The sequence below is a fragment of the Nostoc sp. DedQUE05 genome (assembly GCF_034530955.1).
Lineage (GTDB): Bacteria > Cyanobacteriota > Cyanobacteriia > Cyanobacteriales > Nostocaceae > Nostoc.
In genome coordinates, this window is sequence record NZ_JAVRCB010000042.1 from 1 (window position 1) to 57,671 (window position 57,671).

General features: G+C 41.9%; 47 protein-coding genes, 1 tRNA gene and 1 CRISPR repeat array. Of the genes, 21 read left to right on the plus strand and 27 right to left on the minus strand.

Going from position 1 to position 57,671, the window contains the following annotated elements:
* Positions 1-154: 154 nt before the first annotated feature.
* From sigC to lipA, 3 genes are all read right to left on the minus strand, one after another.
* Positions 155-1,405: an RNA polymerase sigma factor SigC gene (sigC, locus tag RMZ42_RS26120; RefSeq protein ID WP_322674151.1), complete on the minus strand. Its 1,251-nt coding sequence runs from the start codon at positions 1,403-1,405 to the stop codon at positions 155-157.
* A gap of 705 nt (positions 1,406-2,110) precedes the next feature.
* Positions 2,111-3,046, minus strand: a complete 936-nt coding sequence (locus tag RMZ42_RS26125; RefSeq protein ID WP_322674209.1) for an NAD(P)H-dependent glycerol-3-phosphate dehydrogenase — start codon at positions 3,044-3,046, stop codon at positions 2,111-2,113.
* A gap of 24 nt (positions 3,047-3,070) precedes the next feature.
* Entirely contained in the window at positions 3,071-3,955 is an 885-nt protein-coding gene (lipA, locus tag RMZ42_RS26130; protein WP_322674152.1) for a lipoyl synthase, read from the minus strand.
* 136 nt (positions 3,956-4,091) lie between these two features.
* On the opposite strand from lipA, the gene RMZ42_RS26135 reads away from it, so the two are divergent.
* A tRNA-Pro gene (locus tag RMZ42_RS26135) sits at positions 4,092-4,165 on the plus strand.
* Positions 4,166-4,274: 109 nt separating this feature from the next.
* A CRISPR array of direct repeats spans positions 4,275-5,967; the repeat unit is 37 nt; unit sequence GTTTCAATCCCTAATAGGGATTTTAGTTGATTGCGAT.
* Positions 5,968-6,220: 253 nt separating this feature from the next.
* Here the strand turns inward: RMZ42_RS26135 and RMZ42_RS26140 are convergent.
* Both RMZ42_RS26140 and RMZ42_RS26145 read right to left on the minus strand, forming a co-directional pair.
* Positions 6,221-6,988 (minus strand): circadian clock KaiB family protein, encoded by a 768-nt coding sequence (locus RMZ42_RS26140; RefSeq protein ID WP_322674153.1) that lies wholly within the window; start codon positions 6,986-6,988, stop codon positions 6,221-6,223.
* Between the two features lie 200 nt (positions 6,989-7,188).
* Complete coding sequence (locus tag RMZ42_RS26145) at positions 7,189-8,472, minus strand: type IV pilus twitching motility protein PilT (protein WP_322674154.1); 1,284 nt, start codon at positions 8,470-8,472, stop codon at positions 7,189-7,191.
* A 731-nt stretch (positions 8,473-9,203) separates the two neighbouring features.
* Here RMZ42_RS26145 and RMZ42_RS26150 point away from each other — a divergent pair.
* Together RMZ42_RS26150 and wecB are read left to right on the plus strand one after the other, a co-directional pair.
* On the plus strand, positions 9,204-9,575 hold the full coding sequence (locus tag RMZ42_RS26150) for a hypothetical protein (RefSeq protein ID WP_322674155.1): 372 nt from the start codon (positions 9,204-9,206) through the stop codon (positions 9,573-9,575).
* A 260-nt stretch (positions 9,576-9,835) separates the two neighbouring features.
* Entirely contained in the window at positions 9,836-10,948 is a 1,113-nt protein-coding gene (gene wecB, locus RMZ42_RS26155) for a non-hydrolyzing UDP-N-acetylglucosamine 2-epimerase (RefSeq protein ID WP_322674156.1), read from the plus strand.
* A 127-nt stretch (positions 10,949-11,075) separates the two neighbouring features.
* On the opposite strand, the gene RMZ42_RS26160 is transcribed toward wecB, so the two are convergent.
* The 5 genes from RMZ42_RS26160 to RMZ42_RS26180 form a co-directional block, all read right to left on the minus strand.
* Positions 11,076-11,666, minus strand: coding sequence for a peptidoglycan-binding domain-containing protein (locus RMZ42_RS26160; RefSeq protein WP_322674157.1), 591 nt, complete (start codon positions 11,664-11,666; stop codon positions 11,076-11,078).
* 384 nt (positions 11,667-12,050) lie between these two features.
* On the minus strand, positions 12,051-12,470 hold the full coding sequence (locus RMZ42_RS26165) for a response regulator (protein ID WP_322674158.1): 420 nt from the start codon (positions 12,468-12,470) through the stop codon (positions 12,051-12,053).
* Between the two features lie 140 nt (positions 12,471-12,610).
* Positions 12,611-13,387: a Crp/Fnr family transcriptional regulator gene (locus RMZ42_RS26170; RefSeq protein ID WP_322674159.1), complete on the minus strand. Its 777-nt coding sequence runs from the start codon at positions 13,385-13,387 to the stop codon at positions 12,611-12,613.
* Positions 13,388-13,467: 80 nt separating this feature from the next.
* On the minus strand, positions 13,468-14,214 hold the full coding sequence (locus tag RMZ42_RS26175) for a Crp/Fnr family transcriptional regulator (RefSeq protein WP_322674160.1): 747 nt from the start codon (positions 14,212-14,214) through the stop codon (positions 13,468-13,470).
* A gap of 189 nt (positions 14,215-14,403) precedes the next feature.
* Positions 14,404-15,141 carry a Crp/Fnr family transcriptional regulator gene (locus RMZ42_RS26180; protein ID WP_322674161.1) on the minus strand — a complete coding sequence of 246 codons (738 nt, stop codon included), beginning with the start codon at positions 15,139-15,141 and terminating at the stop codon, positions 14,404-14,406.
* A gap of 837 nt (positions 15,142-15,978) precedes the next feature.
* Here RMZ42_RS26180 and RMZ42_RS26185 point away from each other — a divergent pair.
* From RMZ42_RS26185 to RMZ42_RS26195, 3 genes are all read left to right on the plus strand, one after another.
* Positions 15,979-17,016: an NADP(H)-dependent aldo-keto reductase gene (locus tag RMZ42_RS26185; protein WP_322674162.1), complete on the plus strand. Its 1,038-nt coding sequence runs from the start codon at positions 15,979-15,981 to the stop codon at positions 17,014-17,016.
* Positions 17,017-17,226: 210 nt separating this feature from the next.
* On the plus strand, positions 17,227-18,354 hold the full coding sequence (locus RMZ42_RS26190) for an aryl-sulfate sulfotransferase (protein ID WP_322674163.1): 1,128 nt from the start codon (positions 17,227-17,229) through the stop codon (positions 18,352-18,354).
* A 190-nt stretch (positions 18,355-18,544) separates the two neighbouring features.
* Positions 18,545-19,216: a glutathione S-transferase family protein gene (locus RMZ42_RS26195; RefSeq protein ID WP_322674164.1), complete on the plus strand. Its 672-nt coding sequence runs from the start codon at positions 18,545-18,547 to the stop codon at positions 19,214-19,216.
* Positions 19,217-19,458: 242 nt separating this feature from the next.
* On the opposite strand, the gene RMZ42_RS26200 is transcribed toward RMZ42_RS26195, so the two are convergent.
* Together RMZ42_RS26200 and RMZ42_RS26205 are read right to left on the minus strand one after the other, a co-directional pair.
* Positions 19,459-20,472, minus strand: coding sequence for an NAD(P)-dependent alcohol dehydrogenase (locus RMZ42_RS26200; RefSeq protein WP_322674165.1), 1,014 nt, complete (start codon positions 20,470-20,472; stop codon positions 19,459-19,461).
* Between the two features lie 320 nt (positions 20,473-20,792).
* A complete protein-coding gene (locus RMZ42_RS26205; RefSeq protein WP_322674166.1) occupies positions 20,793-21,815 on the minus strand; it encodes a tetratricopeptide repeat protein in 1,023 nt (340 codons plus the stop codon).
* Positions 21,816-22,653: 838 nt separating this feature from the next.
* Between RMZ42_RS26205 and RMZ42_RS26210 the strand changes: the two genes are divergently transcribed.
* Complete coding sequence (locus RMZ42_RS26210) at positions 22,654-24,534, plus strand: ABC transporter ATP-binding protein (protein ID WP_322674167.1); 1,881 nt, start codon at positions 22,654-22,656, stop codon at positions 24,532-24,534.
* 200 nt (positions 24,535-24,734) lie between these two features.
* Here the strand turns inward: RMZ42_RS26210 and RMZ42_RS26215 are convergent, their stop codons facing one another.
* The 3 genes from RMZ42_RS26215 to RMZ42_RS26225 form a co-directional block, all read right to left on the minus strand.
* On the minus strand, positions 24,735-25,436 hold the full coding sequence (locus tag RMZ42_RS26215; protein WP_322674168.1) for an acetoacetate decarboxylase family protein: 702 nt from the start codon (positions 25,434-25,436) through the stop codon (positions 24,735-24,737).
* A 215-nt stretch (positions 25,437-25,651) separates the two neighbouring features.
* A complete protein-coding gene (gene dnaK, locus RMZ42_RS26220; RefSeq protein WP_292869714.1) occupies positions 25,652-27,580 on the minus strand; it encodes a molecular chaperone DnaK in 1,929 nt (642 codons plus the stop codon).
* Positions 27,581-28,060: 480 nt separating this feature from the next.
* Entirely contained in the window at positions 28,061-28,879 is an 819-nt protein-coding gene (locus tag RMZ42_RS26225; protein WP_322674169.1) for an SDR family oxidoreductase, read from the minus strand.
* 777 nt (positions 28,880-29,656) lie between these two features.
* Here RMZ42_RS26225 and RMZ42_RS26230 point away from each other — a divergent pair.
* Together RMZ42_RS26230 and RMZ42_RS26235 are read left to right on the plus strand one after the other, a co-directional pair.
* Positions 29,657-31,372 carry an ATP-binding protein gene (locus tag RMZ42_RS26230; protein ID WP_322674170.1) on the plus strand — a complete coding sequence of 572 codons (1,716 nt, stop codon included), beginning with the start codon at positions 29,657-29,659 and terminating at the stop codon, positions 31,370-31,372.
* Positions 31,373-31,570: 198 nt separating this feature from the next.
* Entirely contained in the window at positions 31,571-33,121 is a 1,551-nt protein-coding gene (locus RMZ42_RS26235; RefSeq protein WP_322674171.1) for a HAMP domain-containing sensor histidine kinase, read from the plus strand.
* Between the two features lie 109 nt (positions 33,122-33,230).
* Here RMZ42_RS26235 and RMZ42_RS26240 read toward each other — a convergent pair whose 3' ends face one another.
* The 4 genes from RMZ42_RS26240 to RMZ42_RS26255 form a co-directional block, all read right to left on the minus strand.
* Positions 33,231-34,472, minus strand: a complete 1,242-nt coding sequence (locus RMZ42_RS26240) for a M20 family metallopeptidase (RefSeq protein ID WP_322674172.1) — start codon at positions 34,470-34,472, stop codon at positions 33,231-33,233.
* A 237-nt stretch (positions 34,473-34,709) separates the two neighbouring features.
* The gene (locus RMZ42_RS26245; RefSeq protein ID WP_322674173.1) at positions 34,710-35,477 is read right to left on the minus strand and encodes a phycoerythrobilin:ferredoxin oxidoreductase; all 768 of its coding nucleotides are present in this window, start codon (positions 35,475-35,477) and stop codon (positions 34,710-34,712) included.
* Between the two features lie 50 nt (positions 35,478-35,527).
* Positions 35,528-36,262, minus strand: coding sequence for a 15,16-dihydrobiliverdin:ferredoxin oxidoreductase (locus RMZ42_RS26250; protein ID WP_322674174.1), 735 nt, complete (start codon positions 36,260-36,262; stop codon positions 35,528-35,530).
* A 252-nt stretch (positions 36,263-36,514) separates the two neighbouring features.
* Positions 36,515-37,093, minus strand: a complete 579-nt coding sequence (locus RMZ42_RS26255; protein ID WP_322674175.1) for a phycobiliprotein lyase — start codon at positions 37,091-37,093, stop codon at positions 36,515-36,517.
* Between the two features lie 115 nt (positions 37,094-37,208).
* On the opposite strand from RMZ42_RS26255, the gene RMZ42_RS26260 reads away from it, so the two are divergent.
* The gene (locus RMZ42_RS26260; RefSeq protein ID WP_322674176.1) at positions 37,209-38,057 is read left to right on the plus strand and encodes a pentapeptide repeat-containing protein; all 849 of its coding nucleotides are present in this window, start codon (positions 37,209-37,211) and stop codon (positions 38,055-38,057) included.
* A gap of 93 nt (positions 38,058-38,150) precedes the next feature.
* Here RMZ42_RS26260 and RMZ42_RS26265 read toward each other — a convergent pair whose 3' ends face one another.
* Together RMZ42_RS26265 and RMZ42_RS26270 are read right to left on the minus strand one after the other, a co-directional pair.
* Positions 38,151-38,351, minus strand: coding sequence for a hypothetical protein (locus tag RMZ42_RS26265; protein WP_322674177.1), 201 nt, complete (start codon positions 38,349-38,351; stop codon positions 38,151-38,153).
* A 151-nt stretch (positions 38,352-38,502) separates the two neighbouring features.
* On the minus strand, positions 38,503-39,165 hold the full coding sequence (locus tag RMZ42_RS26270; protein WP_322674178.1) for a HEAT repeat domain-containing protein: 663 nt from the start codon (positions 39,163-39,165) through the stop codon (positions 38,503-38,505).
* Between the two features lie 233 nt (positions 39,166-39,398).
* Here RMZ42_RS26270 and RMZ42_RS26275 point away from each other — a divergent pair, with 233 nt between their 5' ends.
* The 8 genes from RMZ42_RS26275 to RMZ42_RS26310 all read left to right on the plus strand — a co-directional run bounded on the left by RMZ42_RS26275 (position 39,399) and on the right by RMZ42_RS26310 (position 47,197).
* Positions 39,399-39,980: a phycobilisome protein gene (locus RMZ42_RS26275; RefSeq protein ID WP_322674179.1), complete on the plus strand. Its 582-nt coding sequence runs from the start codon at positions 39,399-39,401 to the stop codon at positions 39,978-39,980.
* Positions 39,981-40,432: 452 nt separating this feature from the next.
* The gene (locus tag RMZ42_RS26280; RefSeq protein ID WP_322674180.1) at positions 40,433-41,296 is read left to right on the plus strand and encodes a phycobilisome linker polypeptide; all 864 of its coding nucleotides are present in this window, start codon (positions 40,433-40,435) and stop codon (positions 41,294-41,296) included.
* 471 nt (positions 41,297-41,767) lie between these two features.
* Positions 41,768-42,526 (plus strand): phycobilisome rod-core linker polypeptide, encoded by a 759-nt coding sequence (locus RMZ42_RS26285; protein WP_322674181.1) that lies wholly within the window; start codon positions 41,768-41,770, stop codon positions 42,524-42,526.
* 337 nt (positions 42,527-42,863) lie between these two features.
* On the plus strand, positions 42,864-43,388 hold the full coding sequence (locus RMZ42_RS26290) for a phycobiliprotein lyase (RefSeq protein WP_322674182.1): 525 nt from the start codon (positions 42,864-42,866) through the stop codon (positions 43,386-43,388).
* A gap of 155 nt (positions 43,389-43,543) precedes the next feature.
* A complete protein-coding gene (locus RMZ42_RS26295; protein ID WP_322674183.1) occupies positions 43,544-44,173 on the plus strand; it encodes a chromophore lyase CpcT/CpeT in 630 nt (209 codons plus the stop codon).
* Positions 44,167-44,505: a CpeR family transcriptional regulator gene (locus RMZ42_RS26300; RefSeq protein WP_099102916.1), complete on the plus strand. Its 339-nt coding sequence runs from the start codon at positions 44,167-44,169 to the stop codon at positions 44,503-44,505. The genes RMZ42_RS26295 and RMZ42_RS26300 overlap by 7 nt, the downstream gene beginning before the upstream one ends.
* Before the next feature lie 345 nt (positions 44,506-44,850).
* On the plus strand, positions 44,851-45,858 hold the full coding sequence (locus RMZ42_RS26305) for a phycobilisome rod-core linker polypeptide (RefSeq protein ID WP_322674184.1): 1,008 nt from the start codon (positions 44,851-44,853) through the stop codon (positions 45,856-45,858).
* Positions 45,859-46,279: 421 nt separating this feature from the next.
* Positions 46,280-47,197 (plus strand): M23 family metallopeptidase, encoded by a 918-nt coding sequence (locus RMZ42_RS26310; protein WP_322674185.1) that lies wholly within the window; start codon positions 46,280-46,282, stop codon positions 47,195-47,197.
* A 262-nt stretch (positions 47,198-47,459) separates the two neighbouring features.
* On the opposite strand, the gene RMZ42_RS26315 is transcribed toward RMZ42_RS26310, so the two are convergent.
* Both RMZ42_RS26315 and RMZ42_RS26320 read right to left on the minus strand, forming a co-directional pair.
* Positions 47,460-48,314, minus strand: coding sequence for a cyanophycinase (locus tag RMZ42_RS26315; RefSeq protein ID WP_322674186.1), 855 nt, complete (start codon positions 48,312-48,314; stop codon positions 47,460-47,462).
* A gap of 403 nt (positions 48,315-48,717) precedes the next feature.
* Positions 48,718-48,921 (minus strand): hypothetical protein, encoded by a 204-nt coding sequence (locus tag RMZ42_RS26320; RefSeq protein ID WP_322674187.1) that lies wholly within the window; start codon positions 48,919-48,921, stop codon positions 48,718-48,720.
* A 328-nt stretch (positions 48,922-49,249) separates the two neighbouring features.
* Here RMZ42_RS26320 and RMZ42_RS26325 point away from each other — a divergent pair, with 328 nt between their 5' ends.
* Complete coding sequence (locus RMZ42_RS26325) at positions 49,250-51,160, plus strand: acetate--CoA ligase family protein (protein WP_322674188.1); 1,911 nt, start codon at positions 49,250-49,252, stop codon at positions 51,158-51,160.
* 226 nt (positions 51,161-51,386) lie between these two features.
* Positions 51,387-51,977, plus strand: a complete 591-nt coding sequence (locus tag RMZ42_RS26330; RefSeq protein WP_322674189.1) for a thioredoxin family protein — start codon at positions 51,387-51,389, stop codon at positions 51,975-51,977.
* Positions 51,978-52,061: 84 nt separating this feature from the next.
* Here the strand turns inward: RMZ42_RS26330 and RMZ42_RS26335 are convergent, their stop codons facing one another.
* The 4 genes from RMZ42_RS26335 to RMZ42_RS26350 all read right to left on the minus strand — a co-directional run bounded on the left by RMZ42_RS26335 (position 52,062) and on the right by RMZ42_RS26350 (position 56,270).
* Entirely contained in the window at positions 52,062-53,081 is a 1,020-nt protein-coding gene (locus RMZ42_RS26335) for a sensor domain-containing diguanylate cyclase (RefSeq protein WP_322674190.1), read from the minus strand.
* Between the two features lie 821 nt (positions 53,082-53,902).
* Positions 53,903-54,253: a hypothetical protein gene (locus tag RMZ42_RS26340; protein WP_322674191.1), complete on the minus strand. Its 351-nt coding sequence runs from the start codon at positions 54,251-54,253 to the stop codon at positions 53,903-53,905.
* A 107-nt stretch (positions 54,254-54,360) separates the two neighbouring features.
* Positions 54,361-54,591 (minus strand): DUF6737 family protein, encoded by a 231-nt coding sequence (locus RMZ42_RS26345; protein ID WP_104906287.1) that lies wholly within the window; start codon positions 54,589-54,591, stop codon positions 54,361-54,363.
* A gap of 59 nt (positions 54,592-54,650) precedes the next feature.
* Complete coding sequence (locus RMZ42_RS26350; protein ID WP_322674192.1) at positions 54,651-56,270, minus strand: cyclic peptide export ABC transporter; 1,620 nt, start codon at positions 56,268-56,270, stop codon at positions 54,651-54,653.
* A 406-nt stretch (positions 56,271-56,676) separates the two neighbouring features.
* Between RMZ42_RS26350 and RMZ42_RS26355 the strand changes: the two genes are divergently transcribed.
* Positions 56,677-57,555 (plus strand): NAD(P)H-binding protein, encoded by an 879-nt coding sequence (locus RMZ42_RS26355; RefSeq protein ID WP_322674193.1) that lies wholly within the window; start codon positions 56,677-56,679, stop codon positions 57,553-57,555.
* Positions 57,556-57,671 lie beyond the last annotated feature (116 nt).

Genomic DNA, 57,671 nt, shown 5'->3' on the forward strand with positions numbered 1-57,671 from the left:
CAGAAGTTGGACTTTAATACACATAATCATGATTCTGTCAATGCGTAAGTCCTAAGCCAATAAAAGGCTTTTGACCTGGGAATAAAATCACCCTTTTGTCCCTAGTCATTTGTCAAGTGTAGTTTTCTAATGACAAATGACTAATGACAAATGACTAACTCAGAGACTCCAAATAGTCGCGGATGAGGTTGCGGCGCTTGGGTTGACGTAGCTTTTGCAAAGCCTTAGATTCAATTTGGCGGACTCGTTCGCGCGATAAGTCAAGAGCGCGGCCAATTTCTGCTAAAGAATAAGGATGACCATCTGCCAAACCAAACCGCATCAGAATTACATCGCGCTCCCGACTAGTCAAATCTGATAGAAGATGATGCAAATCTCTTTGTAAAGATTCTCGCATTAACATTTCTTCTGGAGTTACACTGTCAGTTTCGAGTAATTCGCCTAACTCAGTGTCTTTATCTTTTCCTACTTTGGTTTCCAAAGAAACGGAGCGAGGAACCCGCAACAAAACTTCTCGGACTTGGGTAGGTGTCATCTCTAACTCAGTTGCTAAATCTTCCAGAGTTGGGGTACGACCTTTTTCTTGAGCAATTTTGCGTTGAGCTTTTTTGATTTTGTTTAACTTTTCGGTGATGTGAACCGGTAGGCGAATCGTGCGACTAGAAGTTGCGATCGCCCGTGTAATACCCTGACGAATCCACCAGTAAGCATAGGTACTGAAGCGATAACCCTTAGTTGGGTCAAATTTTTCTACAGCCCGCTCCAAACCTAATGTACCTTCTTGGACTAAATCTAACAATTCCAAACCACGATTTTGATACTTCTTGGCAACAGACACAACTAAGCGAAGATTCGCTTTAATCATGTGTTCTTTTGCTTGGAGTCCTTGGGATTGAACTTGCTCCAACTCTTCTACAGTCAACTTAGCGATTTCAGCCCAGCGACGTTTCCCATTTGCCAAAATCGGTCTGAGATCGGATAAAATTATGTCAGCAGTGGCAGCCCATCTTTCCAAAGACGGGCGATGTCCTAGTTCCGAGGTTAGACGTTCTTGAACTTCAACTAACCTTAGATAGGGTGTAATCACTTCATCCCCTTGCTTTGCGGCGTTAGCAAGTACTATCCGCATCCGCAAGTAGCGTTGGACTTTTTGAGCTTCTGAAACCTCTTCATCACGCCCCAACAAGCGAACCCGACCAATTTCTTGAAGATATAGACGTACTAGGTCTGTACTCCGACGGTTGGTGCTAGCAGCAAAGTTAGCATTGTCTACAGTTGCCAGTTCTAGCTCCTGTAGGTCATCTACCGATAACTCACTGTCATCAACCGTGAGATCCGAGTCCAAAGCCTGGCTAGACTTTTTGGTGTTGTAGGGGGCGTCTGCATAAAAAGATGTTGCTGGCATAAAGATCGTCTCAATGGCTCCAGGTAACAATAGATTTCGGTCAGCTTAGATTACGGTCAGCTATTCAACTGTTGCTATTGTTCCCGCGATTAACGATGAACTAACATGGTTGAACGTTCCCTTACAATTTTTTTTAGAAATTAACTGTAAGGGTTTTATTGGATACAGAATTACTGAACTTAATCGGCTGCTAAACTTTTGATTAAACCAATAGCTATTTAAATCCACAGCTAGGTTTGCAATATTTGAACTACTTAGTTAATATTTCAACCTTGATGGTTTTTTGATAGTAACTTTTGTAACACAGTATAAACATCCTTCAGTGAATGTCATCTTTATAATTGGCATAGTCACATTTACATGGGTGCAAAAGTAATATCCTGACGATTTAGCAATTTTTTCTCAGGATTATTCAGGTATAAGTAGAACTAATAGATATCGGGAAAGTGATTAGCATTAACGGCAAAAATTCTCTCGACACGGAGATAGAAGATGCGGATAAATTATCAAACACCCTCTCCGTGTTCCTGCGCCGTCTTGTATGTCAGTCTGAAAGTGCCAATTTCAACTTGATAGACTACTAACTAGTAGTCCATCAAGCTAAGGAAAGCTTGTTATGTAGTAAGCACTTCAGTGCTTAATATAAGGACTAAAGTCCTTACTACTAACTTATTTAGCTATCAAGTTGATTTGACAGACCACTAACTAGTAGTTGTACTCTGGCTTGATATCTCGCAACATCAGTTCATCAAGTGCTTGTCGGGGTGTGATTTCGCCTTGAAGTAACCGATAAACTTGCTCGGTAATTGGGACTGCGATGTTTTGTTGGTTGGCTCGTTGCATCAAAACTCGGCAAGTGTTTACTCCTTCAGCAGTTCCTTGTAAATTTGCGAGAGTTTCTGTAAGTGACTTACCACCAGCTAACTGATAGCCGACTTGGTAATTGCGACTTAAAGGACTATTGCACGTTGCTAACAAATCTCCTAGACCCGATAAACCATAAAATGTTTCCGTCTTAGCGCCCCAGTTGTTGCCGATACGAACCATTTCTGTCAGTCCACGGGTGACTAAAGCAGCTTTGGCATTGGTTCCCAGTTGTAAACCATCGCATACACCAGCTGCGATCGCAATCACATTTTTCAGTGTTCCTCCCAGTTCTACCCCCAAGGGATCAGGATTCGTATATACCCGGAAACGATGAGAAGAAAATACTAACTGCACTACTTCCGCAGCCGTGGGGATGTTACTAGCTACCACCGTGGCTGCTGGTAATTCCATTTGAATTTCTTTTGATAAATTAGGCCCAGATAAAACAACCACTGCATGGTTAGGGAATATTGTTTGCCAAATTTGTGAAGGTGTACAGGTGGTTTGGGGATCTAAGCCTTTCGTCGCCGTCACAAAAATTGTCTCTGGAGAAAGGGGGAAAGACTCAACTTCAGAAGCAACACCTCTCACACCAATCATTGAGATAGCGGACAGGATTATTTGAGCATCTTTTAAAACTGCTTGAAGAGTTTGGGAACCTTGACGCGACCACACGCGCACCTGATGACCATTTGCAGCAGCAAGATTTGCCAGAGATGCACCCCAAGCACCCGCACCCAGAATTGCAACGGAAAGTTTTGTGTTGGAGTACATCTGCTCACTCATAACTCCTAATTCCTAACTCCTAACTTTTGAGCGTGGGTAGCGTTCCATCAACTCCCTGACTTGTTCAGCATGATAAGAGCTTCTTGTCAATGGCGAAGAAACAACTTGTAAAAATCCGATTTCTTCGCCGAATGCCTTCCAATCAGCAAATTGTTCTGGATTGACAAATTCGTTTACCTGCAAGTGTTTTTGACTGGGTTGGAGATATTGCCCAATGGTCAAAATGTCGCAATCGACAGATCGCAAGTCTTGCATAACTTGGCGAATTTCGGCATCAGTTTCACCAAGTCCAACCATGATGCCAGATTTAGTGTATGTGCTAGGAGAAAGTTGGCGAGTGCGTTGCAATAATTCTAATGTGCGATCGTAGTTTCCTTGGGGACGCACCCGGCGATATAGGCGTGGAACAGTTTCGGTATTGTGGTTTAATACCTCTGGCGCAGCCTGTAGAATTAACTCTAGAGCATTCCAATTACCGCATAAGTCAGGAATTAGCACCTCAATTGTGGTGTTGGGTGAAACAGAGTTAACTGCATCAATACACGCTATAAACTGAGATGCACCACCATCAAGCAAGTCATCTCGGTTTACAGAAGTGATGACTACATGATTAAGGTTCAGGCGGCGAACAGCTTGGGCCAGTCGTGTAGGTTCTGTGGGGTCTAGTGGTTTGGGTTTTTTCTCAAAATCAATATCGCAGTAGGGACAAGCGCGTGTACAAGCGGGCCCCATAATCAAAAACGTGGCAGTCCCAGCGTTGAAGCATTCACCAATATTCGGACAGGACGCTTCCTCGCAAACTGTATTGAGGGCTAAATCCCGCAAAATTTCTTTAACGTTACCGATGCGCTCACGTCCAGGTGCTTTCACCCGCAACCAGTCTGGTTTTACAGTCACAATCCGCTTTTACCACTAGAGTTATACAAACTTAATCCTAGCAAGCAAAGTCTTTGATGAAGCGATCGTATATAGATGTAATTCTGCTATTTAGTGCAGGTTATGATATTCTTAATTTACAATGCCATTTTTATGGCGGGATGTGGCGCAGCTTGGTAGCGCACTTCGTTCGGGACGAAGGGGCCGCTGGTTCGAATCCAGTCATCCCGATTTTTTGATGTAGAGCGACAAATTATTTGTCGAATGCTCCTCTATTAACTTAAATATAGCTGACTTTCTTTGAGTCTAAAAAGTACCGCCCGAAGTCGTGTACTTAAAGGTTTCAATCCCTAATAGGGATTTTAGTTGATTGCGATGTGTAGCGGTATCAATAGAATTATCACCAATGTTTCAATCCCTAATAGGGATTTTAGTTGATTGCGATTCTTCTGATTCACCTTTGCTACAGTGTCAATAAAGGTTTCAATCCCTAATAGGGATTTTAGTTGATTGCGATCTTTTGCCAGTACCCATTTCACCGATAATCATTGTTTCAATCCCTAATAGGGATTTTAGTTGATTGCGATATGTGGGATAAAAATCAAAAAAGTGAAGTGTTTCTGTTTCAATCCCTAATAGGGATTTTAGTTGATTGCGATATCCATTTTTGCTAAATTTGATAAAATGTGTTTAACAAGGGTTTCAATCCCTAATAGGGATTTTAGTTGATTGCGATTGGTAGCGTTGGCAGTTTGGGGAATGTGCTGGTTGTTTCAATCCCTAATAGGGATTTTAGTTGATTGCGATTTTTTATGCAAGCCCCATTAATGCAATCATATTTGTTTCAATCCCTAATAGGGATTTTAGTTGATTGCGATATTGTGTGTGAATCAGTTAATAAGTACGATAAAAGTTTCAATCCCTAATAGGGATTTTAGTTGATTGCGATCTGATAGCACTACTACGGAGAAAAATGAGTTTTCTGTTTCAATCCCTAATAGGGATTTTAGTTGATTGCGATTTTACGCATAATGCGACCAGCTATCGGCATCTTCAGTTTCAATCCCTAATAGGGATTTTAGTTGATTGCGATGAATCGCAACCATCACAAATGCGATCGCAAAACCAGTTTCAATCCCTAATAGGGATTTTAGTTGATTGCGATCAATTCTTTATATTCGGGCTTGGCCTGCATAATCTGTTTCAATCCCTAATAGGGATTTTAGTTGATTGCGATTAAAGTAATTAAAGTCAGTAAAGGATTTGAATTGAAGAGTTTCAATCCCTAATAGGGATTTTAGTTGATTGCGATCCGGTGCTAACGTATTCCCCTATTGACCAAATTAACGTTTCAATCCCTAATAGGGATTTTAGTTGATTGCGATCTGTTCAATTGCTTCTGCAATCGCGTCTTCTGCAATGTTTCAATCCCTAATAGGGATTTTAGTTGATTGCGATCAGATTTTTTAAGTCTGCTCCTGCCGTCTTTTCAGTTTCAATCCCTAATAGGGATTTTAGTTGATTGCGATCCTAGCATCGAAACTGGTGTCAGCATTGATATTAAAGGTTTCAATCCCTAATAGGGATTTTAGTTGATTGCGATTAATGTCACACTTTCTTAGTTCGATTTGGAGAAGTTTCAATCCCTAATAGGGATTTTAGTTGATTGCGATTCGTCAAGATATCAAATATTATTCTCTGAATTTAAGTTTCAATCCCTAATAGGGATTTTAGTTGATTGCGATATGAGCTTGCGAATCAGCAGAATACAATAAATCGTTTCAATCCCTAATAGGGATTTTAGTTGATTGCGATTCAATTTCGTAATCATTAAATACTAACCAAGCCAAGTTTCAATCCCTAATAGGGATTTTAGTTGATTGCGATCTTCCACTTTGACGTAAGAACAGCTAAAAATTAATGTTTCAATCCCTAATAGGGATTTTAGTTGATTGCGATTTTAGCCGAAACGCGCACTAGAGTAAAAGCAGAATGGGTTTCAATCCCTAATAGGGATTTTAGTTGATTGCGATCGCAGGCGTTTGAAAGCCCTGTGTTATTTTGTTTTCAAGGTTCAACAGCGCGAATGCGAAAATCATAACATAAGGATTGGGAATTGTGCTAACTGTAAATAGCTGAAAGTCAGTTTATATGAGGTGCGCGGATGGTTTCAAGATGCTAAAGCTCTCAAATTCTTGCAGATAAAGCAATCTAGCCATTTTTGTACTAACCCTTTCACCAACACCTACCCATTCGCGCATTTAGCAAAAAAACTAGTCTAATTACTTAAAAGTTTTCCTTAACAGCTAACATCTGTAAAATCTTTTCTACACGATCCAACTCTCCAACGATTCGCCGAATTGGATGAGGCCAAACCTTGACAAGGGTAGGAGTTGCAGAAACCTGATTTAGTTCTGCTTGTTCTGGATGGCTTAAAACATCAATCACCTTCAAAGTATAAGGGTGTTTGAGCGATCGCTCTAACAATTCGTGTAAATTTTGCAGAATGCGTTCAGTAGAACTGCTATGTCCGGCAACAAATAAGCGGAGAACATAGCCTTGGGTAATGGCTTCTTTTTTTTGTACTATTACTGGTTGGTGATATTTTGGCACAGGTTCAGAAAGGTCTAGACGGACAATTAAATCGTGATCCTCCCAAAGCTGGCCAAATGACGAACGATAGGTTGTTAACACCATGCGATCGCACAATCCCTCTTGCCAAGGAGCTGCTTGCCATACTAATTCCCCTGTGCCAAAAACAGCATTAAGCAAAGCTTGATGTCTAATTACAGCCGGATAAGCTTCAGCAAAAGTTCGCACTTGTTGAGTGCGCGGATCTAACCAATTGTCAATAGTTGCAGTATAACAAGGCACTAAAAAGTGTGGTGGCTCTGGTAAATCTAGAATTTCTTGCAAAGCCGAGCATAAATGCAAATGCCATCGACCTTGCTTGCTAGGGTCGATGCAGTAAATTAAATCTCCTCCAGGTGTAAATAGGGCAATGCCTTTAAACAACTGGGGTGTAGATAGTTTATTTGTCGTCAAGTTATTCACAGAGGTTAGGAAGCTAAAAGTAAAAAATTCTCTCTTTACCTTTTACCTTAGCTATAACCGCAACCAGGATAACAAAGATATTTGGGAGTGGAAAGTAGGGAGTGGGGATGAGGGAGATGAGGGAGAATATTGAACAAGTCTCTTCTCCATGCCCAATGCCCAATGCCCCATGCCCCATGCCCAATTCCCAATTCCCAATCCTAAACTCGACCTCGGAGAAACTGCGCCATTTCGTTAGGAGTTGGTGACATTTCCAAAGCAGTTTCTTCAGTGATTCGTCCGTCTTGATAGAGATTCAGCAATGACTGATTCATCGTAATCATGCCGTCAAAGCCGGCTTGTTTCATCAGCTCGCCAATTTCATCATACTTACCATCTTTGATCCATTCTTTAATCGCCTCAGTGTTGATCAGGACATCATGGAAAGCAGCCCGCTTACCGTCAGTTGTGCGACACAAACCTTGAGCAATTACTGCCACTAAAGACTCAGAAATCGCCACCCGCATTGCATCTTGCTCATCACCAGAATAGAGGTTGAGAATCCGTTCAATGGTTTTGACCGCGCTATTGGTGTGCAAAGTTCCCATGACTAAGTGACCAGTCTGAGCGGCTTTTAGGGCGGTGTTAACGGTTTCCTTGTCCCGCATTTCCCCTACCAGAATCAAATCTGGGTCTTCCCGCAAAGCTGCTTTCAAAGCGTTGTCAAATTTCCGGGTATGCATTCCCACTTCCCGCTGTTTGACTAAGGACTTGCGGCTTTGATGGACAAATTCTATCGGGTCTTCAATGGTAATGATATGCTTGGCCATCTCCTTATTGATGTAGTCAATCATCGCTGCCATTGTAGTGGACTTACCAGAACCAGTGGGCCCTGTTACCAAAATTAAACCTTTATGGTGATGGCAAATATCCCGAAAAATCGGAGGTAATCTCAACTGTTCCATAGTTAAGATTTTTAGCGGAATCAACCGCAACACCATTGCAGGCCCTTTGAGGGAGCCAAAAACATTAATCCGCACGCGAGCAAATTCGTATTGAGTTGCTCCGTCAAATTCTAAGGATTCTTCAAAGCGCTGAATTTCTCCCTCAGTCATCACCTCCCGCAACCAACTCATAAAAGTTTCTTTATCTGTTTCTGGATAATCTCCTGATTGAATTTCTCCTCGGCTGCGGAAGCGGGGTGGTTCACCCACACCCAAGTGCAAGTCAGAATATCCCTGATCGTAAGCTTCTCTAATTAACTTTTCTAAAGTTAGTTCTGGACTGCTGTTTTGAGGGCGAACTGAACTAGGTATTGGCGGTGGACTAGCCGGACGATGACCTGCAACAGGCGCATTAGTGCCCCTATCCATTGACATATCGAGTGTTTGTGTCATCTGTCGCTGCGTACTAAAGGTTGGGGCTGGCGGTGGAGGCGGCGGCATTGGTGGTAAATTACGTCCGGCAGCAGAGTTAGAATTTAATGGAGACTGTGATTCTGTCATATATCTTCACATTTGGCAGTTAAAAAGTTGAATTCACGAGAAGTAAAGTCACTTGCTTTGATGACTTTTGGAGAATGCTTGTCTGCAAGCCTTAGCGGTGATAGAAGGCGATTGAAACTCTAGAACCACGGTCAATCTATTTCATCCACCTCAATTGGTATCTTTTATTTCCTAAGATTTCAATACTCAGAATATTTAGACAGATTATTTAACCTATCTAGACTGGTTTAACACACGCAAGTACTTAAAAGACCTCAGAAAATACACATAGGTTACGAAGTAAGATTTAATACTTTTACTTTTAAAGTAAATATTCTCATGACTTAGATGAGAAATTTATCCCAGGCATGGGCACGAATTGCTAGCAATTAACAGTACAAATACTAGCAGTTCATTTATTCAGCCCGTCTAGGAATTATGAGAAAGACTACTAGTTTTTATAAGAAATGTTAAGTTGAATCGGAGCGATCGCTTGGGGATCGAGGTTTAAAGCTCATACCTTTTAGGTTCTATACCTGAAGGTAGATGCAGTAAACAAGTTTTTCTCATAGATATAAAATTGACTTTATATCCATAATTACAAAAAATTAACTGTAAACTTTAGTAAATAAATGCTCATTTTCCCAATTAGTTTTTATATACTGAATTTCACTGAGACAATTCAGTTTACTCGCAAAAAAGTGAGATATTACTGAAATTAAAATCTGTTGTGTATTTTGGGAGGAAAAGTCATGGTTTCTGCTCAAAGCTCTAATCAAGGAAAGACCTACTCCTTGTTGATGATTAAAAGCTTTTTAATATGGACTTTTACATTAGCAGTATGTTTGTTGGTTGTGGGTTTTCCACTAGTTGTCTTAATGGCTACGGTTGGATGTCTGTTGTCGATTATCTTGCAATCTGTAATGCCTGTTAGTGCGGTTTTGCTTGTAGCAGGGGCTCTAATAATGTTTAATGTCATGGCGGTTGTATTGGCTGCGGGTGTGCTAACTGTTAAGGGAGTTCATCCTAGTGAAATTAAATGGTTAAGCTGGCTGCATGGAGAGGCAGACCAAATGCAGGCTACTGTTTACGCTGCTTGCCCTCTAACTTGTGAAATTAAATAGTTATTACAGGTTAATTAGACAAACAGTGCGTCTGCCCGGTTAAGCCGGGTTTTTTCATGGTTTTTATAATGTGAACTTTTAAATAGTTATTACAGCTTAATTAAACAAATAATGCATTTGTCAAGTTAAGCCGATTTTTTTATATCTTGTGTGATTTATCCATTAATATTTATGGTTTATGTGAGGATTGACCGCCGACTATTGACCATAGAGCATTGACTATAGACCATTGACTATAGATGGTAAATTACAGATAACTAATGACTAATCAAAAACGCGTTTGCATTATCTTAGGTACTCGCCCGGAAGCAATTAAACTCGCTCCAGTGATTCAGGTTTTCCAGAAGTCTTCAGAATTTAAGTTGCAAGTAATTTTAACTGGACAACATCGGGAGATGGTTGAGCAGGTTATGCAACTGTTTAATATCAAGTCGGATTATAACTTGGAAATTATGCAGGTTCAGCAATCTCTAAATGATATTACCTGCCGTAGTTTACAAGGATTAGAAGCATTATTTAAGGCGGAAAAACCAGATTTAGTAATCGTGCAAGGAGATACTACCACTGCTTTTGCCGCAGCTTTGGCAGCTTTTTATCAAAAAATTCCTATTGGTCATGTAGAAGCAGGGTTAAGAACTGATGATATCTTCAATCCTTACCCAGAAGAAGCTAATCGCCGATTGATTTCTCAAATTACTCAGTTGCACTTTGCGCCGACTCCTTGGGCTGTGGAAAATTTGCACCGTTCTGGTGTTTTGGGTGAAATTCACATGACAGGTAACACGGTAATTGATGCATTGTTAAATGTCGCTGCAACTCAAGTAGTTTGCGATGTCCCAGGCTTAAACTGGGAATCACATCGGGTTTTGTTAGCAACAGTTCATCGTCGGGAGAATTGGGGAGAACCTCTGTTAGCGATCGCTCAAAGCTTTTTACAAATCTTAGACAAGTTTCCTGATACAGCTTTGCTCTTACCATTACACCGAAATCCGACAGTGCGAGTCCCGTTGCAGGAACTTTTAGGGAATCATCCTCGAATTTTCTTGACAGATCCTCTAGATTATGGGGAATTGGTAGGAGCAATTGGGCGATCGCATCTTTTACTCACTGACTCTGGAGGCTTGCAAGAAGAAGCTCCCAGCTTGGGAAAACCAGTACTAGTTTTGAGAGACACTACCGAAAGACCAGAGGCTGTGGTAGCCGGTACAGCCAAACTTGTTGGCACTACAACTGAGAACATTGTTGCAGCTGCTGCTGAATTACTCAGTGACTCAGATGCTTATGAAGCGATGGCAAACGCAATCAATCCCTTTGGGGATGGTCATGCAGCAGAGCGCATTTTGCAGATTGTCCAAAATTACATTCATGGGTAAGCAAGTTCGTAGTAAGGACTTTAGTCCTTATTTTCTAAGCACTAAAGTGCTTACTACAAACCCTGAAAACTAAAACTAGTTTGACAATATTTACCGAACCACGAGATATTCCAAGGGTAGCTTCTGGTTAAATACCCAGAGCCGATCGAGTTTCGGGGCCTACAACACCATCTACAAGTAGACCTTTGCTTTGCTGAAAGCTTCGGACTCGGCTAACAGTTTCTTGACCGTAAATTCCATCAATTCTAAGATTACCTAAAGCTGTTTGCACGTCTCTGACGAGCTGACCTTTTGAACCAGGAGTAAGAATCACCGAACCGCCAACACCGCCAGGTCTAGTCACAGGAGGATTGTTAGGTCTATTACCAATCCATCGCGCAAAAACGTATCTACCTGTAGAAAGTCTGGCAAAACCATTTTCATATCGTTCAATTGCTGGAAGTGTTGCACCATTTGGTACACAGTCCACATACGAGTAGTTGCTGCTTGGGCCGGTACGGACACGTAAACAACTGCCGTTAGTCTTTACATAGGCAGCTGAACTTACTTGAATTTGAGTTACAACAGCAAATAATACACCGACACCAGCAAAAGTTAACCAAGCCGAAGATTTAAGCAGTTTTTTCCAATTGAATTGAGGTTGAGGAAGATGATACTTAGTGTTTCCAGATGCCTCTTCTTGAGCAATAAACATCTGAGAATAAGCAAGATATTCCATAATGCACTCCTTAATATGAAAAAATGAGTACTTCCAGAGAATTACTTGGTCGTTCTCTGTATTTATTCTTAGTATATTTTATATCCCTGTATTTTAAAAAGTTTTTTATTGATAGCGAAATTAATAAAAAATAAAATAGGACTCATATTTGATTTTTGAAAAAAACTCAGTACAGCTTTATTCCTTCTTCCCAGTCCCCAGTCCCCAGTCCCTAGTCCCTACGATTAATTCAGAAATCAAATCAGATTGCTAAATTAGTCAAAATATTCCTGAAAAAATGCGATGTCTACAACGGGTTAGCTCGTGTAGACATTGAATTTTGAAAATAAATAAAATTTAGTTTAGTTAAAGCTTTTTTATTTAATGATTTATCTCTAGTTACATCTAAATATGACAAACGTATTGTTCGATTCCAACTAAACTAGCAACAATAGAAGTTAACTCGTCTAAATCTATTGGCTTGCATTGGTATATATCATAACCTGCTAATAATGCACGTTTATGGTCAGCCTCGAAAGTAGATGCTGTTAGAGCAATCGCTGGAATCTTTCTACCTCGCTTTGCTTCTAAATTTCTGACTTTCAAGAGCAGTGAGTAGCCATCTTCGTCGGGTAAGCAAATGTCACTAATTAGGATGTCTGCTTTAAAAGATGACATTATTTTTAAAGCCTCGTCTGCTGAAGCCGCTGCAATTACCTCTGCTCCCTCTAATTCAAACAGAAAAGTAAGTAATATTCTCGTATCAGCGTCATCATCAACAATCAGCAATCGCAGACCTTGAAAAGACATCGATTGATTAGACATTATTTTCACGGCTCCGTAGCATAAAGACTAGAAGTAGCGATCGCATAAAAACGCGCTATTTGATTGCATACTTTACTAAATCTTAAAGGAAGCAATTAGCAAATGTCTGTCCGGTTTCAGACATAGTAACTTAATATTCTTCATTGGCGATGTCTACGACGGTCACTGAGCGCAGCCGAAGTGCGGGCTACGCCTATGCGCCTTGACTTATTCCCCAGCAACCGAGTAAATTCCTTTTGGATGACTCGATAACACTCACAGGAAGTTGCTTCCAAATCCTCTCGATTCAGAATTTTAATATGACCACGTTGGTAGCTAATCATTCCGGCTCGGCTGAGGGTGCTAGCCGCTACTGTCACACCGGAGCGCCTTACACCCAACATCTGGGCGATAAATTCTTGCGTGAGCGGAAATTCTTCTGATGCCAAACGGTCAGAGACTGTGAGCAGCCAACGAGCCAGTCGTTCCTCCAATGAATGAAGACGGTTGCAGGCACATGATTGTGTAAGTTCGGTATATATAGCTCGTACATAGCGCAGCAGCAGCTTTTGAATAGCTCCACCCCGATTGAATTCGGTTCTCAGAACATCTGCATCTATCTGCATTCCAGCACCCGCAACTTGGACAAACGCTTTTGTGGTTGTTGTGTTGCTTCCTAAAATTATTGGGATACCTACCATACCTTCATTGCTCACTATCCCAACTTCCATCGTCGATCCATCTCTCATACAAGTGACTATAGAAACCACTGCGTTTTGGGGAAAATAGACGTGTGTGATGGGTTCTCCCGGTTCGTAAAGAACTTGCCGAGTGGGAAGCGAAACTAACTTTAGGTGCGGGAGAAGACGCTCGTAATCACTGGTTGGCAAAGCCGCGAGTAACTTATTTACTTGCAGCTTAAGAGTGTTTTCGCTCACTGAACATTAAAATAGAAATTCGCTCATAATACTTTAAATTAACTTACTTTTGCCAGTCTGTTCGGTTTCGCACACATAGCTCAAAAAAATTTTTTGGCTCGGTTACTGGGCTTCATGCCCAGTAACCGAGCAAATTCGTTTTGGATAACTTGACGACACTCGCAGGAAGTTGCTTCCAAATGCTCTCGGTTCAGGATGCTAATATGACCGCGTTGGTAGCCGATCATTCCGGCTCGGCTCAGGGTGCTAGCCGCTACTGTCACGCCGGAACGACGTACACCTAGCATCTGGGAGATAAATTCTTGCGTGAGGGGAAAATCTTCTGATTCCAGACGGTCAGAAACTGTCAGTAGCCAGCGAGCCAGCCGTTCTTCCAGTGTATGGAGACGGTTGCAGGCAGCACCTTGCGCCAGTTCAGAGTATACAGCTTGTACGTAGCGTAGCAGCACGCTTTGAATAGCTCCGCCCCGATTGAACTCGGCTTTCAAGACATCTGCATTGATTTGCATAGCAGCGCCAGAAATTTGCACAAAGCCTGTTGTGGTTGTGGTGTTGTCTCCTAAAATTACCGGGATACCCACCATGCCTTCATTGCTTACTATCCCAACTTCTGCCGTTGAGCCATCTTCCATAGTGGTGACTATAGAAACCACTGCCTTATCAGGAAAATAGACCTGTGTAATGGGTTCGGCTGCTTGGTAAAGGATTTGCTGAACTTGGAGCGGAACTAGCCTTAGATGGGGGAAAAGACGTTCATAATCACTCGCTGGCAAAGCTGCCAGCAGCTTATTTAGTGGTTGCTGAAAAAGGCTTTTATCTAATGACATTAGAAGTCACTCTCCTTAAGGTAGGTGACTTTAGAAAAGCCAACTCAGGGCACAAGGAAAGAATTTCAGAATTTGCTCCTAATGTCGAAAGGTGTATTCTCTAAAGGAACACAGGGACAATATAAAAAAGCTTAAATGAACAGACTTTAACAAGTCTGTGCGGTTCCGTACATAGAAGCTTCAAAAAAATTATTTTTGCCGTTTATTGGGCTTATTGCCCAATAAACGGATAAATTCATTTTCTATAACCTGATAACATTCGCAGGAGGTTTTTTCTAAAGCCTCTCGATTCAGGATGTGAATCTCACCACGGTGGTAGGCGATCGTTCCGGCTTCGCTCAGGATGTTAGCTGCTTCGGTGACACCAACACGACGTACACCTAACATCTGCGAGATAAATTCTTGGGTGAGCGGAAATTCGTCTGATTCCAGACGATCGGAAACTGTTAGCAGCCACCGAGCCAACCGCCTCTCTAGTCTATGAAGACGGTTGCAGGCAGATCCTTGTGCTATTTGAGTGTATACAGCTTGCACGTAGCACAGCAGCACGCTTTGAATAGCTCCGCCCCGATTGAACTCGCTTTTGAGTATATCCGCATCCATCTGCATCGCACTACCTGGAATCTGCACAAATGCTGTTGTGGTTGTGGTGTTGTCTCCTAAAATTACGGACATACCCACCATGCCTTCATTGCTCACTAAACCAACTTCCACAGTCGAGCCATCTTCCATAGTGGTGATTATAGAAACTACTGCTTTGTTAGGAAAATATACCTGTGCGATCGCTTCGCCTGCATGGTGAAGTATTTGGCGAGTAGAAAGCGAAACTAGCTTCAGGTGGGGAACAAGACGCTCATAATCACTGGCTGGCAAAGTTGCCAGCAACTTATTTGCTGGTTTTTCAAGGATATTTTTATCTAATGACATTGGAATTCTCCTGAATGTAGCCGTCTTTAGAAAAGACAACTCACGGCATAGGGAGAAAAATCAAGAGTTTAACCCTAATGTCAAAAAGCGTACTTCCTAAAAAGCTTATAATAAAAGATTGAGATTTTTATACTCATATCTATAATATAACAAAATTGAGTTGTTTATAATAACAAAAAATCCAGAGAAATTAACTTAATTACATTTGCGACATTTGCGATCGCATAATTAAATGAAATTATGTTAGTTAATCATATTGCTATAGACACGAGCATCCTTGGAAGCGATCGCAGCAAAAAATTCCTGATTATACAACTCATTAAAACCTAAATCTTTTTCATTGCTACAAATCTTTTTAGCTCTCCCAAATAGTTTTGGTATATTTTTATTGTCTTAAAAAGAAGATACTTAGAAATTACCCAATTAAGATGAATATTTATTAAGACTTCATTCTAGAAGAATCTTAAGATTTTTAGTTTACTACGGTAAATCTACCGATTTATTGTACTATATACTTAGTCTAAAACAGTCTATTTCACAAATACCCAATAAAAGCAAGTATTTTCTACTACATATTTAAAATTTTGATTACCCAAAACTAACTTACTTATCTGGTTCATCTATGCAATAATAAACAGCTATATGCATTAACTACACTTTAAATATCGATTTACAGGAGTATAAACTGTATATTCTCTGAAAAACTTATATTGGCTTAGTGCCAAATCCAGTGTTGTTTGAAGCTAATTTACTTAAAAAATAATAATGCCCTTGACAAAATGCAAAATCTCTAACAAAAATATCACTGTTAAATCGAGTGAATAACAACGTAGAAATATGAAGTATAACCAACTTGGCAAGAGTGACTTAAAAGTTTCGGAAATTTGTCTGGGCACTATGACTTATGGACAACAAAATACTATTGAAGAAGCCCACGAACAGCTAAATTATTCTATTGCCCAAGGAGTCAACTTTATTGATGCAGCTGAGATGTATCCTGTCCCACCAAGTAGAGAAACTTATGGATTAACTGAAACTTATATTGGGGAATGGTTAAAGCGTCAACAAAGAGATCGAGTTATTATAGCTACTAAGATTGCGGGCCCTGGTCGAGGCTTTAAATGGTTACGTGGTGGAGCCGAAGCAATTGACCGTGATAATATCAAAAAAGCTGTAGATGATAGTCTAAAAAGATTACAAACAGACTATATCGATCTATACCAAATTCACTGGCCCGATCGCTATGTGCCACGATTTGGACAAACGGTATTCGATCCGACTCAGGTGAAAGAAACAGTTCCCATTGCTGAACAGCTAGCAGTTTTTTCCGATGTAATTAAGGCTGGGAAAATTCGCTATATCGGTTTGAGTAACGAAACCCCTTGGGGAGTTGCCCAGTTTAGTAACGCTGCTAAACAGTTAGGATTGCCTAAAGTTGCTTCGATTCAAAATGCTTATAACTTGTTGAATCGAGTATTTGACGGAGCCTTAGCAGAAGCAGTTTATCACGAAGAAATTGGATTACTAGCTTATAGTCCTTTGGCATTTGGCTTCTTGACTGGGAAATATCTAAACGGCAAACCAGAAAAAGCCAGAGTCACTTTGTTTGATAATTTCGGTCAGCGCTATCTCAAACCAAAAGTAAGTCAAGCCGTATCAGCTTACGTAGAAATTGCCAAGCGCCATCAACTAAGTGCAGCGCATCTAGCTTTGGCATTTGTGCGGAGTCGTTGGTTTGTGGCTAGCACAATTATTGGTGCCACCACACTGGAGCAACTCAAAGAGAATTTAGAAAGCGTGAATGTAGTTCTCAACAAAGACATTTTGGAAGAGTTGGATATAGTTCATGCTCAGTCGCCAAACCCAGCACCGTAAACAATTCAAAATTCAAAATGACGCTCGCGGACTCGCTAACGCTGCGCTAACAAAATTCAAACATTTTAGATAGTGTTCGCCTCGTTACCAGGCTCCAGCCTGGTAATGCCTCCTTAGAGCCTCTGGCTCTCATTCTCAGAGTAGAAGTAGAGATGCGCGATGCACTCTCTCAATTCTTAGATTCAAAACTAGATATTTAGTCGGTAAAATATGACTTTTACAGCAACATTAATTGACCAAAATACTATTCGTCGTCGGGGTACTGGTTTAAGAGCTTACAATCCCGAAAAAGTATTTAAAGGATACACACTTTTCACACCCCTGACAGGTAAAGGTGAAGTCTACCTTCTGAACTTGGAAGGAGAAGTAGTACACCAGTGGAATCTGCCTTATCCACCAGGGTTATACGGTTATCTTTTGCCCAATGGCAACCTTTTTTATAATGGTAAGACTCCGCCAGAAGAACCCCTACGTTTTGCTTTGTGGGCTGCATTCAAAAGTGGCGTTGTTTTAGAAGCAGATCCCAAAGGAAATATTATCTGGGAATATAAGCATCCAGATCATCATCATGATGGACGCAGGCTAGCCAATGGCAACACGATTCTACTCGCCATTGAAAAGATACCTCAGTCTTTGGTTCCCCGGATCAAAGGTGGCGTACCAGGTACAGAACCAAATGGTGATATCTATGCGGATGTGCTTTATGAGGTGACTCCAGTAGGTGAAATCGTTTGGACTTGGCACGCTCACGAACACCTCGATCCAGATATATTTACGATTACACCCCAAGATCATCGACATGAATGGACTCATGGGAATACTGTGGGTGAACTCGCCGATGGCAGCATTATAGTGAGCTTTCGCAATATCTCCACAGTTGTCATTATCGATCGCAAAACCGGAGAAATCATCTGGACGCTAGGCGATGACGTGCTAGCACAGCAGCACTTTCCGAACGAATTAGCTAACGGTAATATCTTGATTTTCGACAATGGCGCACATCGCCGTAACATTGCTCTCAATTTTTCTCGTGTGATTGAGGTGAACCGTCAAACCAAAGAGATAGTTTGGGAATACACCGACAACCCGCCCCAAAATTTCTTCAGTGCATACATATCAGGGGCGCAACGTTTAGCCAATGGCAATACCTTAATTACAGAAGGTGCTTACGGCCGGATATTCGAGGTGACAGTTGCAGGAGAGATTGTTTGGGAATACATTAATCCCTACTTTGCAACTCGGAATATCCCAGGTGAAAAATCGCCCGTAACTCGTGGAGAGCAAAATACAGTCTTCCGCGCCTTCCGTTATGCACCTGAAGAAGTGCCCTGGCTTTAGGAGAAGGCAGGGGGCAGGAGGCAGGGGGCAGGGGGGCAGAGGAGCAGGGGAGGCAAGGGAGCAGGGGAGAAGTTGCAGTAAGTTTTTGCCCAATGCCCAATGCCCAATGCCCATTTAAGATTTGGGATTTTGGATGAAAATTCAATTCTCAATGGCGATTAACAAGTCCTATTTACCAAGGAACTTAAACATGACTGAAATTAAAGTATACAGTGCAGTTGTTTGTCCTTATGCTCACCGTACCCGCTTGGTACTCCAAGAGAAAGGCATTGACTTCGATTTGATTGAAATTGATTTGCAGAATAAACCTGAAGGATTTACCAAAGTTTCCCCTTATGGTAAAGTGCCTGCACTAACTCATGACGATAACCGAGTTTGGGAGTCAGCGGTAATTAACGAATATCTTGATGAGGTATTTCCCAATCCACCATTGTTACCCAGCAACCCCATCGATCGGGCACAAGCTCGCATTTGGATCGATTTTGCTAACACCAGATTCGTTCCCGCTTTTTCTACCCTGCTGCGGAGTTCAGATCCCGAAAAACAAGAAGAAGCGAAACAGGAACTATCTAAACATCTGGAATTCATTGAAAACGAAGGTTTAGCAAAGCTATCTAAAGAAGGCCCTTATTGGTTTGGCGAATCTATTAGTTTGGTAGATTTCACCTATTTCCCCTGGTTTGAGCGCTGGGCTGCATTGAAGCAATATCGCGGTTTTGGAATACCAGAGCAATTTACCCGTGTACGTCAGTGGAAACATGCTTTGAAAGAGCGTGAATCTGTGAAAGCGATCGCTCACTCTAAAGAATTCTACATCGAGCGATATGCTAAATTTGCTACGCCTACTCTCGCTGCTGTTTAAAGGTAATTCATAATACCAATTTAATTAATGATTGCAACACATCCTTAGGTAAAGACGCGACGCCAGTCGCTACAACGGGGAGGCAGCGCGGTCTTGGGGGTTTCCCCCATGAGCGACTGCCGTGGGAACCCCCGCAACGCGCTGGCTCATGAATCGCGTCTCTACAAATGCTCTATTGGTATAACTATGTTTCAACTGGGAATTCAAACCCCAGTTGAAACATAGAATTAAACTCTTGAAAATTACGAATTACGAATTACAACTTTACCGAAGTGAGCCGCACTTTTGAGGTAATGATAAGCCTCTCGTGCTTCATTGAAGGGGAAAACTCGATCGATAACTGGTTTGATTTGATGCTGTTGCAGCGCCTGATTCATCGCTTCAAACATTTCCCGACTGCCAACATAAATTCCCTGAACTGTTAAACTCTTAAAAAGTATTGGCATCGGGTCAATCTCATTTCCTCTACCTGACAATACGCCAATCAAGCTAATACGTCCCCCAATGCGGACTGCTTGTAGTGATTTTGGCAGAGTACCTGCACCGCCTACCTCAACTACATGATCTACACCTGTGCGATTGGTTAATTGATAAACTTGCTTTTCCCAATCTGGTGTTGTTTTGTAGTTGATTGTCTCGTCAGCACCAAGCTGTTTGGCTCGTGCCAACTTTTCATCACTGCTAGAAGTAATAATCACTCTAGCACCATGTATCTTGGCAAACTGGAGAGCAAAAATTGAAACCCCTCCAGTACCGAGTAATAAAACACTATCACCTGCGCCAATATTGCCTTTTGTTACCAGCCCGTGCCAAGCTGTGACTGCTGCACAGGGTAAAGTTGCACCTTCAATATAGGATAAGCGATCGGGTAATATTACTAAACCATCTTGGTGTAATAAGACATACTCGGCTAGCATTCCATCGATACCGCCTCCGAGATCGGATTTCATTTTCTCTTTGGTTAAAGAGCCATAAATCCAGTCTTGGAAGAAAATACCAGCGACGCGATCGCCTATTTTTACCCGTGTCACACCTTCCCCCACCGCCACAACTTCTCCTGCACCATCAGACATGGGAATTAACGGATATTTCTGTCCAGAACCGTAAGCTCCTTCAATCACCAGCAGATCGCGGTAATTTAAGGATGTTGCTTTGACTTGAATCAGAACTTGTCCAGCTGCGGGTTTTGCTTGGGGGCGATCGACTAATGCCAGGGCATCAATTCCGGCGTTGCTTTGAATTTCGTAAGCTTTCATAGATGTCCTTGTTCTAGCTACAACTTTGGTATTGTAGCTAGGGTAAAAAAGAATTTAGAGACGTAGCAAGTGCTACGTCTCTACAAGGGTTCTGCATAACGCATATTTAATTTCACTAGTAGGGTTGCCCTCATCCCAATATGGGCTATGGTGTACACACATCTTGGTAATGAAGTCCCAATCCTGAATTTACCCCCCTTAATCCCCCCTTGTAAAGGGGGGAAATATCCGGTTCTCCCCCTTTATAAGGGGGAGTTAGAGGGGGTCAGAAGGACTCGTGTGTACACTTTAGCCCAATACTGGAGAAAGGGAACTGGAAGCTACAGAGAATCTATGAACTGCTGTACTTTTTCTAAAAGTGGCTGATATTCAATTTGCTCTGCTAACTCTTGGGCATTTTGATAGCACGATCGCGCCATTTTTTTGCGTTTTGTGGTGGCGTAAACGTTTCCCATATTTAGCAAAGTTGAAATTTCTCCAAGATTATCGCCCAGTTCTTGATAAATCCCAATGGCTTGCTTATAGAACTTCATGGCTTGGCGATGCTCTGCCAGGGTGCTGTAGGTAAAACCAATGTTATGAAGGGTTGTTGCAACGCCTGCGCGATCGCTAATTGCTTGACGTGTCAAAAGAACTTGATAGTAGAGCAATAGCGCTTGTTTCGGTTTTCCTAAATCATGATAGACAGAAGCAATATTGTTCAAGGTGGTTGCTTCTTGAAGCAGATTTTTCACGGCTCGTTGAATTGGCAGTGCTGCTTGAAAAAATTCTAGCGCTTGCTCAAACTTGCCTAAGACATTGTAGGCAAATCCAATACCATTGAGCGTTGTTGCTTCGCCAGAAAAGTCACCTAACAATCGCCGCATCCTCAAAATTTGGTGTTGTAGCAACAGTGCGCGTTTCGGTTCTCCTAAGCGGGTATAAATTAGCGCGACATCATTAAGAGTAGAAACTTCACTTTGAGTATCTTGCGATCGCCTAAAGATTGGTAGTGCTTTGTCAAAATATTCCAACGCTTGCGAAAAGCGTCCAAGACGGCTGTAGGTAGAACCCAGATTGCTAAGTGCAGTTGCTTGTGCTGCCGTGTTGCCAATTTCAATAGCAACCGAAAGCGCCTGATGAAAACGCTCTAATGCTCTTTGAGGTTGCCAGCAACTGAGGTGAGCTAAACCGAGGTCGTTTAATGTATAACCTTCTCTGGCTCGGTCTGGAATTGCTCTGGCCAAGTGTAAATTTTTGGTTGCAAGATCGAGAGACTCTTGAAATTTGCCCCGTTGGTAGTAGCGGTTTGCTTCATCACGACGTTGTTCCCATTCTTTGACTTGATTTAAAGGTTGCGTCATCTGACCTCAGTTGCATTCTGCGATAAGTAGGTAGAACATCTCTTGGGAATGAACCCCTCTTAGGTTTCCCAAATTTTAACCTCAATCTTCTATCTTTAGATATAAGACGTAAACAGATAAGTATGCTATTATTCCATACTTACAGGAATATTTATGAAGCAATTAATACAAATACTGTAGGGGCGCACTTCTCATAGGTGTCTACTTAACGCTCAACCCGCTTGGTAACAACGTTTTGCCTTCACCCCCAGCCCCTCTCCCATCCGTGAGAAGAGAGCTAGACATTCCCTAACCCCTTCTCCCTTGGGAGAAGGGGTTAGGGAATGAGGGTGTAAGGGATTTGTAAAACGCTTGTCCGATATAGTTTTCGGCTTAAGTTGACACCAATGATAGCAATGCACCCTGAAGACTTCCACCCCTTGAAAGTCCTGATGTGGCGTTGCTGAATCAAGGGATGATTCTTGTAGGGTGGGCGACACGAGCGCCCTGAAATACAAGGGACGGGCTTTTCGGCCCATCCCACAAAACTAGCAAAATCATCCCGCTTTCTCTGCAACGCCCCTGATGTTTCGCAGTTGGTTCGCCAATGATTTAGCTAGCTGCGATTGTAAATCGTTTTGAATCGCCAAATTAAATTAAACAGTGGCAACATTTCTGGGTAGAAGACTGATAGTTTTAAGATTGCAAAATGTAAAGGAAATCATCCAAATCTTGAGGAATATCCGGATCTTAGTAGTAGTCTTGCAGTCTCTATCTCAGGCATGGTATCAGAGTAGAAAAATAAACGCTACTTTAAACAAGCGTGTTTTTTTCCAAACATTAATATAATGCTCTTACTATGAGCATCTACCAATCTCTGAAAAAATCTTATACCCCAGATCGTCGGCGTGAAAATGACTGGCGGTTATTTTTGCGTTTGGTGCCTTATGCCCGTCGTAACGGACGGCTATTGGCGCTGTCGATGTGCCTACTCATACCGATCGCACTAGCTAATGCCGTACAACCTTTCTTGATTGGGCAAGTAATCTCTCTGATTCGTCACGAACCAAGCACTTACGAACTTTTCAGGAATCGTCCTTTCTCGCAAGGGCTAAATATCCTAGAGGGATTATTGGTAATTGCGATCGCCATCCAAGTGATGTTGACAGGTTTTCAAGGTTATATAGTCCAAAAGCTAGGGCAACAAATCACCGCAGCAATTCGCCAAGACTTATTTCAGCATGTAACATCTCTAGCAGTGCGCTTTTTTGACCGCACACCCGTAGGTAAATTAATTACCAGAATCACCAGCGATGTGGAAGTGTTAGGTGATGTCTTTTCGACTGGGGCAATTGGCATCATATCCGATTTGTTTTTAATGCTGGTGACTTTGGGTTTAATGTTTTCCATCCAGTGGCAACTTTCTTGCTTGCTGTTATTGATGCTGTTACCAACTAGCTGGGTAATTGTTTACATTCAAAAACAATACCGCAAAGCCAATTACAAAGGACGAGAAGAACTTTCGATCCTAAATTCACAGCTACAAGAAAATGTGCTTGGTATTAACGTTGTGCAGTTGTTCCGTAGAGAAAAATTTAATGCCGAATTGTTTCGTGCTACGAACAGGAACTACACTCAGCAAATGGATAAAACCATCTTTTATGATTCATTTGTTTCAGCAACCTTAGAATGGATTGGACTGATTGCGATCGCAGGTGTTTTATGCGTGGGTGGTTGGTTGCTGTTGGAAAAAACCTTGACTTTCGGGACTTTATCGACATTTGTATTGTATGCCCAGCGATTATTTGACCCTTTAAGGGCTTTTGCGGAAAAATTTACAGTAATACAAGCTGGTTTTACTGCCATTGAACGCGTAGGGGATATATTAGATGAACCGATAGAAATTAGCGATCGCGCCAATGTCCGCTTCTCAATATTTGATGCGAAATTTGGCTACATAGATGAGATCGTAGCTAATCTAGAATCCCCAGACCTCACTTCCCCGCCAGAACTGGGAGAGATTCGCTTCGATCGTGTCTGGTTTGCTTATAAAAATGATGATTACGTAATTAAAGACTTAGATTTTACGATTCATCCTGGTGAAAAAGTGGCATTAGTCGGCCCTACAGGTGCGGGTAAAACTTCGATTATCCGTCTTTTGTGCCGCCTTTACGAACCCACCCAAGGACGCATTCTCATAGATGGCGTAGACATACGGGAAGTACCGCAAGCAGAACTGCGGCGTTACATGGCAGTAATTTTACAAGAAGGCTTTTTGTTTGCAGGCGATGTTAAAAGCAACATCTCTTTAGGAGATGGCTACACCATTGAGCAGATCCAACAAGCAGCCGAAGAAACCAACATTGCCCAGTTTATAGAAGAATTACCTCAAGGTTATGATACTCAACTTCGAGAACGGGGCACAAATATTTCTAGCGGTCAAAAGCAACTTTTAGCCTTTGCGCGGGCTGCCATTCGCAATCCGCAAATTTTGGTACTAGATGAGGCTACCGCTAGTTTGGATGTTGGTACAGAAGCTTCAGTTCAAGAGGCATTAAACCAGCTTTTGCATAGACGTACTGCCATTATTATCGCTCACCGCTTGTCTACGATTCGCAACGTAGACCGGATTTTTGTTCTCAAGCGTGGCGAATTAATCGAACAGGGAAGTCACGAGCAACTACTGCAACAAGGAGGGCTTTATGCCACTTTACATAACTTGCAGATGTTAGGAAGTTAGGATATTTTATAATTCCAAAGTGGAAAAGAGCGATCGCATAAAATAATACCAATTTGAAAAAAGAATGCGACAAATAGACCATTTGTAGAGACGCGATTCATCGCGTCTTTACCCAAAGATGTGTTGCAATCATTAATTGAATTGGTATAAATTTCTCAAGAATTCATTTCGGTAAAGGGGAAAGAGGAAAGAAAAAACCTTTAACCCTTACCCTTTTCCCTTTTCCCAAAACCTGATTCCGAATTAAAAATACCTAACCGAGAAGTATTGATACCCATCTGACCTACCACTTTTGGCGCATCAACCCGTAAATTCATCTGCTCATACCGCACAGTTAACCAAGGCTGACCTAAACCGATTCCAGAAAAAGGACTTTCGTCTGGGATTTCTAACTTAGAACCAATCAAACCTAATACAGACTCAACTTCAGCAGGGAACATCAGCAAATCACTACCCTTGACGCTGAAACTAGAGGCACTTAACCACTGTCTCCATGCCAAACTTTGTTGATTATACTTAAGACTACACAACTTCCGGTTTTCCTGATGCACAGTAACTTGCTTTCCTTGTTCCCAGGTAAACTTAGCTAGTTCCTTTGGTAGCCCCCAAATTTCTCGACCGCCAGCCACCGAATCAGCATTATCTACATAAATGTGGGAAACCCAACCACCGATTTTTCTTTGGTAATTAACCAAAGCTGGGACAACAATTAACTCACTATACTCCAGTACTGAGCCTGACCCATAATGAGATAAATACACGCTAGCGAGAGTTTTACCAGGCCATACAGAAATAATTTCTAACTCTAAGGGAATTAAAGGGCGCACTTGGTCAATATTTACCAAATGCAAAGTTTGGATGGCATAGCCTTGGAGTGTCCAAGGTGCTTGTGGATATGACATAAGGGAGTTAGGAGTTGAGAGTGAGGAGTTAGGAATAAAGTTAAGAATTAAGAGCAAGAGTTACTAATATTAGTTCTACTCTAACTCTAGACTTCAAACTCCTAACTCCTAACTTCTAACCTCTAACTCCTAAAAAAAAATCCCCACTCAGGCATTTGTCTGAGTGGGTAATATGAGGTCGAACAAAACAATCTTCTCAAAAGAAAGCAGAGGAATTATTTGCTCTCTGTAAAATCAGCGTCAATCACATCGTCGCCGTTACTAGAACTAGAAGAACTGCTACTATCTTGAGGTTCACCACCAGATGTAGCACCGGCACCAGCGCCAGCACTGGCACTAGCACCAGCTTGTTGATAGATGTTGCTACCAACAGCGAATAACGCTTGTTGCAATTCTGGAGTGAGCTTCTTGATTTGCTCATCGTCTTCTTTAGCAACAGCTTCCCGCAGTTCTTTCACCAAACCTTCGACTTTAGTCTTGTCAGCATCGGGAACTTTATCGCCCAATTCTTGTAACTGCTTTTCAGCTTGGTATGCCAAAGAATCGGCTTGGTTCTTGCGTTCAATCTTCTCACGCCGTTCTTTGTCAGATGAAGCATTTTGTTCAGCTTCTCTTACCATCCGGTCAACGTCATTTTTATCCAGAGTGGAAGCGCCAGTTATGCTGATGGACTGTTCTTTACCAGTACCTTTGTCTTTTGCGGTGACGTTAAGGATACCGTTAGCGTCAATATCGAACACCACTTCAATTTGAGGAACGCCACGTGGTGCAGGAGGAATACCATCGAGACGGAAGGTTCCCAAACTCTTGTTATCGTTAGAAAATTCGCGTTCACCTTGGAGGACGTGAATTTCTACGTTGGTTTGTCCATCCACAGCAGTGGAGAAGACTTCCGATTTCTTGGTGGGAATTGTGGTGTTGCGGGGGATAATTTTGGTCATCACGCCGCCCAATGTTTCCACACCCAAAGATAGGGGTGTCACGTCTAACAGCAAGATGCCAGTTACATCACCAGCCAGTACTCCAGCTTGAATGGCTGCACCAACTGCTACAACTTCATCAGGGTTCACGCTTTGGTTGGGGTCTTTACCCAATACCTGCTTCACAATCTGTTGGACTGCGGGAATCCGCGTAGAACCACCAACTAACACCACTTCATCAATATCGCCTTTGTTTAACTTGGCATCCCGAAGGGCGTTTTCTACAGGAATACGGCAACGGTCGATTAAGTCAGAGCAAAGTTCTTCAAACTGGGCGCGAGTCAGGGTTGTATCCAGGTGCTTGGGCCCATCCTGGGTAGCAGTGATAAATGGTAGGTTGATTTCTGCTTGGGTAACGCTAGAAAGCTCAATTTTGGCTTTTTCTCCAGCTTCCGTCAGACGCTGTAAGGCTTGTTTATCTTTGCGCAGGTCAATACCTTCGGCTTTCTTGAACTTCTCAGCTAAGAAATCAACTATTTTTTTATCAAAGTCGTCACCACCAAGGTGGGTATCACCAGATGTGGCTAGTACTTCAAAAACTCCGTCTCCTACTTCCAGCACGGATACGTCGAAAGTACCACCACCAAGGTCAAATACTAGGATGGTTTCGTTACTCTTCTTGTCAAATCCATAAGCCAGAGAAGCAGCGGTAGGCTCGTTGATAATCCGCAGAACTTCAATCCCGGCAATTTTACCAGCGTCTTTTGTTGCTTGCCGCTGAGAGTCGTTGAAGTATGCAGGAACAGTGATTACAGCTTGGGTTACAGTTTCACCCAAGTATTTGCTGGCATCTTCAACTAATTTGCGAAGAACTTTTGCAGAAATTTCTTCAGGAGCAAACGGTTTACCAGCTATTGGACAATCTAATTTGACATTGCCATTGCTGCTAAGAACTTTGTAAGAAACTTCTGTAGCTTCGTTACCCACTTCATCGTAGCGGCGACCGATAAAGCGTTTGACTGAGTAAAACGTATTTTCGGGGTTCATCACCGCTTGGCGTTTGGCGATTTGGCCAACCAAGTTGTCGCCATTTTTCGCAAATGCGACTACTGATGGCGTTGTCCGAAAACCTTCAGCATTAGCAATTACTGTGGGTTTACCACCTTCCATCACTGCCACGCAGGAGTTCGTTGTTCCTAAGTCAATTCCAACTACTTTTGCCATTTTAGGTGCTGGCTCCGTATAACTACAAATGAATGAATGAGAATATAAAGCACTAAATTTTGAACCAACAGGGTCAAGAAATCAGCCAGTTCAGCATGAATACCTTTAATTTGGCTTTCCTGGGGTTAAAACTCCAGACTATGCTGATATATATACTGAAGCTTAGTGGTAGCCAGTCCATGAAGGGTGGTTTCCCGAACCTTACTTGGGACGGTTAAACTAACTAAATTTTGTTTTTAGTTGGTTCATGGATTAATTTGTCTTCACTCTGTCTAATGTAGAAGAATTAATACTTTCAGTAATTAGGGTGAACCGTAACGTCTGAGTGGTGTTTGCCGTCTTTTGAGGCAATAAAGTACAGAAGCATTGGGGATTGGGGATGGGGCATGGGGCATGGAAGAGAATAATAACTCAGCATCAGCACTTGGCACTTGGCACTTAGCACTCAACACTCAGTACTCAATACTAAAGACTCAGTAGTTACTTAAGCCCAGAAAAAAGAGTTTCCCAGGCAATCACAGGTGGTCTTTGTCCTTGGTTGACTATTTCAAAAATTTTCCTAGAGCTATTTGGCTGAAAAAGGCATTCTACACAAGCGTTTGCAACATCAATCCGGCTGGCATCACCCGAAAGGGTATCACCAGTGCCTATGACCACACCGTATTTACCCCCAGTTTTTGCCTTCAGGAGGGTGTTGAGGTCGTATGAGGTATAGGGGCCGTCAATAAGGCGTCCTGGGCGGATAATGGTGTAGGGCAATCCTGAATTAATAATGGACTCCTCACCCTTTTGTTTAGCATCCAACACGCCAAAACTATTAAGAATACTAAAAGGAAACTGATTTTTACGGAGAATTCCACAGGAAGAGACGAAAACGAATCGCTTCAAATTCTGGGGTGCTGCTGCTACTAGATTGCTGACACCTTGAGCATCAATCTTTGTCGGACTATTCTTTGCTTTTGCTTCACTAGATTTGGGATTAAAGAAAATAATTCCCCATTCAATCAAGTTCGGGGTTTCGTCAAACTCCCATCGCGCAGAGGGAAAGGCAGTAGTTCCAGTACAATTTATGATGTGGGTAACACCTAGCATTGCTGCTGGCAGTGTAGCTGGCTGGCGAATGTCACCAACGGCAATTTCCACTTTTTGGTTAAACATCTCTTCAGCTTTTGCAGCATTGCGTGTCAGAACGCGAACTTTTAAACCCTTTTCGAGTAACTTGCCTACCACTAATTGCCCGACTCCACCTGTAGCACCAGCAACTAGTATTAAATCTTTAGCTGAATCAAAAGAAGTCATAAAGTGCCCTTGAGATAGTCTATTGTTAATCTACCTAAAAAATACGATGTCTACGAGAGGCTGTGCCAATCATTATTAGACCTCTTGCAAAAATCCTTGAATCACCCCTCTCCAACCCTCCCCTTGTGAAGGGGAGGGGGCAAGATTTCAAGTTTACCGCTAATATATCGGGGGGATAAAGGGGGTTTATTCGACTTATGCAAGAGGTTTATTAGAATACAAATTAATTGTAGATAGCGCAGAAAGCCTATAGAAAGACCTACGAATTAACTAGGTATTTTTATTATGTTTTAATAGTTAAAAAGAGCTATTTAAAATTAAATATATTTAATTGTATTTGGGATAAAAATTTTGAGAAAAATGTGACTCTTCGCCTTGAAACCCTGATTCTATCCTCAAACTATTGTCAGCGATCGCCAGCCCCAAATAATGGTTCAAACCTATTCCTAGCATACATTTGCTAATTTGCGGATATGTCTACTGTTGTTGGTGTTGATACTATTACTGACTTCAATAGTTCTGAAGGTTACAAGATTGTACTGGATAAGGCTACCTTTAGTGCGTTCCCGCTTCTCCTGTCAAAGACGCTACGCGTCGTTTCGCCGCAGGGGTACGCTATCGGTAATCCACATCATCAAAAAGGAACCAGATTAAAGATTTGGCTAATGGCTGTTGACTCTGTAGCTTTCAGGCACACATCTGGGAATTTTAGGAAAAGCGCAAATTCCCTAGAACTGAATTAGCGCAGTAGCCAGTACTTGAGGTTTCGAGCAAGGAATGAAAATTAGTCAGAAATTAATTTCGGGAATTCTAGGAATAGCGACTCTCTCAGTAATTACTGGTGCGATTAATGCCCATCAACAATTGAAAATAGCTAAGTATATTGCTCAACAAGAGGCTGAAGAAGTTGCTGGACTAGTAGCATATTTCGTAAGTCATGAACTTGATGAATACCACGAAATGGAATCGCGAGATAAGATGTTAGCCGAATTGCAAGAGCATGTTATCTCGCTACACAAGAGACGTCAGCGCGATCTGGAGATTGTAGACCGCAATAAAATCATTTTGGCAGATGTAGTTCCAGAAGACATTGGTACGCGATTAGATCGCGATCGCAATAATGAAGTTGGTAAAACTATTCAAGATGGTATACCAAGAACATATATTGAGTTCAGTCCTGAGTACCCAAATGGGATTCGATTGATTGCTGTTCCTTTTAAGACTGGCAAGGGTGAAAGAATTGGTGCAGTCATTCTGGAATATACACCGCTTTATGAAGCAGCCCTAGCAACAGCCCATAAAAATATTGTTGCCACGTCAGTTATCAGTTTGGCATGTGGCATACTCGCACTATTAGTAGGCTATTTGATCTCTAGAAGCATTTCAAAACCGATTAAACAACTCCAGCAAGCTGTGGTAAATCTGTCTGAAGGTAAGCTGAATACCAGAGTTAATATTTGCTCCCAGGATGAGATTGGCGAGTTAGCTACCTCGTTCAACAAAATGGCGGACGATCTGCAACATTCCAGAGATGAATTGGTCAATGCCAACGAACAATTACGAGACGAGATTGTTGAGCGTCAGCAGACAGAAGCAGAACTTCAGCAAGCTCTGAAAGACCTGCAAAAAACCCAAATCCAATTAATTCAATCTGAAAAAATGTCGAGTCTGGGTCAACTAGTAGCAGGAGTTGCCCATGAAATCAACAATCCAGTTAATTTTATCTACGGCAATCTGCAACACACTGATGATTACACTCAACAACTGCTGTTGTTAATTAAGCTTTATCAAAATCATTATCCCAACCCAGAGCCAGAAATTAAAAATGCTCACGAAGAAGCAGATATTGAGTACCTAACAGAAGATTTGCCTAAGATGTTAACCTCAATGAAGATGGGGGCTAAACGCATTCGGGAAATTGTTCTCAGTCTCCGAATTTTCTCTCGTTTGGATGAAGCTGAGTTCAAAACGGCCGATATCCATGAAGGAATCGACAGTACTCTATTAATTTTGCAACACCGTCTGAAACTACAAAATAATCGCCCTGAAATTAAAGTGATTAAAGAATATGGTGAAATACCTCAAATCCAGTGTTTTGCAGGGCAAATGAATCAGGTATTTATGAACCTCTTAACAAATGCGATCGATGCTTTAGAAGATTGTTTCCAAAAAGAACTTTGTCCAAATCCCTTGATTCGCATTTCTTCTCTTCAGGTAAATGAAAATATAATTATTCGGATTGTTGATAATGGGGTAGGAATTTCAGAAGAAATCCAGTCGCGTTTATTTGACCCTTTTTTCACCACAAAACCAGTTGGCAAAGGGACTGGTATGGGTCTATCAATAAGTTACCAGATAATTACTGACAAGCATGGTGGATCTTTGCAATGTATTTCATCACCGGGACAAGGTGCAGAGTTTGTAATTACAATCCCAATTCGAGTAGCGAAACCAGCACAATTATTAATTGGCGATCGCCACGCCTATCGGTAAAAGTCAGTGCTAATGTTTTTCAGCCTCTAAGTGCGTAAGCATAGCCCGTCATAGACATCGCAGTTAGAGGGTAATTGCCCCTGAATTGTTCGGTTCTACCACTGTCATCAGTATACAAATAGCTATAACCTCTTAGATAGTAGTGAAATGTCTAACCTAGACGCTGTTAGTCGCTCTTGAATTAAGGGGTGAAAGCCTGTGTACCAATGGATATTGCCAAGCCTGAGCGAAATCTTGGCCCAAAATCAATCAAGTGTGGCAGAATGTTCACCTGCTAAAGCAGAGCAGCAGTGGCGTATCAGCCTCGCAGCGACAGAACATTTGCTATTAAATACTTTAGCAGACCCTTCAGTTGACACAACCCAAGGATTAGTTTTAGCTGCACCAGCACCCTTGTTTAGTCAACCAAAATTGACTCAAAGTTTACAAACAGTAACTTTTACAGCAAAACCATTTAACCCTTTGGCGCTGATGCCATTTCAGATGCCAGGTGCAATTGCGTCTGTCAATGAAGATATTGCTCCTAATGAATCGGTACTTCCTTTACTACCTGCCGATCCGCTCGGAGCAGAACAATTTTGCTTGGTTTTTACAGATAAATTCAGATTAGTACTAATTTTAGCAACTCACAAAGACGGTAAAAAAACCTTTTCATTTTCTTTTGAGCCAGAGATAGTGCAGCAGGCTTGGCGATCGCTAGGGGCACGGGTAATGCTGGCTAATCCAGAATTTTTCGCCCGCTTGGACGCATTAGTAGAACAGTATTCTCCGGTAGCACCAGACTACCGCATGATGATCCACTTTAGTCAGTTATTACTTCAGGAATTAACAGAACCAGAAGAGACTAAAGACTGTTTACTAGGGACTGTGGAAGAAGCAGGGGAGCATACTTCGACTGCGCTCAGTAACCGGGGGAGCAGAGGAGCAGGGGAGCAGGGAAGAAAAGTTTTACCCAATGCTCAATATCCAGTTGCCCTGAGCAAAGCCGAAGCGATGCCCAATGTCCAATCCTCAAATCCTGATGTAGAATTGCTCCAAGCTTTTGCTCACGAAGTCCGCACACCTTTAACAACTATTCGCACCATGACTCGTCTGCTGTTGAAGCGGCGAGACTTAGATGCTAGCGCGATCAATCGCTTAAAAGTTATCGATCACGAGTGTACAGAGCAAATTGACCGGATGGAATTGCTGTTTAAGGCCGCAGAACTAGAAACTACTGCCCCAGCAAAATCGTCAAAAACTCAACTCACGCCGATGTCTTTAGATCAAGTGTTGCAGCAGAGCATTCCCCGTTGGGAACAAGCAGCGCATCGGCGGAACTTAACTTTGAATGTTGTTTTACCCCAGCAACTACCGACAGTAGTGAGCAATCCCACCATGTTGGATCAAGTTCTCACTGGTTTGATGGAAAACTTTACTCGCAGCTTACCCGCTGGTAGCCATATTCAAGTACAAGTTATCCCCGCTGGAGATCAACTGAAGTTACAATTATCGCCGCAATTAAGGTGCAAAGATTCAAATAAAGCCACCATACCTGCAACGCCACCAATCCGCAAATCTCTAGGTCAACTGCTAATGTTCCAACCAGAAACAGGTACGATTAGCTTGAATATCGCTGCAACCAAGCATTTATTTCAGGCGATCGGTGGCAAACTAATTGTGCGCCAGCGTCCACACTATGGGGAAGTGATGACGATTTTCCTGCCTTTAGAAGTTAGCAATAAACAGAAACCGATAGTCACGAATTAGAGATATAGCCATCCTAAATGAGATTGTGAAAATTTTTATTATGGTCGTCCTTTGTCATTTGTGACTACAACGGACAAATGACAAATGACAAATGACAAATGACTAATGACTAATGACATGAAACAAAGTACTTTTCCACGCATCTAACAAATATTTCCACACCCATTGCCAAGGCGGTTTCGTCAAAATCAAACCGGGGATGATGATGGGGATATACTAAGTCTTTTGCGGGATTAGCAGAACCCAGAAAGAAATAACAACCAGGAACCTTTTCTAAGAAAAATGACATATCTTCAGCAGCCATAGTTTGACATTCTGGCACAATACCCACAGGAGTTTCTACCACTTCTTCTGCTACAGATCGCACTAGTTCTGCTACTTTAATATCATTAATTACTGGTGGATAAAGTGACCAATATTCTAGATCGTATTTTGCACCATGACTCTGACAAATTCCAGCAATAATCTGCTCGACACGCTGGTTAAAAAAGCCTTTTAAATTAGGATTAAAATACCTGACAGTAGCACTCATTCTCGCTGTATCAGCAATTACATTACGTTTAGTTCCAGCGTGAAGTTCTCCCACTGTCACTACTGCTGAATCAATGGGATTAACATTCCGAGCGACAATAGTTTGCAAAGCATTGACGATTTGGGCAGCAACAACAACGGAGTCAACAGTTTGATGCGGTAGTGCGCCGTGTCCACCTTTACCCAAAATTGTGCAGTTAAAGCACTCTACAGCTGCCATCAATGCGCCAGCGCGCACACCCACTGTTCCTAAAGGCAAATTATTCCACAAGTGCAAACCAATAATCGCTTCAACATCAGGGTTTTTCAAAACTCCAGCTTCAATCATTGGCTTTGCGCCTCCTGGTGATTCTTCCGCTGGCTGAAAGATAATTTTCACAACACCAGAGAAATCTTGGCGATGCTGTTGGAGATAATAAGCTGTACCTAAAGCGATCGCTGTATGTCCATCATGTCCACAAGCGTGCATCACTCCATTATGCTGCGATTTGTACGGCACTTCATTGAGTTCTTGGATTGGCAAAGCATCCATATCCGCGCGAATCGCTAAAACTTTTGGATTTTGGATTGTTTCTGAAACTTCCTCTTTACCCTTGATAGTGGCAACAATGCCAGTGTGGGCAATGCCAGTTTGATGCTCAATTCCCCATTCTTGCAGCTTTTGTGATACAAACTCAGCAGTCAGTTTTTCTTGAAAACCCAACTCTGGTTGTTGATGCAATCGCCGCCGCCACTCTACTAATTGCGGTTGCAATGAGCGGATCGAAAGTCGGATGCGAGATAGATCGACAGAAGCGGGATTGGGAAAGGTGGAAACCATTATAAAGACAAACTAGTTTAAGTACAGCTGATACCAATTTCAAAACGAATGCAACACATACATATAGATAATATCCCTTCCCAACCCTTTCCAAGGTATCGGGGAAGGTGCGCATCAGCGCATCATGTCGCAAACATTTTTTGAATTGGTATTACTGAGATTATTTTCCTAGTTTAACGTTACTTGGATGAGTCTTCAGTAAGGAGGTACTCAGCACTGAGTACGGTCAAAGAGCCTCTAGTTAATAGCTGTTAATTTTCTCTCTAGGTCAAATAAAAAGCCGTGGATATACTCTTCAGTCCATTCGGCACCATAGAAGCGTTTAAACATCCCTCGCGCTGGGTCTTTTTCAGCCCGATATCTGAGGTATCGCAGTTGGGCTTGTTCAATGGCTACTAAATTTTGGGAATCTGTTATGGGTTCTGCCTGCTCTACGAAATCGAGATAAGCTTTCAAATAGTCTTTGAAAGCGGCAAACACCTGAGTTTCTACTACAGCCGTTTCTTGGGGACGAGTCCACAGAAAAGCGGGAGAGAAAAAGGGCTGTGCTTCTTCGGGAAAATCTCCCCCCCAAGACAGATGTTGCTGATGCGCGTGGAAAATCGGCAAAATTGGTTCAGTATATTTTGCTTGATATGCCAGATCGTCCCGAAATAGGGGCTGCATATCCAAAGCAATTAGATGTCCTCCTGGCAATGTCACCAAATCTGCCCCAAAAAAGGGTAAATCGTAGTTGAGGCGCGGAAAAATCACAAAATTCAGCACTTGCAGCGAATTGCCACCTTGTACGTGAGCTGCCCGAATTTGCCGCAATTTTGAAGTTTGAAAGGCATAACTGGTGGTGACAACTTCTTCCTGATTCTTTCCCTTACCCACAACAGCACTCTTGGACTCAAATCCAGTGGGGATAGGATAGGGCTGTAAATCCAAACGCGATCGCATATAGGCGATCGCATAATCGAGAAATGGCTGATAAAGCGTCACGTTGCTTCGCTCCGAATTCAAAATTAATAATCCCCAATGCCCAATGCCCAATGCCCAATGCCCAATGCCAATTATCTTTTGCCGGCACCGACTGCTAGGGGAACAGCATCTTCAAATAAGAATTCATGGAGAAAGCGCTCTGCCCATTCATGACCAAAGTAACTGCTAAACAAACCAGATGCTGGATCGCGGTCTGCACTATATTGGTCATAGTCTTTTTGGGCTTTGACAATCCGTTGGATATCTTCAGGGTCTTGGAGCGGTTTGGCAGCTGCTAACATTTGCCAATACAAGTTTAAATAATCCTGAAAAGCTTCAAAGACTCGTGTTGCCACTGTTTCCGGGTCGGTTTTGGCAAACAATAGATATTTAGAAAAATACTGGTTGGCATCGTAAAACTTCATTTCTAAGTTTTGTGCCAAATCCGGGTATCGATCGTGGAGAGATTTTAGCGGAAATATATATTTTTTTTGATAATCTTCATCCTGAAATAAAGGCTGGAAATCAAGCACAATCAGATTTTTGACTTTTCCAAAGGATAAAAAATCAATCCCTAACAGAGGTAAATCGTAGTGGTGACTGGGATAAATTACGCTGTTAAAAATTTGAGCGCTTTCTCCAGCATCAATGTAGGTATAGCGAATTTTCCGCAACTCTTGAGATTGGTAACACCAACTGCGAATAGTTGCTGGGTTTCTGCCGCGATCGCTAACTTTGAATTCCAAACCAGGGGGAATGACCCTACTTTGTAAATCAAATCGCTGAAATAGCTCTTTTTCTAAAAATTCCAGGAAAGGCTTATACATGGAGCATGATTTGTTAACCCTTGCATGAAAATAAGTTATGGCGATCGCGCACGTCTCATTTATGAGAAACAAAGCAACATTCCTTAATGGGGAATTGGGGATTGGGGATTGGGGATTGGGGATTGGGCATTGGGGATTAGGGATTGGGGATTGGGGATTAGGCATTGGGAATTAAGAAAATTCTTTCCCAGTCCCCAGTCCCCAGTTCCCAGTTCCCAGTTCCCAGTCCCCAGTCCCCAGTCCCCAATCCCACTAACGCCTAGCATGATTGCGACCGATCATTTGCTGCAAGACTTCTTGGGAAACACAGCGACGCTCCGAACAATAAGTCATCAAGTTAATTCCGTTCATCATTCGTACTGTACTGACTCTGACACGAAAATCATCCGTAACAAACCAACAACGTTCCTGACCTTGATTGTTGTCATAGTCAGTATCAATCGTCAGCACTCCATCATCAGCAAATCGATATCGGCTCACAACCGGAATGCTCTCAACATAGCCTTGGTTGCGAATCAGTTTTCCAGAACGCCTCGTTTCGTCGGGAACATCAACCAAAATCGCAGCATTATCGGTATTCGGTAGTCTGGTATCTAGGTTAGCTTGCCATGCAAAGCTAGCACCGCTTGTTGCTTTACTAGGATCTATCCCTTGGGCTTTACAAACTTCTTGGACTTTCGGATCGTCCTTTTCCATGACTTTTATAATCAAATTCGACTCCCCCGACTCATCCGCCGCCGAGTCAAAATGATGAACGGCGCGTTCCGTAAACCACGTACCCTCACTTTTACGGAAGAAATCGATCATTGTCAAAGGCGGTATTATATGCATCTGTTTTGAAACCTCGTTTTATCAAATTTTGGCGTTATTAATACTGAGTGATGAGATGAAGTCCCGGTTTAGCTAAAGTGTAGAATAACTCCAAAAGTGATACTTTAATCAGCTGATGACAAATAGTGAAATTCAACTTATTACAAGCGATGCCTGCGGCAACGGCTTTGCTGATCGCCCCAGTCCAACTCCAGAAATCTTAACAGCCCTGAAAGCCGGAATCCCTGTGGATTCGATAGATTTGTACCAATTTAATCTCAAGGAAGTCGATTTCCGACAAGCTAACTTGAGTAAAGCCAATCTATTAGGAGCCGACCTTAGTGAAGTGCTATTAAGTAATCTCGATTTGAGTGGGGCAGATTTGCGAGGCGCTAATCTGCAAGGAGCCGATTTGAGTGGGGCTAATTTGCAGGGAGCCTATTTAAACCGTGCTGACCTCCAACAAGCAAATCTCAGTGGCGCAAATTTGGAGGGAGCCAAACTCCAAGTAGCACGTTATGATTCACAAACGAAATGGCCCGAAGAATATAACTACAAAACTTCGGGAGCAGTAGGGCCGGGTGCTAATCTCAATGGTGCTTTTCTGAATACAGCTTCTTTACGAAATGCAGATTTACAAGGTGCTAATCTGCGTGGAGCCTATCTGAGTGGCGCTGACTTGACAGGAGCCAATTTGCAAGGTGCTTCTTTGAGTGGTGCCGATCTAACAAAAGCTTATTTGACAGGGGCTTGCTTACGGAATGCTCGATTGACAGGAGCCGATTTGCGGGATACAGACCTGCGAGCAACCGATCTCAGTGATGCAGAGATGGAGCATCTTCAAAGTATTGCTGGGGCAGATTTTACTCTTGCTCAAGGACTCACAGAAGCAACTAAAGCTATGCTTTCCAGTCGTCCACATTCAGAACTCGATGTTTGGAACGCCTATACCCGCAAAACAACTCGTGAAAGTTTGAGTGCTTGACCGTGCCAATTTTAGATTTTAGATGCAAGCCGCGCTCCTTGTGAGCGAAATAAATCCATCCAAAATTGTTTGACCAGTTGCTCTGTAGTGAGTTTACAACGGCTGCCAGTTCTTTTTCAGGAGTGCTAAAAATGTCGCGTATCCTTCGGAAAAACCAGGCGGATCGGGTAGAACATATTGGGGAAATTCTTTATACGATCGCCAAGGTTCCGAAGCATTATGCCGCAAATGTAAGGCAATTTCTGAGGAACCTGGTAATCGCCAAGTCATTTGACCAGTTTGTATATCAGTCACAAATGCCTCCTCATCTCGAAAAAGTTGATCTTTTATTCCAGATTTTGGCAGATTAACCGGATATTTTGGTCAAATTTAAGGTAAAATAAAATATTTACTATTTATCTGATACGTTTTCTCACAATATTGCATTGCAGACAAACCCACAGCGCTATTGTGGCAACAGGTCTTCTAAAGCAGCGCCGACAACCCGGTGATCTTTATCCTGTCTGAGTTGGTTCAGAGCTGCTTTGGCTTCCGGTTCATCAAATCGTTTGAGAGCATAGCTAACTCGCACGCGCATCCGCCAAGATTCATCATTCACCAACGTTAGTATTTGGGATAATGCCGCAGTATGTTGACTAGAATTAGCCAGTAAGCCAAGTGCATCAACAGAAGATTCCTGAACTGTGAAATCTTCATCTTTTAAACCCTGAACGCATATATCAAATAGTTCTTCAGGGCAATCCATTTCAGCGATCGCAGCTAAAATGCTCCGTCTAACTAGCCAGTGCTCATCCTGATAATATGCCAAAACTAGATGAGAAACTGCGACTCTGCCAAATAGCGATAACGAATTTGCCGCCTCAGCCCGCACGTTGGGAGTATCATCAAATTTCATAATTTGCATCAAAGCTGCAAAAGATTCCGCTGATTGTTGATTACCCAAACCTCTAGCCACAAAAGAACGCACCAAAAATTCTGAGTCATGAAGTTTGCTCGTAAGCAGAGGAACTGCAACTTCTGATTCATAATCATTTAAAGCAGCGATCGCCTTCAAACGATAGTGAAAATCTGGGTTCTTTAGTTCAGCTTGGATTTTATGGATTTCCATAAGTGCATTTAATACAGCTATTCTTTATTTTAGGGCATTGGGCATAGGGCATTGGAAAAGAAGAGGCAAAGGCAGGAGGCAGGAGGCAGGAGGCAGAAGTTCTAAAATGTTTGAATTTTGAATGCGTGAATTTTGAATTGATTTGTCCCCCTTCCAGCACAATGCCCAATGCCCAATGCCCCATGCACCATAATGCCCAATGCCCCATTCCCCATCCCCCATCCCCTAAATCAATGACTCAATTAAGCGAAACCGTTAAAGAATTAATCGCTAAAGCTAGAATTGTCAGCTTTGCTGAGTGGGAACAGTCCCATCCAAAAGCAGCGATCGCTATATTTCAAGCTGCGGATGATGCTTTTCGCTACCTAAGCGACGAAGATTTATCGCAGATTAAAACCTTGTCACCCGATAATTCTGAGTTGATTCCTGTTGCTCAATTGTTACGCGATCGCGCCGCCGAAATCGTTGATGAATCTAGAGAACAAGTTTTAGCAACTTATCCCGAAATTATCCAGCCTGGAGGCGGTCTTTATCCACCTGAACGCGCCCAAGCTTGCTGGCGAGATTTTTGGCATTTTCTTCGCTGCATTACTTATGGCATAGCAGGTGGACACACTGAATATACAAGCCCCACAGGACTGCATTATATGAATTTGCTCTATCAGGAATTACAAGTTCCCTTGGATGCAATGATTTTAGGCTTAAAAAGCATCAAGGCTGCTAGTTTGAAACTTTGCCAAGGCGATCGGCAGCAAATTATTGCTCCCTATTTTGACCATTTAATCAGCCAATTGGCTACTTTCCAAATTCGATAAGTTAAGTGTAAGTGGGCATGAATAATCAAAGGTTTGTAGTCAGAGCTTCAGCCTTGACTAACAGACAATATTACTTAATTTTATCTTGCGTAAGATAGTTGAATTTATTCATGCCCACTGGTTGAGATAAACTTAAGTGACTCAGCACAATTAATACTCTAGCTTAAGGGAATGGCAAAATACCATCACTTGCATCCCAATTGCAAATCCAATACTAAAAAAAAGCTGAATTTTCTCTAAAGTATGATTTAACTTAACAAATTTTAATAAATATGGTTTCAGCATCGTATCACAATGTGTAAAGGCAAACGATGCAAAAACTTAAAATCATCACGACTAATAAGGATTTAAAATCTCTATGTCCCCTAGTTTGTCACTATGATGTAAAGTTTTTTAACATCTGCTGAATATCTTTCTCATAAAATTTAGTTGTTAACTGGGAGATAGTTTGAATGGCTTTTGGACCAGCATCACGATTAGGGGTCGCTCTATTTGAAGACACTGATCCTATTGATCTGTGGCCAAATCGCTCTAATGAGGATGTTGAAACCGTAATTAGAAGTGTCTATAAACAAGTTCTAGGCAACGCTTATGTAATGGAAAGTGAGCGGCTTTCTGTTGCTGAATCTCAACTCAAACGGGGTGAGATTAGCGTTCGCGGGTTTGTGCGTCAAGTCGGGAAGTCGGAACTTTACCGTTCGCGGTTTTTTGATAACACCCCTCGTTATCGGGCGATTGAATTAAATTTCAGACATTTCCTTGGTCGTGCGCCATTGGATTTAGAAGAAACGCGTACACACAGTACTATTCTGGATACAAAGGGTTTTGAGGGTGAGATTGATTCTTATCTAGACAGCGACGAATACCAAGAAACTTTTGGGGAAAACATTGTGCCTTATATTCGGGGCTACAAAACCGAAGCTATTCAAGGTTTGGTTCAGTTTACCCACTTATTTCAACTGGTACGTGGTTCCTCTAGCAGCAGTCTGAAAGGTGACTTAGCTGGCAAACAACCAAAATTAAACAGTTTGCTAATTCAAAGCACGCCTACTCCTGTAGTTTCACCAGCCAGCAAGGGCGCTACATTCCGCAACCCAACATCTACCCCTCGCACTCGTCAGGGTGTGGGTTCTGGTGATGATGGTAAGGTATACCGGATTGAAGTTAGTGGCTACAAAGCAAATGTGGTAAATAATATTTCCAAATTTCGCCGCAGTAACCAAGTCTTTTTCGTGCCATACAATAAGCTTTCACAAGAGTATCAACGGATTCACCAGCAGGGTGGCACGATCGCCAGTATTACCCCTGTCAACTAAAGAATAAAAATTGGGGATTTACAGATTAGGGATTGGGAAATAATTCCGGTGTACTCAGTCTCTAATCTTTCAAGCCCCAGTGTTGCTCGTTCTGGGATTTACGCAAAACTAAACGCACTCAAGGGCAATACCTTGCGGAAAGCCGCTTCTGAGCGAGACACTCCGCATAGCTAGCTTCCACCTAGAAGTATGCGTCTACATAAAATTGCCCTTACCTGAAAAGAATGATTTTCGGCTATTTTTTGCGTAAATCGCGATCGCTCAAAAGTTAGCCAAAGCGATCGCTAATCTGGAGTTTGACCAATTCCGCCGTCAGTTGTGATATACGAAGACATTTAACACATTTTCACAAACTAAAGTTTTACAAAAGCTAGTCAGTAGCAAAAATAACTGACAACTGATGGGAAATTCTACCTCCATAAGGGGTAGGATGCTCGGAAATTAAATTAGCGTTTTTCAGGAGATACCTCAATGTCACTTTGGGCAATTGATTCACCTAATGTTGAACTGCGTCCGAACACCAGCGAAAGCGAATTACAAACACTGATTCGGGCAGTTTACAAACAGGTTTTGGGTAATGCTCACTTGTTGTCAAGTGAGCGACTAGCCACTGCTGAATCGCAATTGCGCGATCGCAAAATCAGCGTCCGCGAATTCGTCAACATGGTTGCGAAATCAGAACTTTATCAATCCCTGTTTTTCAACTCTTCTTCCCAGTATCGGTTCATTGAACTGAACTTCAAACACCTGCTAGGGCGTCCTCCTGCCGATCAGGCAGAAATTTCCGAACACGTCCGCATCTACAACGAACAGGGCTATGATGCTGAGATCGACTCCTATATCGATAGCAACGAATATCAGCAGAATTTTGGCGAGAATATTGTTCCCTATGTTCGCAGCACAAGCTCCCAAATCGGAATTAAAAATGTTACCTTTAACCGCACCTTTAGCTTAGTCAGAGGATTCGCTAGCAGTGATAGCGATCGCAAAGCCAAACTGATCGGCGATATCGGTTCTAATTTATCTACATCCATCAAAGCTCCCGCAGCTGGTTCTAGTGTCAGCACCACCGACAAACGCTTCTTGATTAAGGCTGTCAAAGGTGCAGGTAATCTCCGTACTCGTCTGGGCAACCTGGAATATGTAGTTAACTACAACCAACTTTCTGGACAAGTGCAAAACATTCATCGCACAGGCGGCAAAATTATCAGTATCACTGAAGTTGCTTAGATTTGTCTAAGTAGGAGACTGGGGACTGGGGACTGGGGACTGGGGACAAGGGGGACAAGGGGGACAAGGGGACAAGGGGACAAAAAAAACTCCTAACTTCTAACTCTTGTACAGACGCGATTAATCGTGTCTCTACTCTTAACTCTTGTACAGACGCGATTAATCGTGTCTCTACTCTTAACTCTTGTACAGACGCGATTAATCGCGTCTCTCCCCACTCAGCACTCCCAAATTCAGTTGTGGTCAAGGAGGCTAACATATAGAGTAGGAGAATAACCTTCTTTTTTACCAAGATATCTCTTGGATTTTAAGCTACTTTTTTAAGATCACTTTTCTAATGGAAATTACTGACTTTTTTGAACTTTCAATTGGTCGATGGCGATCGCAGCGTAGCGCTCATCATTTAGCATTCGCCCACTTTGAAGAAGTGTTATCTAACATTGACATCGAGTCTCTATCCACTAACGATCCAGCAGTGGCAGCAATCTGTCAATTGTATAACACTGAACCCGCCAGTATCACTCACCCTTTTCGGATGACTTGGGAAGGTGAGTCAGACTGGGACGATAAACCAATCTCTGGCAGTACTGTACTAGTACCAATTCCCGATGTCGAAAATCCTTCTAGAGGCAAACTCTTGCGGGACAAGGGATACGCTGAAACAATTCCAGCAGTGGCTAAATATCATCTGAGTGATGATGGGATTTTTACCCTGTTAACAGAGTATGAACTCGCTGCTGCTGAGGAGCGAATTTGGTTTGCTAACCCAAATCTTCGGTTTCGGGTAGCGACGATTAAAACCAGTGATGGTAAAGGCGTGACTACAGCTTCCTTTTCTTCAGAGATTCGCTCTTTGTCTTAAACCAATTAGCAAATATCAGGTTAAAACATAAAAGGATACAAGCTCCTAAATTTATTTATGGAGATTGTAATACGTGAATACTTCTCCTGGCGGAGAGGCTACGCCAACGACAAGCTCAGTACAAGTTTTGAATTTTGAATTTGGAGCGAAGCGACGTGACGATAGCGCCCAGCGAATCTAGCACTAACGCTAGCGATTTGCTCACCTTAGCCTGTTGGATGGCAGGAGATTTTAGCAACTACAAGCAATCTTTTGCAAATCCGCAACTTTACGCCCACATTCACATTTATTTTCGTCCTTTACCGATTGAATTTTTTTCTGGCATCGGTTTCTATTCTGAACAAGCTTATGACCATGATTTATGGACACCCTATCGTCAGGGAGTACATCGACTAGTCGATTTGGGCGATCGCATTTATATCGAAAATTACAGCTTGAAAGATCAGATGCTTTATGCAGGTGCAGCTCGTGAATTAGATATCCTCAAAACCATCACCCCAGAAAGCATCGAACGGCGTTATCACTGTTCAATGGTTTTCCAACGAGAAGGTGAAATGTTTCGAGGTAGTGTGGAACCAGGCAATCAATGTCTGATTAAACGCAATGGATGCCAGACATATCTTGTCAGCGAAGTAGAAATAACCGAGCGTACTTGGATAAGTCTAGATAAAGGCATGGATATTGAAACCCATAAGCAAATATGGGGATCTACTGCTGGGCCATTACAATTTGAAAAACGGGAGAGTTTTGCTGATGAATTACGTGCGGTGAGCGCATCATGTTGATTCAGCTTGAATCTGTTAAAACCAAAATGTTGCCTCCACTGGCTGAAAAAAAAATGCGCTGCTGGATTCGCAGCCGCCATTTGATTTGTTCGGGTAATTTTTTTATATTCGAGACATTAGAATATACAACGATTGAGAGATTCTCTGAATGCGTTGCTTCTTTAGGAGGGACAGTAATATCCGTTGACCCAGTTAATAAAATCTGGATGGGCGATCATCGCCAAGTAATTTTATATCAGGCAAAAGCCAGTTTACATACACCTCATCATACTTTGAAACAATATTGGATCAAATACGGTGGTTTCTACACTAGATTTGATGAGCGTGCTTGAGAGTTACTATCCTGTAGAAATTATTCTGACAGGCGTTTATACTCTAATTCAAAATTAAGTTTTGAATTTTAAATACTCCCCAAGGGGGTTGACGGCTAATTATTAATGTCTAATTGCTAATTTCTCATTGTGATTAGTTGTTAGTTATTAATAGTTAGCCGTCTAAGTTTGTTAGAAAATGTAACTAAAAAAATCACCAAAAGTTGATAAGTTAATATCAATAACCAGTAATTAGTAAATCTTAAGTAGGGACTGTTATGGCTTTGCATTTTAGTATTGCCACCCTACTACAGAAATTTTATTTTACTTGACAAATTAGTTCCCCTTACCCACAATAACCCAACTATGCAAACCTTCTTAGACGAAGAAACCAGACGACGCCAATATCAAGCATTTCCCCAAACAGAACCTATAGAACTGTGGAATACTGCTTCAGTTGATGACATTGAAATTGTAATTCGAGCAGTTTATCGGCAAGTGTTGGGTAATGCTTACATCATGGAAAGTGAGCGGCTCGTAGTTCCAGAATCCCAACTCAAGCAAGGTATAATCGATGTGCGTGAGTTTGTGCGTCAAGTTGCCAAATCAGAGTTATATCGCTCTAGATTTTTTGATAACGTTTACCGCTACCGGGCAATTGAACTTAACTTTAAGCATCTACTCGGACGCGCTCCCGATGACTACTCCGAAACTAAACATCACAGCAACATTCTAGATGAGAAAGGTTTTGAAGCGGATATTGATTCTTATCTTGATAGCGACGAGTATCTAGATGCCTTTGGCGAGAACATAGTGCCATATTACCGGGGTTATAAAACTCAAACCGGCAAAAAGATATTGGAATTTACCAATATGTTACAACTGCTGCGGAGCAATTCTAGCAGTGATAAGAACCTAGCATCGAATAATGAACCTCAACTGGTGCGATCGCTAATTACCAACGCTCCTTACGGCAGACAGAAACTCACAGATATTAGTGCATTGCTGGCTGAAATATTCAAGCCCAAGCCAGAAACTGCTGCTCCAGTTAATACCTTTATTGCAGCTTCCACAGCAGCCGAGGAAAGCTTGCGGCAAAAGATTAAAGAGCAAGAAAGCCAGATTGCAACTTTGCAACAACAATTAGCAGACTTACGACCATTTGCCAGCATCGGCACAACAAAATTTAGTAGTAGTTGGCAGTCTTCTAGTTTGCCCACTAGCACAGGTGAGTATACATCTTTGCAACAGCAAGCTGACGCCCAAGAAAAACAGATTTCAGCTTTGCAAGAGCAAATTGCTGATGCTCGACGATCTGCAACAATTGGGGAAGCTCGGTTGAATAAATGGCGCAGTCGCGTTTTTAATGGTTAATTTCTCTAATATTTCTCTAATGTTTAATTTTATCGGGTGGGTTAGGCAAGTTTAACTCACCTATTTTTTTACTGTAGACATGATATAAAATCAAGACCTCGTTGGTGAATTCAAAATCTAACAAGCTAAAAAGCTATAAACTCACTAAGCTAACGCGCCTACATATTGCACTATTTTCTGTGTAAACCGTCATTAATCATTAGTCATTTGTGTTTACCAATTGGACTTTGGACAATTGACTTAGGACAACCTCTCCTGAAGGAGACGCTGCGCGTAGCTTGCTTCCCCAGAGGGGTACACCAGTTGATGTGCTTTTCTTTTTGCGTAACAGCTTAAAGATTTCCTGATATTTTCCGAGTAAGCTTGAAACAACAAATAATCAGAAAGTGTCTGAATTATTGTTCTAATAGACTTACAACTTATGCAAAAAGCTATAATTTATCGATACCGTACTTATGGACTAGTTGGGTTAATATCTTTAAGCGCTGTATTAACTACACCTAAATCTGCTTTAACACAATTGGCAGGCGATTCCCCAATTGGGCAAACTCCTATCCCTACTGCTAACTTAATCTGGCCAACTAAAGGGTTTATTTCTCAAGGCTTCCGCAAATATCAACATGAAGGCATTGATATTGCAGGGGCGGCTGGAACTCCTGTTGTTGCTGCGGCATCCGGTACAGTTGTTAAAGCAGGTTGGGATAATTGGGGATTAGGAAATGCCATAACTATTAAACATCTCGACGGCAGCACTACTGTCTATGGTCACAATCGCCGTTTGTTAGTGAGTAAGGGTCAACAGGTCATTCAAGGTCAAATGATTGCCGAAATGGGATCTACAGGCAATAGTACAGCACCTCATCTGCACTTTGAAGTTCATCCAAATGGTCGAATAGCAGTTGACCCCCTTCGTTTGTTGACATCCGTAACTGCAAGTGTTGGCTTTGGTTCTAAAGTTCAGCCAGTGGATAACCAGAACCGCCCAGTTTCGCCACCCCCAGTAGCAAATCAAGTTTCACCCTCACAGCAGCCAATTCCTATAGATTTTGCACCTGTAAACACTGATACGAAATGTAATGGAATTAGTCTTATTGAAGGTGAGACTATAAGCTCTCGTGTAAAAGTCTGTGAAGAAAATGGTCAATTATTTTATATTGGGCAATTGAAGCAATCCCCAAGCAAGCCGATAAAGATAGTAGCTTTGAATATTGGTAAAGACAGATATCGAGCAGATAATGGTAGTTTTTATTATTTAGTCACTCCACAAAAAGTTGAAGTTTGGCGAAATGGCAGTCAGATTCGTTCTGACAGTTTTTATAGTTTAAGGAAATCGCCTTGATATTCTTTCTACCTTACTTACTTTGGTGAAGATGGTTATTTTAAATATCACTCTTTGCTATACCAGATTGTTAAAAACTTAACTACTACACAGACTTTATTTCGCTTAAACTCAGGTTTTAAACAGCTTTCATACCCCCTGCCTACCAAAGGTTCAGACAGGGGGTATTACAGCAATTAGTTGAAGAAGAATGCAGAATTCAGAATTTTGACTCCTGAATTCTGTTCAATAAAACTTTCTGTTTAAATATACTTGCTAAAAGTTAAGTGTTAATTGAAGCAAGTGGTTGAGAGGCATTTGATACAGAGCCATTGTTTACGAGAGGTTGACGAGTTTTCAAGTCAAATTTGAAGCCATGTGGCAAAATATGAAGCTTTGCTCCACAAATTGCCAAAGACTCATCCTTCAAAATTTCGTCCACATTGTTATATGTAGCTTCTGATTCATCAACAATCGTAACCGCACCTTCACCAATTACTTCAACTTGGTTATCTACCACTACCATAGCGGTATTTTCATCAATACCAAATCCTAAGACAGCAGGCTGTAGTACCAAAGCTGATATTAAACGTCCCAAGCGTCCCCGTTGGGAAAAATGCTGGTCAATTACTACCCCTGGTAAAAATCCCATACCTGGGCCCATATCGACAGTTTCAATCCGAGGATGTGTTTCTGAGTCGCCTTCCACAATCATTACGTCTGGCATCACAGCAGCTCCGGCGCTTGTGCCTGCGATAACTGCGCCTTCAGAATAGCGCTGGTGAATCGCCGCATCGATTTCGGTGTCCTTGAGGATGTTGGTAATACGAGCTTGATCTCCCCCTGTAAAAAACACCCCAGTTGCTTTATTAATAGCTTCCAACGCGGTAGATGAAGCTGCATCTTCACGGGTTTCTGTATCAATAATGCGAACAGTTTCGGCTCCCAGGCGCTCAAACACTCTGATGTAATTTTCTCCCACTTCTCTTGGTAGTTCTGTGGCTGCTGTCAGAATTACAATATATGCCTTTGTACCTCCAGCGCGTCTGACAAAGTCCCGCAAAATTACGGAATCACCCTCTTTATCTTCGGCTCCGCCAATAATTACTAACTGCTTTTTGATATTACTTTCAACCATGATGCTCCCTGGGATTTGAGTTAATAAATTTCACTAAAACATGACAATTCAATGTATCAAATCATCCCTTTGATAGATTACTTGATAAAAGTAGGGTTAACATTTGCGTAGACGCATACCCCTACGGGGATCTTGCTACGCAAAGCGTCTGTCTGCGACACCCTGTTCGCGTTCGTACAGAAGCGGCTTGCCGTTAAACATCGCAATTAGACCAAAATACTTTTCTGAAAAATTATCTAATTTTCCAGTTACTAAATAAAATCTACAACATCAACTGCCTCTAGAAGTATTTTCTAGAGGCATTTTTGGCTGTATTGCTAATGGTCTATTGGAGATTTATCGGGCGGTGTGAGTAATGGGTATTGACCCTAGCTAGATGCAAATAGATATCTGATGGCAAGTTCTAATGAATCCGACTTTTGTAAAGCAAGTTAGTTAAGAAAAAACGTGCTTGTTCGAGTGGGAGATGCCTGGGTTTGCCTTGGTAGACAATTTGATATTCATTCATGTCTGGGCCATCCCCATGTCCAGAGATCAGCTTTTGGTGAAAAGCTTCGTCAGCCAGTTCTCGAATTTCATCTCTTAGAGCAGCTTGTGTGCTATTCATACTTTGCTGTCTTTTTATACTGTCTTTTTAATGCCCTACATATATTTATACAATTTTAGGATGAGTGTTGTACCTTTCAAAGGTTATATCTTTAATTATTCATGAGGATGAATTGACTGTTCTTGGTTCCTAACAGAAGATTGAAGATTTAATTATGCCTTAAGATAGTTAAAAATGCTTAGTAATAAAGTTAACGTGGGTTCTGATTAGCTCAGTGGCAAAGCCATCACTCTCCAAAATTAACCTGAGTCAATCTACAATCTATAAGTCTGAGTAATTATAACTCAGCATTAAAAATTTAGGGTGTTTAGCCGAAGGTTCGTAATCAATGGTTCTACAAAAAAGCAGTGAATTAGTCCGCATTAATGCTAGAAGAACGGATGTATTCGATATTTTCAACTTCAAGCATTACCTTGGCCCCAACCCTTATTTAAATGTAGGGGCACTAGCATTTGATTTTGCTCTAATTGACTCTAGAGAGCCTTTGCCCATTGAAGATTATATTGCCAGCATTGGCGATCGCTATCCAAATCTTCGCGAGCAAACCTACGAATCTTATGCCCATCTCTTTGCCCAAGTTGTGTCCGAAGCCGCAAAATTGGACATGGATTTACACCTTAATCGCTGGAGTGTGAAGCCATATCCAAATCTCACCCGGATTAGCATTCAATCACTACATGAACGCACAACTAGAGAGGTAATTTACTTTGTTTGGGATTGGTTTGAAGCCATTACCCAAGATGAAGAGTTTGCCTTTGATGACCAGCTGGTAAGGCTGCAAGATAAATTTCGCGCATCTGTCTACGGAGGCCCCACGGTTTACGCCCTATTGCGAACAGCTTATGAAAAAGGTATTCCCGCCTTTTATTTGTGGGAAGAAGGATTGATGCAATACGGTTTAGGAAAAAAACACGTCCGGGGAGTAGCAACAACATTTAACTGCGATAGCCATCTAGATTCGGAATTTACTACCCGCAAGGATGATTGTAAGGCATTTTTGAAAACCTTGGGTTTCCCAGTACCTGAAGGTAGTATTGTCTTTACCGAAAAAGAAGCTTTGGCAGCAGCACGAGAAATTGGCTACCCAGTGGCAGTTAAGCCAGTGGTAGGTCACAAAGGAATTGGTGTCACGGCTGATGTACAAGACTCAAAAGAACTGATATCTGCTTTTAATCGGTCACTGGCAGCGATTCCCGAAAATCAGCAAACCCGAATAATTGTTGAGAAAAGCATCACAGGATCGGATTTTCGTATGCTGTGTGTTAATGGTCGATTCGTCGCCGCCACAGAACGCCGTCCCGCATCAGTTGTGGGTGATGGGTATTTAACGCTTGCAGAGTTAATTCGCCAAGAAAACCGCAAACCTGCACGTTTAGACACGCCAACCTCGCCGATGAGTAAAATTCAGATCGATGAAGCGATGGAACTCTACCTAGAAGAACAGCGTTTATCATTAGAGAGCGTGATTGAGAAAGGACGCACTGTTTACCTGCGTAAAGTTGCCAATCTTTCAGCTGGAGGTATGAGCATCGATGCAACCCCGACAGTTCATGATGACAATATTATCTTGGCGCAAGATATTGCCCAACATTTCCAACTGACTTGCCTGGGGATTGATGTAATCACCAAAAGTCTTGCAGAATCTTGGAAATCCAGTAACTTTGCCATCTTAGAAATCAATGCTGCACCAGGCGTTTTAATGCATCTGAAACCTTCTGTTGGTGAAAGTGTTGATGTACCTTCTCATATTTTAGAAACCTTTTTTGAGTCGGGTACAGATGCCAGGATACCAATTATTACCTTTAACAAAATCTCAGTTGAAGAACTGCAAGCAACGATTGACCATATCCTTTTGCAAAATCCCAACTGGACAATAGGTGCTGTTTGCCGTGATGCTGTTTTTGTTAATCGCTCGAAAAAAGTATTAAGCAAAGATTACAACAGTAATGTCCAAACTTTGCTGCGTCATCCCAAAGTTGATTTGCTAATTGCCGAGTATCCTGAAGAAATCCTCGAAGAACAGGGCATATTTTACCAAAATAGTAATATCGTAGTTTTGGATAATCCCACCGAAATTGAGATGATTTTGGCGCGAGATGTTTTCGATGGTTCGACTGTGGTGATTAAAAAAGGCAACGATATTTCTATTCGTCGCAAAGGGTTGATTGAAGATTATACTTTGGGTGAAGATGAACCATTTACGCGGGTTTATTTGAAGGAAACTGGAGCAATTTTGTAAGTTAAGTAAATAGGGGACTGGGAACTGGGGACTGGGAACTGGGGAGGCAGGGGAGAAATCAATTCAAAATTCAAAATTAAAGAACTTCTGCCTCCTGCCTCCTGCCTCCTCTTTCCCCATGCCCCATACCCCAGTTCAAGTGTTCCAAAGCTAGAGAAATTAAAGAGCGTAGAGTCAGCTAAACTAAAGAAGAAATTGCTTAAGAAGTTTTAATAATTCTGCTGTTATGAGTACTGATTCATCTGTTAATTCTCCCGAAAAACCTGAATCTACATTCGGGAAGCGTCTGAGAAACTTCTTAATTGTAATGGTAGCGATCGCACTTAGCGTTTCCCTCGTCTTAGGATTGCGAACTGAAACAACCTCGGCAACTCTAGCTAAGTTAAGCGAGACTTCCACACCGTTAGAAGTAGCCCTCAGCAATGGCAAACCATCTCTAGTAGAGTTTTATGCTGATTGGTGTACTGTCTGCCAAAAAATGGCACCAGATATCACTCAACTAGAAACAGAGTATGCTGACAAGATGAATTTTGTCATGTTGAATGTAGATAATACCAAGTGGCTGCCGGAAATGCTGAGATTTCGGGTGGATGGAATTCCTCATTTTGTATTTTTGAGTCAGCAAGGAGAAACCATAGCCCAAGCGATCGGCGATCAACCTCGGAAGATTATGGCTAGTAACTTAGAAGCTTTGGTTACTGGTTCCTCTCTCCCTTATGCTCAAGCTAGCGGTAAAGTTTCTAAGTTTTCAGCCCCAGTAGCACCAACGGCGAATCAAGACGATCCCCGCAGTCATGGCAGCCAGGTGGTAAATTAAAATAATTCGTAATTCGTAATACTTCGGCTACGCTCAGTACAAGTTCGTAATTCGTAGTTAAAGACTGTTATGTGATGGGATATTCTATGTAACAGATTGCCGCTTGAGACGCTTTTGAGCATACATTAATTTGTCAGACCTGGCGATTAGTTGTTCTAGTGACATATTGCTCTCTGGTGAATAACGTTCTATGCCGATACTCATCGAAAGTTTATAGCTACGGTTTTGCTGTTGATTAAAGTTAGCGATATTTGTTTGTAGACGCACTTGGATAGTATCAGCGTCCTTAAAGTAGCTAGAGATGAAAACAATGAACTCATCTCCACCCAAGCGGGCAACAATATCTGAACTCCGAAAACTTTGCTTAAGTAATCGACCAGCATCAATAATCAAGGCATCTCCCATGTCATGACCAAGGGTGTCGTTAATCTGTTTTAGTCCATCTAAATCAATGAAAATAACCCAGCAAAACACTTTCATGCGGTGAGCAATTTTCAACTGCTGTGCAGCCATCAGCAAGAAAGCACGTCGGTTATGCAAACCTGTTAGTTCATCAGTCAGCGATAACTGTCTTCCTTCAATCTCTGCTTGTTTGCGGTAGCGAACTTCCTGAATGAGTTCTATTTGAGCGATCGCCTGACGACTTAGGCGGCGCAGTGCATCTAACTGCTGGTAACTTAGGCGATGAGGAATGGTATCCATAACACACAATGTCCCAATTGGAAGACCATCAGGCGTAATTAAAGGAACACCAGCATAAAAACGAATTTTGGGATTACCTTTGACTAAGGGATTGTTATTAAAGCGATCGTCTTTAAGGGCGTTAGAAACCACTAATATATCATCTGGTTGCAGAATGGCATGGGAGCAAAAAGACCAATCTCTGGGTATTTCGCTACTTTTTAGTCCAAGCTTAGATTTAAACCATTGGCGATCGCTATCAATTAAGCTAATTAAAGCAATTGGAGTCTTACAAATGTAGGCAGCGATCGCAGTTAGGTCATCAAATGCTTGTTCGGGTAGGGTATCTAGAATATTGTAGTCTGCCAGTGCTTTGAGCCTTTCCGTTTCATTGTCAGGTAGAGGAACAGGTTGGATTTTCACAGATGAATGTCTACGCCTTAGCCAGGAAAGTCTAGGGCATTGTAAATTTTGAAACAACCGCGGTATTACCTCTCCAGCTACAAGGCTGGGTAACATAAATATCTCTGCAACGAAAATCAACATTCGGTTGAATATACAGAAATATTTTATTACATGATGTGCTTCATGCCTTTGGTTTGCTCTGTTGTTCATGTCACCCTAACTTTCCCTGTGCAAATTACCTAACTATTTAGATACTTACAAGGTTTTTTGCCCCAAAGAAGCTTAATAAATATCAATTTTATTAAAAAATTATTAAAACTTATTCTATTGTTAGAGTTCTTTATCATGGATTAATGTTTTTGATACTACTAATTTGTTTATATCTACGTAAGTTCCGAGGGTTAGAAACCGATTAGGAGAACTTCTTCTTATAATTTTCTTGAGCGATCGCTTAACTTTGCAGCACAGTTTTGCTCATCTCTGCACGCTTACGCAGATATAATACGTATTTTAGAAGAAGTGGTAGACCTCCCTCCTTACCAAGGGCAGCTACGGTGTATACACAAGTCTGAAATAGCCGAGAAATCACGGTTTTACCCCACCCTAACCCTCCCCTTATAAAGGGGAGGGAACCGGATTTTTCTTGTTTCCCCTCTTTATAAGCGGGGATTAAGGGGGGTAATTTGACTTGTACACACACCGTAGTATGTATTGGGGAGGGAACTAAATTTTCTGTTGTCCCCCTTGATAAGGCAGGACTGATTCATTCCCTAAAAGGCGCTGATTTACAAGCGTTTTAAGCAAAAAAATCAGGTGACTAAAAAATCTGACTCAAATTCTCACGAATGATTTAGGACTGCTGTATAAGCAACAGATACCTCGAAGTCATGTTGAGGTACTTCAAAGTCGTGTTGAGGTACTCCAAAGTCGTGTTGAGGTACTTCAAAGTCGTTTTGAGGTACTCCAAAGTCGTTTTGAGGTACTTCAAAGTCGTTTTGAGGTACTCCAAAGTCGTTTTGAGGTACTCCAAAGTCGTTTTGAGGTACTTCAAACTTAGTCGCACCGCGATCGAGTACATAGGTGCGTAGGCGTAGCCCGTTGTAGGCATCGCTTTCATAAATCTTCAACAAGTCGATTGTTTGATTTTTCAGACAGTCGCTACATCGATAGATTTTATTACAAGTAATCACCCGAACTTGATATAATTAGCTGCATACAATCAGATATACTAAATCTCGAACGTGGTGGAATAATTTTCTCTACCTAGACTAATTTCCCGCATTACATTAAGCTCAAACTACTCTTTATACGACTCTAAAATTCCACTGCGAATCATTAGTTGTGGCCAAAACAACACAAAAAATACCATCCACGTTCCTATCGGGATGGAAACGAGAACTGTTAGCCAGATAGTTTTAAATAGTAACCAGCTACCACCAATCAGTGTTACACCCGTGAGAACTATAGACCAAGGTTGACACCACCAAGGTTTGTAGTTCCAAGGATTTATGGGCTTTTGTTCAGACATTGGTTTTATTTAGTCAAACTCCAAATATTCTTTTAAGAATTATGAATGATTTTGCCAGATTAAGTTTTATCGTACTCTATTTTGCCATAGTCAAGTTTAATAATTCGGTCTGCTAAATGAAAATAGCGATCGTCATGGCTAATCACCAGTACTGTTTTACCCCGCGATCGCAGTTCTGGGAGAAGTTGAGTGTAGAATATTTCTTTGAATACTGGATCTTGATCGGCTGCCCACTCATCAAATAGATAAATTGGTCGATCTTCCAAGTAGGCTGTGAGTAAAGCTAGCCGTTTTCGTTGTCCTTGAGAAAGAGCAGTGGTAGAAATTTGTCCATTTTCAACTTTCACTTTATGGTCTAGTTGCAGTTTTTGTAAATATTTTCTGGCTTGAGCATCCAAGTGAGAATTTTTTAATCCTAAAAGTTCTTCAAATAAATAAAAGTCGGAAAACACCACGGAAAAATGCTGGCGATACCATTCTCGATTCTCTTCGCTAATTAACTCGTCATCAAACCAGATTTCGCCGTTGTCTGGGATATAAAGCCCAGTAATTAGTTTGGCTAATGTAGATTTACCGCTACCATTACCGCCAACAATAAAGACTAATTCTTGAGGATAAAGTGTTAGATCGACAGGGCCAAAAATAAAGCTATTGTCTTCTTGCTCTGTGTAGTAAGTGTGGGTGACACTTTGAAATTTTAACCTGTGCCAGTCAGATTTCAGAGCAGGTGGAACAGTGGATATTTCAGTTCGACTAGCTAGAGATAAACCCAGTGATTCGATTTTTTGTAAAGCAATGCTAGCTTTGCTTAATAAAGGAAGTTTACTGATGATGTTATCCATTGGTAACACCAAGTAAGTAAAGGTCAAAATGTAGCCAGAGAGAGTTTCGGGATTGATAGTAAGCAGATTAGGGAGGACAAACAGTACAAAACCGAGAGCGAAAAAGAATATGAGTTGACCCCAACTTGAAGTTATAGCAAAAAGGCTTAGACCGTTAACGTTGTGATTGCGAAACTCGTTAGCAGTTGATTGTAGTTTCTCTTCTAAAAAGTCTTCACGCCGCTTGTAATTTAGTTTAAGTTCCTTGACTCCTTCGGTAATTGTGCGAAAATGTTTAAATAGATGATCTTCATCTTCACGAGCTAGAGTAAGTAATTGTCCGCCTCTGTTGAGTAGCCACTGACAACTAGCGATCGCAACTACTGAAATCCCACAAACCATCAACAATACTAACCAAGAAAGCCAGGTTATATACGTTATACAACCCAGGACGATCGCTAAATTAATAAAGATAAAAGGCATCTGATAAACAGCATTAGCCACCGCCTGAATATCTTCTGTTAAAGTAGCCAATAATCGAGGATTCCCTAAGCGTTCTAAATGACTCAACTCGGAAGCGAGAATCTGGCGACTTAAACGCATCCGTAATTGCAAGACTGCATTCTGAGAAAGGCGAATCAGCATCACTTGAGAAACGATACTGGTAATTAGTGCAACTATAGCCAGCCCCGCAAAACCCCAAATTATCGATGTGAGCCGGGAAGCATTACCGCTACTTGCAGCATGGCTAATTAAGGCAATCAAGCCAGCACTACTACCGCCACTCAAAAATCCGGTAGCGATCGCGATCGCCACCATCCCCCACGAAGAACGCAAAAGAAAGTAAATCAAATTCATGACAAATGCCTATACCCAGTTGGATACAACAAAAAATGAAAATCTCTCTTTTTATGTCCCATGCGCGATTTCCATAATAGTTGTTTGCCAACCAATTAAATTTGCATTGCTAGGGTAGATTTTATATTTTACCAGTTAAACATCCCTTCAAATATCACCATGAATCAGGCACAAGGTCAGTAAATCGCAAAGTTTTTCTCAAGGGCTACGCCTGTGCCAATTCAATTACCCGTACATATTAGTTGTAAATAATACTTAAATTTTAATAAAACTTATATTCTTGAAAAGAGTTTCAAAAAATGAAATTATAAGGAATCTACGCCCATCCTAATAATTACCATTAACTTTACCAAAACAAATAGCACTAACCAATTCAAGAACCCTCGCAAACAAAAACGAAATATTTATGAAAGTTATAGTAACAGGTTCGTTAGGAAACATCAGCAAGCCACTGGCAAAGGAGTTAGTGCAAAAAGGTCATACGGTTACGGTTATCAGCAGCAAGCCGGAAAAGCAAAAAGACATTGAAGCTTTGGGCGCCACCGCTGCCATCGGCTCACTGGAAGACGTTAATTTTCTGGTGTCCACCTTTACTGGTGCCGATGCCGTGTATGCTATGGTGCCGCCAAACTACACCGTACCCGATCCAAGAGAGTATTACCAAAGAACTGGCAGCAACTATGCACAAGCCATTCAACAGTCGGGCGTAAAGTGTGTAGTTCATCTCAGCAGTATGGGCGCGAATTTAGATAAAGGCACCGGATTCATCCTCGGTTCTCACGATGTAGAAGGCATTTTGAATGAGCTGTCAGACGTAGCCATTACGCATCTGCGCCCTGGTTACTTCTACTACAATCTCTACAACTTTGTAGATATGATAAAAGGGCTGGGCTTTATTGGCGCAAACTATGGTGGCGACGACAAGCTTGTAATGGTTGCCCCAAGAGATATTGCCGTCGCTGCGGCGGAAGAGATAGAAACATCTGCTATCGGCAAGCAAGTGCGGTATGTGGCAAGTGACGAGCATACGGCCAACGAAACCGCTCACATCTTAGGTGCCGCCATTGGCAAGCCGGATTTAAAATGGGTAATCTTGACCGACGAGCAAACACAAAGCGGTTTGGAAGAGAGTGGAATGTCGGCACATATTGCGGCCAACTTTGTTGAAATGGGCAGCAGCATTCACAGCGGCGCATCGCGGCAGGATTATGAACTGCATAAGCCAATTGCTATGGGCAAAGTAAAGTTGGAAGATTTTGCAAAGGAATTTGCTGCTGCTTTTTAACAAGGAATTTACGCCCATCCTAATAATTACTCTTGACTTCACCAAAATAACTAGCCCTAACCGATTCAAAAACCCTTGAGGAAGTTATTAATTGTTTAGTTTGAAAAAAACTTTGC

Coding starts and splice junctions, on each gene's coding strand:
- sigC (WP_322674151.1), bottom strand. CDS start 1,405: ATGCCAGCAACATCTTTTTATGCAGACGCCCCCTACAACACCAAAAAG.
- RMZ42_RS26125 (WP_322674209.1), bottom strand. CDS start 3,046: ATGTACTCCAACACAAAACTTTCCGTTGCAATTCTGGGTGCGGGTGCT.
- RMZ42_RS26145 (WP_322674154.1), bottom strand. CDS start 8,472: ATGACAGAATCACAGTCTCCATTAAATTCTAACTCTGCTGCCGGACGT.
- RMZ42_RS26150 (WP_322674155.1), top strand. CDS start 9,204: ATGGTTTCTGCTCAAAGCTCTAATCAAGGAAAGACCTACTCCTTGTTG.
- wecB (WP_322674156.1), top strand. CDS start 9,836: ATGACTAATCAAAAACGCGTTTGCATTATCTTAGGTACTCGCCCGGAA.
- RMZ42_RS26160 (WP_322674157.1), bottom strand. CDS start 11,666: ATGGAATATCTTGCTTATTCTCAGATGTTTATTGCTCAAGAAGAGGCA.
- RMZ42_RS26165 (WP_322674158.1), bottom strand. CDS start 12,470: ATGTCTAATCAATCGATGTCTTTTCAAGGTCTGCGATTGCTGATTGTT.
- RMZ42_RS26175 (WP_322674160.1), bottom strand. CDS start 14,214: ATGTCATTAGATAAAAGCCTTTTTCAGCAACCACTAAATAAGCTGCTG.
- RMZ42_RS26180 (WP_322674161.1), bottom strand. CDS start 15,141: ATGTCATTAGATAAAAATATCCTTGAAAAACCAGCAAATAAGTTGCTG.
- RMZ42_RS26185 (WP_322674162.1), top strand. CDS start 15,979: ATGAAGTATAACCAACTTGGCAAGAGTGACTTAAAAGTTTCGGAAATT.
- RMZ42_RS26190 (WP_322674163.1), top strand. CDS start 17,227: ATGACTTTTACAGCAACATTAATTGACCAAAATACTATTCGTCGTCGG.
- RMZ42_RS26195 (WP_322674164.1), top strand. CDS start 18,545: ATGACTGAAATTAAAGTATACAGTGCAGTTGTTTGTCCTTATGCTCAC.
- RMZ42_RS26200 (WP_322674165.1), bottom strand. CDS start 20,472: ATGAAAGCTTACGAAATTCAAAGCAACGCCGGAATTGATGCCCTGGCA.
- RMZ42_RS26205 (WP_322674166.1), bottom strand. CDS start 21,815: ATGACGCAACCTTTAAATCAAGTCAAAGAATGGGAACAACGTCGTGAT.
- RMZ42_RS26210 (WP_322674167.1), top strand. CDS start 22,654: ATGAGCATCTACCAATCTCTGAAAAAATCTTATACCCCAGATCGTCGG.
- RMZ42_RS26215 (WP_322674168.1), bottom strand. CDS start 25,436: ATGTCATATCCACAAGCACCTTGGACACTCCAAGGCTATGCCATCCAA.
- dnaK (WP_292869714.1), bottom strand. CDS start 27,580: ATGGCAAAAGTAGTTGGAATTGACTTAGGAACAACGAACTCCTGCGTG.
- RMZ42_RS26225 (WP_322674169.1), bottom strand. CDS start 28,879: ATGACTTCTTTTGATTCAGCTAAAGATTTAATACTAGTTGCTGGTGCT.
- RMZ42_RS26230 (WP_322674170.1), top strand. CDS start 29,657: ATGAAAATTAGTCAGAAATTAATTTCGGGAATTCTAGGAATAGCGACT.
- RMZ42_RS26240 (WP_322674172.1), bottom strand. CDS start 34,472: ATGGTTTCCACCTTTCCCAATCCCGCTTCTGTCGATCTATCTCGCATC.
- RMZ42_RS26250 (WP_322674174.1), bottom strand. CDS start 36,262: ATGTATAAGCCTTTCCTGGAATTTTTAGAAAAAGAGCTATTTCAGCGA.
- RMZ42_RS26255 (WP_322674175.1), bottom strand. CDS start 37,093: ATGCATATAATACCGCCTTTGACAATGATCGATTTCTTCCGTAAAAGT.
- RMZ42_RS26260 (WP_322674176.1), top strand. CDS start 37,209: ATGACAAATAGTGAAATTCAACTTATTACAAGCGATGCCTGCGGCAAC.
- RMZ42_RS26270 (WP_322674178.1), bottom strand. CDS start 39,165: ATGGAAATCCATAAAATCCAAGCTGAACTAAAGAACCCAGATTTTCAC.
- RMZ42_RS26275 (WP_322674179.1), top strand. CDS start 39,399: ATGACTCAATTAAGCGAAACCGTTAAAGAATTAATCGCTAAAGCTAGA.
- RMZ42_RS26280 (WP_322674180.1), top strand. CDS start 40,433: ATGGCTTTTGGACCAGCATCACGATTAGGGGTCGCTCTATTTGAAGAC.
- RMZ42_RS26285 (WP_322674181.1), top strand. CDS start 41,768: ATGTCACTTTGGGCAATTGATTCACCTAATGTTGAACTGCGTCCGAAC.
- RMZ42_RS26290 (WP_322674182.1), top strand. CDS start 42,864: ATGGAAATTACTGACTTTTTTGAACTTTCAATTGGTCGATGGCGATCG.
- RMZ42_RS26300 (WP_099102916.1), top strand. CDS start 44,167: ATGTTGATTCAGCTTGAATCTGTTAAAACCAAAATGTTGCCTCCACTG.
- RMZ42_RS26305 (WP_322674184.1), top strand. CDS start 44,851: ATGCAAACCTTCTTAGACGAAGAAACCAGACGACGCCAATATCAAGCA.
- RMZ42_RS26310 (WP_322674185.1), top strand. CDS start 46,280: ATGCAAAAAGCTATAATTTATCGATACCGTACTTATGGACTAGTTGGG.
- RMZ42_RS26315 (WP_322674186.1), bottom strand. CDS start 48,314: ATGGTTGAAAGTAATATCAAAAAGCAGTTAGTAATTATTGGCGGAGCC.
- RMZ42_RS26320 (WP_322674187.1), bottom strand. CDS start 48,921: ATGAATAGCACACAAGCTGCTCTAAGAGATGAAATTCGAGAACTGGCT.
- RMZ42_RS26325 (WP_322674188.1), top strand. CDS start 49,250: ATGGTTCTACAAAAAAGCAGTGAATTAGTCCGCATTAATGCTAGAAGA.
- RMZ42_RS26330 (WP_322674189.1), top strand. CDS start 51,387: ATGAGTACTGATTCATCTGTTAATTCTCCCGAAAAACCTGAATCTACA.
- RMZ42_RS26345 (WP_104906287.1), bottom strand. CDS start 54,591: ATGTCTGAACAAAAGCCCATAAATCCTTGGAACTACAAACCTTGGTGG.
- RMZ42_RS26350 (WP_322674192.1), bottom strand. CDS start 56,270: ATGAATTTGATTTACTTTCTTTTGCGTTCTTCGTGGGGGATGGTGGCG.
- RMZ42_RS26355 (WP_322674193.1), top strand. CDS start 56,677: ATGAAAGTTATAGTAACAGGTTCGTTAGGAAACATCAGCAAGCCACTG.